66 protein-coding genes, 3 tRNA genes and 1 pseudogene (1 of these 70 running past the window's edge) are annotated in these 52,532 nt (G+C 67.7%); 31 read left to right on the top strand and 39 right to left on the bottom strand.

Going from position 1 to position 52,532, the window contains the following annotated elements; translation table 11 throughout:
* The 3 genes from F620_RS0111240 to F620_RS0111230 form a co-directional block, all read left to right on the top strand.
* On the top strand, window positions 1–1,300 hold the 3' portion of the coding sequence (locus F620_RS0111240; RefSeq protein ID WP_019570626.1) for an ATP-binding cassette domain-containing protein. Its footprint begins 632 nt before the window's first position; only the last 1,300 of its 1,932 coding nucleotides appear in the window; the start codon falls outside the window, past its left edge; its stop codon occupies window positions 1,298–1,300.
* A gap of 212 nt (window positions 1,301–1,512) precedes the next feature.
* On the top strand, window positions 1,513–3,528 hold the full coding sequence (locus F620_RS0111235) for a methyl-accepting chemotaxis protein (protein WP_018869050.1): 2,016 nt from the start codon (window positions 1,513–1,515) through the stop codon (window positions 3,526–3,528).
* Window positions 3,529–3,641: 113 nt separating this feature from the next.
* On the top strand, window positions 3,642–4,412 hold the full coding sequence (locus F620_RS0111230) for a rhomboid family intramembrane serine protease (protein WP_026331437.1): 771 nt from the start codon (window positions 3,642–3,644) through the stop codon (window positions 4,410–4,412).
* Here F620_RS0111230 and F620_RS0111225 read toward each other — a convergent pair.
* Window positions 4,409–6,505 carry a TonB-dependent receptor family protein gene (locus tag F620_RS0111225; RefSeq protein ID WP_369773820.1) on the bottom strand — a complete coding sequence of 699 codons (2,097 nt, stop codon included), beginning with the start codon at window positions 6,503–6,505 and terminating at the stop codon, window positions 4,409–4,411. The genes F620_RS0111230 and F620_RS0111225 overlap by 4 nt on opposite strands.
* A gap of 25 nt (window positions 6,506–6,530) precedes the next feature.
* On the opposite strand from F620_RS0111225, the gene F620_RS15365 reads away from it, so the two are divergent.
* Window positions 6,531–6,740 (top strand): hypothetical protein, encoded by a 210-nt coding sequence (locus tag F620_RS15365; RefSeq protein WP_196799370.1) that lies wholly within the window; start codon window positions 6,531–6,533, stop codon window positions 6,738–6,740.
* Window positions 6,741–6,825: 85 nt separating this feature from the next.
* On the opposite strand, the gene F620_RS0111215 is transcribed toward F620_RS15365, so the two are convergent.
* Window positions 6,826–7,977 carry an OprO/OprP family phosphate-selective porin gene (locus F620_RS0111215; RefSeq protein WP_026279421.1) on the bottom strand — a complete coding sequence of 384 codons (1,152 nt, stop codon included), beginning with the start codon at window positions 7,975–7,977 and terminating at the stop codon, window positions 6,826–6,828.
* 143 nt (window positions 7,978–8,120) lie between these two features.
* Here F620_RS0111215 and phnE point away from each other — a divergent pair, with 143 nt between their 5' ends.
* Window positions 8,121–8,666 (top strand): phosphonate ABC transporter, permease protein PhnE, encoded by a 546-nt coding sequence (gene phnE / locus F620_RS14375; RefSeq protein WP_018869045.1) that lies wholly within the window; start codon window positions 8,121–8,123, stop codon window positions 8,664–8,666.
* Window positions 8,667–8,694: 28 nt separating this feature from the next.
* On the opposite strand, the gene F620_RS0111205 is transcribed toward phnE, so the two are convergent.
* Complete coding sequence (locus F620_RS0111205; protein WP_019570624.1) at window positions 8,695–9,561, bottom strand: dienelactone hydrolase family protein; 867 nt, start codon at window positions 9,559–9,561, stop codon at window positions 8,695–8,697.
* Window positions 9,562–9,734: 173 nt separating this feature from the next.
* Here F620_RS0111205 and rpmB point away from each other — a divergent pair, with 173 nt between their 5' ends.
* Window positions 9,735–9,971, top strand: a complete 237-nt coding sequence (rpmB, locus tag F620_RS0111200; protein ID WP_024329587.1) for a 50S ribosomal protein L28 — start codon at window positions 9,735–9,737, stop codon at window positions 9,969–9,971.
* Window positions 9,972–9,983: 12 nt separating this feature from the next.
* Entirely contained in the window at window positions 9,984–10,157 is a 174-nt protein-coding gene (rpmG, locus tag F620_RS0111195) for a 50S ribosomal protein L33 (RefSeq protein WP_018869042.1), read from the top strand.
* A 75-nt stretch (window positions 10,158–10,232) separates the two neighbouring features.
* On the opposite strand, the gene F620_RS0111190 is transcribed toward rpmG, so the two are convergent.
* Entirely contained in the window at window positions 10,233–10,439 is a 207-nt protein-coding gene (locus tag F620_RS0111190) for a hypothetical protein (protein WP_019021560.1), read from the bottom strand.
* Window positions 10,440–10,510: 71 nt separating this feature from the next.
* On the opposite strand from F620_RS0111190, the gene F620_RS0111185 reads away from it, so the two are divergent.
* From F620_RS0111185 to mutM, 3 genes are read left to right on the top strand one after another with little or no spacing between them, the layout of a single operon-like run.
* The gene (locus F620_RS0111185; RefSeq protein ID WP_019570623.1) at window positions 10,511–11,734 is read left to right on the top strand and encodes an EAL and HDOD domain-containing protein; all 1,224 of its coding nucleotides are present in this window, start codon (window positions 10,511–10,513) and stop codon (window positions 11,732–11,734) included.
* Window positions 11,731–12,687, top strand: a complete 957-nt coding sequence (locus F620_RS0111180) for a hypothetical protein (RefSeq protein ID WP_019570622.1) — start codon at window positions 11,731–11,733, stop codon at window positions 12,685–12,687. The genes F620_RS0111185 and F620_RS0111180 overlap by 4 nt, the downstream gene beginning before the upstream one ends.
* Entirely contained in the window at window positions 12,680–13,507 is an 828-nt protein-coding gene (gene mutM, locus F620_RS0111175; protein WP_019570621.1) for a bifunctional DNA-formamidopyrimidine glycosylase/DNA-(apurinic or apyrimidinic site) lyase, read from the top strand. The genes F620_RS0111180 and mutM overlap by 8 nt, the downstream gene beginning before the upstream one ends.
* Before the next feature lie 6 nt (window positions 13,508–13,513).
* On the opposite strand, the gene ggt is transcribed toward mutM, so the two are convergent.
* The 3 genes from ggt to coaD are packed head-to-tail and all read right to left on the bottom strand — an operon-like array spanning window position 13,514 to window position 16,037.
* A complete protein-coding gene (gene ggt, locus F620_RS0111170; RefSeq protein ID WP_019570620.1) occupies window positions 13,514–15,244 on the bottom strand; it encodes a gamma-glutamyltransferase in 1,731 nt (576 codons plus the stop codon).
* 15 nt (window positions 15,245–15,259) lie between these two features.
* A complete protein-coding gene (locus F620_RS0111165; protein WP_018936946.1) occupies window positions 15,260–15,511 on the bottom strand; it encodes a YfhL family 4Fe-4S dicluster ferredoxin in 252 nt (83 codons plus the stop codon).
* Between the two features lie 37 nt (window positions 15,512–15,548).
* Window positions 15,549–16,037: a pantetheine-phosphate adenylyltransferase gene (gene coaD / locus F620_RS0111160; protein WP_018869035.1), complete on the bottom strand. Its 489-nt coding sequence runs from the start codon at window positions 16,035–16,037 to the stop codon at window positions 15,549–15,551.
* 148 nt (window positions 16,038–16,185) lie between these two features.
* Here coaD and F620_RS0111155 point away from each other — a divergent pair, with 148 nt between their 5' ends.
* On the top strand, window positions 16,186–16,413 hold the full coding sequence (locus tag F620_RS0111155) for a hypothetical protein (protein WP_018947121.1): 228 nt from the start codon (window positions 16,186–16,188) through the stop codon (window positions 16,411–16,413).
* 100 nt (window positions 16,414–16,513) lie between these two features.
* Here F620_RS0111155 and F620_RS0111150 read toward each other — a convergent pair whose 3' ends face one another.
* The 7 genes from F620_RS0111150 to F620_RS0111120 form a co-directional block, all read right to left on the bottom strand.
* On the bottom strand, window positions 16,514–17,263 hold the full coding sequence (locus tag F620_RS0111150; RefSeq protein ID WP_018947122.1) for a ThiF family adenylyltransferase: 750 nt from the start codon (window positions 17,261–17,263) through the stop codon (window positions 16,514–16,516).
* On the bottom strand, window positions 17,250–18,041 hold the full coding sequence (locus F620_RS0111145) for a TatD family hydrolase (RefSeq protein WP_019570619.1): 792 nt from the start codon (window positions 18,039–18,041) through the stop codon (window positions 17,250–17,252). The genes F620_RS0111150 and F620_RS0111145 overlap by 14 nt, the downstream gene beginning before the upstream one ends.
* Before the next feature lie 16 nt (window positions 18,042–18,057).
* Window positions 18,058–19,089 (bottom strand): NADP(H)-dependent aldo-keto reductase, encoded by a 1,032-nt coding sequence (locus F620_RS0111140; RefSeq protein WP_019570618.1) that lies wholly within the window; start codon window positions 19,087–19,089, stop codon window positions 18,058–18,060.
* Between the two features lie 28 nt (window positions 19,090–19,117).
* On the bottom strand, window positions 19,118–20,254 hold the full coding sequence (locus tag F620_RS0111135; protein ID WP_019570617.1) for an FIST C-terminal domain-containing protein: 1,137 nt from the start codon (window positions 20,252–20,254) through the stop codon (window positions 19,118–19,120).
* Window positions 20,251–20,712, bottom strand: a complete 462-nt coding sequence (locus F620_RS0111130) for a hypothetical protein (RefSeq protein ID WP_018869029.1) — start codon at window positions 20,710–20,712, stop codon at window positions 20,251–20,253. Before F620_RS0111130 ends, F620_RS0111135 begins: the two co-directional genes overlap by 4 nt.
* Window positions 20,713–20,876: 164 nt before the next feature.
* Complete coding sequence (locus F620_RS0111125; RefSeq protein WP_019570616.1) at window positions 20,877–21,767, bottom strand: phosphoribulokinase; 891 nt, start codon at window positions 21,765–21,767, stop codon at window positions 20,877–20,879.
* A 50-nt stretch (window positions 21,768–21,817) separates the two neighbouring features.
* Window positions 21,818–23,677, bottom strand: coding sequence for an SLC13 family permease (locus tag F620_RS0111120; protein WP_019570615.1), 1,860 nt, complete (start codon window positions 23,675–23,677; stop codon window positions 21,818–21,820).
* Window positions 23,678–23,936: 259 nt separating this feature from the next.
* Here F620_RS0111120 and F620_RS0111115 point away from each other — a divergent pair, with 259 nt between their 5' ends.
* Window positions 23,937–24,794 carry a universal stress protein gene (locus F620_RS0111115; protein WP_019570614.1) on the top strand — a complete coding sequence of 286 codons (858 nt, stop codon included), beginning with the start codon at window positions 23,937–23,939 and terminating at the stop codon, window positions 24,792–24,794.
* Between the two features lie 9 nt (window positions 24,795–24,803).
* On the opposite strand, the gene trmB is transcribed toward F620_RS0111115, so the two are convergent.
* Genes trmB through thiS form a run of 3 tightly spaced genes read right to left on the bottom strand, consistent with a single transcriptional unit; the run spans window position 24,804 to window position 26,643 of the window.
* On the bottom strand, window positions 24,804–25,565 hold the full coding sequence (gene trmB / locus F620_RS0111110) for a tRNA (guanosine(46)-N7)-methyltransferase TrmB (RefSeq protein ID WP_019570613.1): 762 nt from the start codon (window positions 25,563–25,565) through the stop codon (window positions 24,804–24,806).
* Window positions 25,562–26,374 (bottom strand): thiazole synthase, encoded by an 813-nt coding sequence (locus F620_RS0111105; RefSeq protein WP_018869024.1) that lies wholly within the window; start codon window positions 26,372–26,374, stop codon window positions 25,562–25,564. Before F620_RS0111105 ends, trmB begins: the two co-directional genes overlap by 4 nt.
* 59 nt (window positions 26,375–26,433) lie before the next feature.
* Entirely contained in the window at window positions 26,434–26,643 is a 210-nt protein-coding gene (thiS, locus tag F620_RS0111100; protein WP_019570612.1) for a sulfur carrier protein ThiS, read from the bottom strand.
* 82 nt (window positions 26,644–26,725) lie between these two features.
* Between thiS and F620_RS0111095 the strand changes: the two genes are divergently transcribed.
* The 4 genes from F620_RS0111095 (at window position 26,726) to F620_RS0111080 (ending at window position 28,851) form a co-directional block, all read left to right on the top strand.
* A tRNA-Gly gene (locus tag F620_RS0111095) sits at window positions 26,726–26,799 on the top strand.
* Between the two features lie 126 nt (window positions 26,800–26,925).
* Window positions 26,926–27,375, top strand: coding sequence for a Fur family transcriptional regulator (locus tag F620_RS0111090; RefSeq protein WP_019570611.1), 450 nt, complete (start codon window positions 26,926–26,928; stop codon window positions 27,373–27,375).
* Between the two features lie 278 nt (window positions 27,376–27,653).
* Window positions 27,654–28,820, top strand: a complete 1,167-nt coding sequence (locus tag F620_RS15660) for a ChuX/HutX family heme-like substrate-binding protein (RefSeq protein WP_155987012.1) — start codon at window positions 27,654–27,656, stop codon at window positions 28,818–28,820.
* Window positions 28,776–28,851, top strand: a tRNA-Thr gene (locus F620_RS0111080). The genes F620_RS15660 and F620_RS0111080 overlap by 45 nt, the downstream gene beginning before the upstream one ends.
* An 81-nt stretch (window positions 28,852–28,932) precedes the next feature.
* Here the strand turns inward: F620_RS0111080 and F620_RS0111075 are convergent.
* The 7 genes from F620_RS0111075 to rhlB all read right to left on the bottom strand — a co-directional run bounded on the left by F620_RS0111075 (window position 28,933) and on the right by rhlB (window position 33,616).
* The gene (locus F620_RS0111075; protein WP_019570610.1) at window positions 28,933–29,349 is read right to left on the bottom strand and encodes a bacteriohemerythrin; all 417 of its coding nucleotides are present in this window, start codon (window positions 29,347–29,349) and stop codon (window positions 28,933–28,935) included.
* Window positions 29,350–29,384: 35 nt separating this feature from the next.
* Window positions 29,385–30,218 (bottom strand): universal stress protein, encoded by an 834-nt coding sequence (locus F620_RS0111070; protein WP_019570609.1) that lies wholly within the window; start codon window positions 30,216–30,218, stop codon window positions 29,385–29,387.
* A 3-nt stretch (window positions 30,219–30,221) separates the two neighbouring features.
* Complete coding sequence (locus F620_RS0111065; protein WP_019570608.1) at window positions 30,222–30,515, bottom strand: CC/Se motif family (seleno)protein; 294 nt, start codon at window positions 30,513–30,515, stop codon at window positions 30,222–30,224.
* A complete protein-coding gene (arsB, locus tag F620_RS0111060) occupies window positions 30,512–31,603 on the bottom strand; it encodes an ACR3 family arsenite efflux transporter (RefSeq protein ID WP_019570607.1) in 1,092 nt (363 codons plus the stop codon). Before arsB ends, F620_RS0111065 begins: the two co-directional genes overlap by 4 nt.
* Before the next feature lies 1 nt (window position 31,604).
* Window positions 31,605–31,931, bottom strand: coding sequence for a helix-turn-helix transcriptional regulator (locus F620_RS0111055; RefSeq protein ID WP_019021542.1), 327 nt, complete (start codon window positions 31,929–31,931; stop codon window positions 31,605–31,607).
* Window positions 31,932–32,046: 115 nt separating this feature from the next.
* Entirely contained in the window at window positions 32,047–32,298 is a 252-nt protein-coding gene (locus F620_RS0111050; RefSeq protein WP_019570606.1) for a hypothetical protein, read from the bottom strand.
* Window positions 32,299–32,317: 19 nt separating this feature from the next.
* The gene (gene rhlB, locus F620_RS0111045) at window positions 32,318–33,616 is read right to left on the bottom strand and encodes an ATP-dependent RNA helicase RhlB (protein WP_019570605.1); all 1,299 of its coding nucleotides are present in this window, start codon (window positions 33,614–33,616) and stop codon (window positions 32,318–32,320) included.
* Between the two features lie 117 nt (window positions 33,617–33,733).
* Between rhlB and trxA the strand changes: the two genes are divergently transcribed.
* Window positions 33,734–34,060, top strand: coding sequence for a thioredoxin TrxA (gene trxA / locus F620_RS0111040; protein WP_018869015.1), 327 nt, complete (start codon window positions 33,734–33,736; stop codon window positions 34,058–34,060).
* 180 nt (window positions 34,061–34,240) lie between these two features.
* Entirely contained in the window at window positions 34,241–35,500 is a 1,260-nt protein-coding gene (rho, locus tag F620_RS0111035) for a transcription termination factor Rho (protein ID WP_018869014.1), read from the top strand.
* 28 nt (window positions 35,501–35,528) lie between these two features.
* Here rho and F620_RS0111030 read toward each other — a convergent pair whose 3' ends face one another.
* Genes F620_RS0111030 through rph form a run of 5 tightly spaced genes read right to left on the bottom strand, consistent with a single transcriptional unit; the run spans window position 35,529 to window position 38,519 of the window.
* Window positions 35,529–35,777 (bottom strand): hypothetical protein, encoded by a 249-nt coding sequence (locus F620_RS0111030; RefSeq protein WP_018869013.1) that lies wholly within the window; start codon window positions 35,775–35,777, stop codon window positions 35,529–35,531.
* Window positions 35,777–35,974 carry a CPXCG motif-containing cysteine-rich protein gene (locus F620_RS0111025; protein ID WP_018869012.1) on the bottom strand — a complete coding sequence of 66 codons (198 nt, stop codon included), beginning with the start codon at window positions 35,972–35,974 and terminating at the stop codon, window positions 35,777–35,779. Before F620_RS0111025 ends, F620_RS0111030 begins: the two co-directional genes overlap by 1 nt.
* Window positions 35,971–37,158 carry a radical SAM family heme chaperone HemW gene (hemW, locus tag F620_RS0111020; RefSeq protein WP_019570604.1) on the bottom strand — a complete coding sequence of 396 codons (1,188 nt, stop codon included), beginning with the start codon at window positions 37,156–37,158 and terminating at the stop codon, window positions 35,971–35,973. Before hemW ends, F620_RS0111025 begins: the two co-directional genes overlap by 4 nt.
* 21 nt (window positions 37,159–37,179) lie before the next feature.
* Window positions 37,180–37,794: an RdgB/HAM1 family non-canonical purine NTP pyrophosphatase gene (gene rdgB / locus F620_RS0111015; RefSeq protein ID WP_019570603.1), complete on the bottom strand. Its 615-nt coding sequence runs from the start codon at window positions 37,792–37,794 to the stop codon at window positions 37,180–37,182.
* A gap of 5 nt (window positions 37,795–37,799) precedes the next feature.
* Window positions 37,800–38,519: a ribonuclease PH gene (rph, locus tag F620_RS0111010; RefSeq protein WP_019570602.1), complete on the bottom strand. Its 720-nt coding sequence runs from the start codon at window positions 38,517–38,519 to the stop codon at window positions 37,800–37,802.
* Between the two features lie 116 nt (window positions 38,520–38,635).
* Here rph and F620_RS0111005 point away from each other — a divergent pair, with 116 nt between their 5' ends.
* The 3 genes from F620_RS0111005 (at window position 38,636) to F620_RS0110995 (ending at window position 40,488) form a co-directional block, all read left to right on the top strand.
* Window positions 38,636–38,857 carry a DUF2835 family protein gene (locus F620_RS0111005; RefSeq protein ID WP_018869008.1) on the top strand — a complete coding sequence of 74 codons (222 nt, stop codon included), beginning with the start codon at window positions 38,636–38,638 and terminating at the stop codon, window positions 38,855–38,857.
* Between the two features lie 68 nt (window positions 38,858–38,925).
* The gene (locus F620_RS0111000; RefSeq protein WP_026331435.1) at window positions 38,926–39,357 is read left to right on the top strand and encodes an Hsp20/alpha crystallin family protein; all 432 of its coding nucleotides are present in this window, start codon (window positions 38,926–38,928) and stop codon (window positions 39,355–39,357) included.
* Between the two features lie 204 nt (window positions 39,358–39,561).
* Complete coding sequence (locus F620_RS0110995; protein WP_018869006.1) at window positions 39,562–40,488, top strand: DnaJ C-terminal domain-containing protein; 927 nt, start codon at window positions 39,562–39,564, stop codon at window positions 40,486–40,488.
* Window positions 40,489–40,514: 26 nt separating this feature from the next.
* Here the strand turns inward: F620_RS0110995 and F620_RS0110990 are convergent, their stop codons facing one another.
* On the bottom strand, window positions 40,515–40,949 hold the full coding sequence (locus tag F620_RS0110990) for a molybdenum cofactor biosynthesis protein MoaE (protein ID WP_019570600.1): 435 nt from the start codon (window positions 40,947–40,949) through the stop codon (window positions 40,515–40,517).
* Window positions 40,950–40,951: 2 nt separating this feature from the next.
* Window positions 40,952–41,185 carry a molybdopterin converting factor subunit 1 gene (gene moaD / locus F620_RS0110985; RefSeq protein ID WP_019021532.1) on the bottom strand — a complete coding sequence of 78 codons (234 nt, stop codon included), beginning with the start codon at window positions 41,183–41,185 and terminating at the stop codon, window positions 40,952–40,954.
* Between the two features lie 43 nt (window positions 41,186–41,228).
* Between moaD and moaC the strand changes: the two genes are divergently transcribed.
* From moaC to F620_RS0110960, 5 genes are all read left to right on the top strand, one after another.
* Window positions 41,229–41,723, top strand: a complete 495-nt coding sequence (gene moaC / locus F620_RS0110980) for a cyclic pyranopterin monophosphate synthase MoaC (protein ID WP_019570599.1) — start codon at window positions 41,229–41,231, stop codon at window positions 41,721–41,723.
* Window positions 41,720–44,008 (top strand): AsmA family protein, encoded by a 2,289-nt coding sequence (locus F620_RS0110975; RefSeq protein WP_019570598.1) that lies wholly within the window; start codon window positions 41,720–41,722, stop codon window positions 44,006–44,008. Before moaC ends, F620_RS0110975 begins: the two co-directional genes overlap by 4 nt.
* A gap of 98 nt (window positions 44,009–44,106) precedes the next feature.
* Window positions 44,107–45,162 (top strand): A/G-specific adenine glycosylase, encoded by a 1,056-nt coding sequence (mutY, locus tag F620_RS0110970; RefSeq protein ID WP_019570597.1) that lies wholly within the window; start codon window positions 44,107–44,109, stop codon window positions 45,160–45,162.
* Entirely contained in the window at window positions 45,146–45,421 is a 276-nt protein-coding gene (locus F620_RS0110965; protein WP_018869000.1) for an oxidative damage protection protein, read from the top strand. The genes mutY and F620_RS0110965 overlap by 17 nt, the downstream gene beginning before the upstream one ends.
* Before the next feature lie 93 nt (window positions 45,422–45,514).
* Window positions 45,515–45,590: transfer RNA gene (locus F620_RS0110960), tRNA-Phe, on the top strand.
* A 73-nt stretch (window positions 45,591–45,663) separates the two neighbouring features.
* On the opposite strand, the gene F620_RS0110955 is transcribed toward F620_RS0110960, so the two are convergent.
* The 3 genes from F620_RS0110955 to F620_RS0110945 all read right to left on the bottom strand — a co-directional run bounded on the left by F620_RS0110955 (window position 45,664) and on the right by F620_RS0110945 (window position 47,087).
* Window positions 45,664–45,927, bottom strand: coding sequence for a Txe/YoeB family addiction module toxin (locus tag F620_RS0110955; RefSeq protein WP_019570595.1), 264 nt, complete (start codon window positions 45,925–45,927; stop codon window positions 45,664–45,666).
* Window positions 45,920–46,180 carry a type II toxin-antitoxin system Phd/YefM family antitoxin gene (locus F620_RS0110950; protein WP_018868998.1) on the bottom strand — a complete coding sequence of 87 codons (261 nt, stop codon included), beginning with the start codon at window positions 46,178–46,180 and terminating at the stop codon, window positions 45,920–45,922. The genes F620_RS0110955 and F620_RS0110950 overlap by 8 nt, the downstream gene beginning before the upstream one ends.
* A gap of 274 nt (window positions 46,181–46,454) precedes the next feature.
* Window positions 46,455–47,087 (bottom strand): DUF429 domain-containing protein, encoded by a 633-nt coding sequence (locus F620_RS0110945; protein WP_019570594.1) that lies wholly within the window; start codon window positions 47,085–47,087, stop codon window positions 46,455–46,457.
* Window positions 47,088–47,159: 72 nt separating this feature from the next.
* Here F620_RS0110945 and def point away from each other — a divergent pair, with 72 nt between their 5' ends.
* Window positions 47,160–47,696: a peptide deformylase gene (def, locus tag F620_RS0110940; RefSeq protein WP_026331434.1), complete on the top strand. Its 537-nt coding sequence runs from the start codon at window positions 47,160–47,162 to the stop codon at window positions 47,694–47,696.
* Between the two features lie 61 nt (window positions 47,697–47,757).
* On the opposite strand, the gene F620_RS0110935 is transcribed toward def, so the two are convergent.
* Both F620_RS0110935 and F620_RS0110930 read right to left on the bottom strand, forming a co-directional pair.
* Window positions 47,758–47,955: a DUF2283 domain-containing protein gene (locus F620_RS0110935; RefSeq protein WP_019570592.1), complete on the bottom strand. Its 198-nt coding sequence runs from the start codon at window positions 47,953–47,955 to the stop codon at window positions 47,758–47,760.
* Window positions 47,952–48,188 (bottom strand): hypothetical protein, encoded by a 237-nt coding sequence (locus F620_RS0110930; RefSeq protein ID WP_019570591.1) that lies wholly within the window; start codon window positions 48,186–48,188, stop codon window positions 47,952–47,954. Before F620_RS0110930 ends, F620_RS0110935 begins: the two co-directional genes overlap by 4 nt.
* 83 nt (window positions 48,189–48,271) lie before the next feature.
* Here F620_RS0110930 and F620_RS15655 point away from each other — a divergent pair.
* Window positions 48,272–48,358, top strand: a pseudogene (locus F620_RS15655) (peptide deformylase); the annotation flags it as partial.
* Between the two features lie 6 nt (window positions 48,359–48,364).
* Here the strand turns inward: F620_RS15655 and F620_RS0110925 are convergent.
* The 3 genes from F620_RS0110925 to F620_RS14370 all read right to left on the bottom strand — a co-directional run bounded on the left by F620_RS0110925 (window position 48,365) and on the right by F620_RS14370 (window position 50,251).
* On the bottom strand, window positions 48,365–48,784 hold the full coding sequence (locus F620_RS0110925; protein ID WP_019570590.1) for an SRPBCC family protein: 420 nt from the start codon (window positions 48,782–48,784) through the stop codon (window positions 48,365–48,367).
* Between the two features lie 52 nt (window positions 48,785–48,836).
* Entirely contained in the window at window positions 48,837–49,157 is a 321-nt protein-coding gene (locus F620_RS0110920) for a hypothetical protein (RefSeq protein ID WP_019570589.1), read from the bottom strand.
* Window positions 49,158–49,330: 173 nt separating this feature from the next.
* Entirely contained in the window at window positions 49,331–50,251 is a 921-nt protein-coding gene (locus F620_RS14370) for a DEAD/DEAH box helicase (protein WP_231373892.1), read from the bottom strand.
* 130 nt (window positions 50,252–50,381) lie between these two features.
* Here F620_RS14370 and F620_RS0110910 point away from each other — a divergent pair, with 130 nt between their 5' ends.
* The 3 genes from F620_RS0110910 (at window position 50,382) to F620_RS14360 (ending at window position 52,336) form a co-directional block, all read left to right on the top strand.
* Complete coding sequence (locus tag F620_RS0110910) at window positions 50,382–50,873, top strand: transposase (RefSeq protein WP_019570587.1); 492 nt, start codon at window positions 50,382–50,384, stop codon at window positions 50,871–50,873.
* On the top strand, window positions 50,870–51,397 hold the full coding sequence (locus F620_RS14365; protein ID WP_019570586.1) for a helix-turn-helix domain-containing protein: 528 nt from the start codon (window positions 50,870–50,872) through the stop codon (window positions 51,395–51,397). The genes F620_RS0110910 and F620_RS14365 overlap by 4 nt, the downstream gene beginning before the upstream one ends.
* A 504-nt stretch (window positions 51,398–51,901) precedes the next feature.
* Window positions 51,902–52,336, top strand: a complete 435-nt coding sequence (locus F620_RS14360) for a hypothetical protein (RefSeq protein ID WP_038031006.1) — start codon at window positions 51,902–51,904, stop codon at window positions 52,334–52,336.
* The last annotated feature ends 196 nt before the right edge of the window (window positions 52,337–52,532 follow it).

Here is a 52,532-nt window from a genome sequence, read left to right as displayed (position 1 = left end):
CCGCCAGTTCATGGAGAACGTGGCCACCCGCATCCTCGAGCTGGACCGGGGCCAGCTGTACGAACACCCGCCGTCCATCGCCGCGTTCCGCGAGCGTCAGGCCGAGCGGCTGGAGGTCGAAGCCCGCCAGCAGGCGGAGTTCGACCGCAAGCTGGCGCAGGAGGAGGCCTGGATCCGCCAGGGCATCAAGGCCCGGCGTACGCGCAACGAGGGCCGCGTGCGCGCATTACAGCAGCTGCGTCAGAAACGCGCCGAACGTCGCGAGCGCGCGGGGCAGGTGCGCATGCAGCTGAGCCCGGAACAGCGCTCCGGCAAGCGGGTGATCGAGGCCGAACACGCCAGTTTCGGCCACTCCGGCACGCCGGTGCTGCACGACGTGAACCTGCTGCTGCAGCGCGGCGACACCCTGGGCGTGATCGGCCCCAACGGCGCCGGGAAAACCACCCTGCTGCGCGGCCTGCTGGGCGATCTGCCGCCGCTGGCCGGGACGGTCAAGCTGGGCACCCAGCTGACCATCGCCTATTTCGACCAGACCCGCGCCCACCTGGACGAACAGACCACGGTGCAGGATGCCGTGGGCGAGGGCCGCGAACAGGTGACGGTCAACGGCGAGACGCGCCATGTGCTGAGCTATCTGGGCGATTTCCTGTTCCCGCCGGCGCGCGCCCGCCAGCCCGTCTCCGCGCTGTCCGGCGGCGAACGCAACCGCCTGTTGCTGGCGAAGCTGTTCCTGCGTCCGGCCAACCTGCTGGTGCTCGACGAACCCACCAACGATCTCGACGTGGAGACCCTGGAGCTGCTGGAGTCGCTGCTGATCGAATACAAGGGCAGCGCCATCGTGGTCACCCACGACCGCGCGTTTCTCGACAACGTGGCCACCAGCACCCTGGTGGTCCCCGGCGATGGCAGCATCGAGGAGTTCGTCGGCGGCTGGTCGGATCTGCCCGAGCGCGTGACCCGGCGCCTGATCGAGGGGGACCCGGCGCCGGACTCCGGGGCCGCCGCGGACGCGGCATCCCGGGCCACAACCCGGACCGCCCCGGCGCCGGAGCCCGCCGTCGCGGCCTCGGGCTCGGGCTCGGGCTCGGGCAAGCTCTCCTACAAGGATGCCCGCGAACTGGAGGCCCTGCCGGGCCGCATCGAGGCGCTGGAGACGGAGCAGGACTCGATCAACCAGGCCCTCTGCGACCCCGAAACTCAGCGGGACGGCGAGCGCGTGCGCGAACTGCAGGCGCGCCTGGCCGATGTGGAACGCGAACTGGAAGAAACCTATCAGCGCTGGGAACAGCTGGAATCCTGAAGCTCTCGCCCGCGTCTCTCCCGGTGAAGCCCGGCCGGACCACCTGCCTTTTCGCGGCTCCGGGAGCGATGCCCCCCCACGAAACACTCAACTCCGGGGCATCTTTGCCGTAACAGCAGGAGAAACGACACGACCCGCGGGTCACCCTTTCCGTGTACGCCCGTACGCGGTGGTAGCAAGCGCCCGCAGAGGCGCCGGCGGAGGAGCAACTCATGCTGGACAAGTTTTCGATCCGCGGACTGCTGACGGCCGGCTTCGGCCTGGTGGTCCTGATCCTCGTCATCAACTCGGTCATGGCCCTGCACGCGCTGCAGACCGGCGCCCGGGACGTACAGAACCTGACCGGAGAAGATTACCCGGCCGTCGCCCGGGTCAACGAAGTCCAGCAGCGGCTGCAGGAAAGCGCGGCCTTCCTGGGCTTTTACCTGATGAGCGACGAGCAGGGCCACCATGACGCCTGGCTGGAATCCATGGACGCCCTGCAGGCCGCGGCACGGGAGCTCAACAACGACCCGGTGGTGGCGGCCGACCGCGACATGGCCCGCTCGGCCGAAGCGGTCCGCGAACACGTCGACCGCTTCCACGGCCACGTCGACCGTCTGACCGAACTGGCCACCGACGACGCCGCCAACATGCCCGCGCTGGACATCGCCAACCAGCGGGCCAATCCCGCCACCCGCGCCATGGCGCAGCAGGCGTCCACGATGATCGACGCCGAGACCAACCTGCCGGAGTTCCAGCGTTCCCTGGAACGTCTGCAGCAGTTCCATAACCTGCGCATGAGCGCACTGCAGGTCACCTCGAACCTGCGCGGCTTCCTTGCCTTCCGCGACGACGCCTTCGTCCAGAACGTGAATCTCTATCGCGGGCAGCTGGAAAGCATCGTGGAGGATCTCGAAGGGCAATCCGCCACCCTGGACTTCGAACAGGAAATCGCGCTGGAAGATTTCGCCGGATCACTGGAAACCCTGCGGGGTGCGCTGGACGACATCTTCGAGGTCCACGGCTCGCCCGAGGCATTCCAGGATGCCGACATGATCCGCACCGAAATCGGCCCGCTGCTGATGGAAGCCCGCGGGGAACTGGATGGGCTCAGCGAGGCCATCACCCGGCGTGCGGAGACCCGGGCCGGTGAACTGACCACCACCATGCGCAACACCCAGGTGGCGCAGATGGTGCTGGCCATCGCGGGCATCATCCTCGGACTGGCCGGCGCGGCCACCATCATCATCACCATCCGCCGGGCCATGAACCGCTCGTCCACCGCGCTGGAGGAGATCGCCGACGGCGACGGCGACCTGACCCGCCGGCTGGAAGAGCACGGACTGAAGGAGACTGCCGCGCTGGGGCGCGCCTTCAACCGCTTCACCGACAAGATCGCCAGTGCCGTGGGCAAGGCCCGTGGCAGCACCGAGACCCTGCGTCAGGCCACCGACAACCTGAACCAGGAGGCCTACGGGGCGCGCGAGGCGGTTTCGCGCCAGCGCGACGAGACCGAACGCGTGGCCACCGCCATCAACGAGCTGCAGAGCAGCGCCGAGGAGATCGCCCGCAACACCGACGCCACCTCGCAGTCGGGCCAGGAGGCCGGTAACGCCGTACACCAGGGCATGGAGGTGATGGAACGCAACGTGGCCTCGATGTCCTCCCTGCTGGGCACGGTGGAACAGGCCGCCGACACGGTCTCGAACCTGGGCGAGGATTCCCGCCAGATCGGCACCATCCTCGAGGTGATCCGCGGAGTGGCCGAGCAAACCAACCTGCTGGCGCTGAACGCCGCGATCGAGGCGGCCCGCGCCGGCGAACATGGCCGCGGCTTCGCGGTGGTCGCCGACGAGGTGCGCAAGCTCGCCACCCGCACCCAGGAGTCCACCGACGAGATCGAGGGCATGATCTCGCGGCTGCAGAGCGCCACCAACAACGCGGTCTCGGTGATGAAGAAGGGCCAGGAAGAGGCGGAGACCACCATGGAACACACCGCCGAAGTGAACGGCGCGCTGCAGCAGATCCGCCAGTCGGTGGACACCATCTCCGAGATGACGGATCAGATCGCCGTCGCGGCGCGCGAGCAGACCACCGTGGTCGAGGACATCAACCGCACCATCGTGCAGATCTCCGACGGCGCCGACCAGTCGGCCGAGACCGCCGACCGCGTCAGCGCGGCCTCCGACGAGCTCAAGCAGGTGGAAAGCGAGATCCAGCGCGCCCTGGCGCAGTTCCGCCTCTGAACGCCGGCCCCGGGGGTAGCCGGGTCCGCCGCCGGGGCTGCCCGCGCGGACCCGAAACCGCTGCCCCGGGCGGTGCATTGTTCCCCGTCACGCCCCCGTGGCAGTCTTGTTCGATGCTGAACCTGCGACGCCCGGCACCCCCGACGGACCCCGCGGCCGATCGCGAACGCTTCCGGCGCGCGCTGCTGTGGCCCTTTGTCGGGGTGATGGCCCTGGTCCTGATCCACGCCCTGCAGGAGGTGCTGGGCGCGGATTTCTCGCGTCTGGGCATCCTGCCGCGCGACGGCGTCGGCGCGCTGGGGATCTTCACCTCGCCCCTGATCCACGGATCCTGGGGGCACCTGATGGCCAACGCCCCCACCCTCTGGGTGCTGGGCATCCTCACGCTCTACGGCTTCCCGCAGGCCACGCGCACCGCGGTCCCGCTGATCTGGATCATGGGCGGGCTGGGGGTCTGGCTGTTCGCCCGCGAGGGCCTGCACATCGGCGCCAGCGGCCTGACCCACGGCCTGATGTTCTTTGCCGTGGTCATCGGTATCCGCCGCCGCGATGCGCTGTCCATCGCGCTGACGATCATCGTGCTGTTCCTCTACGGCAGCATGTTCTGGGGGGTGTTCCCGACCACCCCCGGCGTGTCGTTCGAGGCGCACCTGTTCGGTGCGACCGTGGGCGCGGTCTGCGGCTGGTTCCTGTACCGCCGCGACCCCTTCCCGGTGGCACAGCGCTACGCCTGGGAAGAAGACCCGGACGACCCCACCGACGCCGAGACCCTGCGCAAGATCGAGCAGGGCCGCCTGGACGAGATCGAACCGCCCCGCCACCGCGACCAGCACGGCCCCGGCGGCCCTGACGGCCCCGACGATCCGACCGACCGCCGGGATTAATCCCCGAAGGTCACCCGCAGACCCGCGCGCAGGGTCAGCCCCGGGGCGGGCTCGTAATACCGTCCGAAGTTTGCGTTGATGCGAACGTTGTCGATGTTGTCGGCATCCAGAAGATTGTTCGCGCCAACGAAGGTCTCAATGTTCGCGCCGTTGCGCGTCCACTCGCGCCCGGCCCGCAGGTTGACCGTGGTCTGCGAGCCGACGCGCTCGTCGTTGGCGTCGTCCGCATAACGCGCCCCGGCGTGCAGGGCATCCACGGTGACGAACCAGGGACCGTCGCGCCAGTCGGCCTCCAGGAACAGCTGCTCGCGCGGCAGTCCGGGCAGCCGATTGCCGTCGTGGCGCACGCCGTCGACGTCTTCGTATTCACGGAAGCGGAAATCATTGAGGGTGAAGGCGCTGCTCAGGGTCCATTGCGGCGTCGCCTGCCAGTCCAGCGCCAGCTCCAGCCCGTCGCGCGCGGTGCGCCCGGCATTGGTGTAGAAGTCCCGGTCCCCCTCGCCCTCGATCTGGAAGGGCGTGATCTCGTCGCGCACCCGTGTGCTCCAGAGCACCGCCTCCCAGCCGAACGCACCCTGTTCCCCGCGCCAGCCCAGTTCCAGGCTGCGAGCCTTCTGCGGCTCGAGGTCCGGGTTGAAGCCGCCTCCGCCCCCGGGATCGGCAAATTCGGTGAAGGTCGGGGTCTCGAAATTGGTGGCCACGTTCACCCACGCCCGCTGCCCCGGGCGGAAATGCCACACCAGCCCGGCCATCAGGCTCTCCTCGCGGAAGGTGCGCCCATCCGAACGATCCGGCTCGCCGACCTCCTCGGAAAAGTCATCATCGATGCTGAAACGAATACGATCGTGGCGCGCCCCCAGCACCAGGTTCCAGTCCTCGCCCAGCAGGGTATCGGTATGCAGGAAGGCGCCACGGGTGCGGGCGCGTTCGGTCTGTTCCAGGGCAAGGTTGGTGACGGGATCATTCGGGTCCGCGGAACAACCGGGAGCCTCGTCGTCTTCCTCGGGATCACGATCGAACAGCTGTCCGGCGGAACAGCGTCGCGTCCGTTCGTCCCGCTGTTCCTCCAGATCCACGCCCGCCAGCCAGCGCGTCGGTCCGAGATCGCCTTCCAGCTGGGCGTTCAGCCCGTAGAAGTCGCGCTCGTAGGCCACCCGGCTCGACCCCGGGAACGGCAGCTGCTGGGCGTAGTCGCGCTGCGTCCAGAATCCGCCGACGCGCAGATCCAGCTCACCCACCGGCTGTTCCCAGCGCAGCCCGGCGGTCAGCTGTTCGGCCTCCTGGGTCGCATCCAGCGACTCGGCGTTCGGGGCGGCCTGGCGCCGGTCCTCGCGCATCTCGTCGCGGGTCAGCCCGCCCGGGTCCTCGGTGCGCGGGGCGTCCAGGTAGCGCAGGTGGGCACGCAGCGTGCCGTCGCCCAGTTCGCTTGCCGTATGCAGGCGCAGATAGCGCTTTTCCGCCCGCGACTGGTCGCGGTAGCCATCCATGCGGAAATCATGCGCGGTCAGCGAGTAGCGGTGCTCGCCGAGGTCCGCCTCGCTGGTCGCCTCCAGCCGACGAAACCCGTGCGAGCCTGCCAGCGCCCCGCCCCCATGCCCGCGCGGCTCGCTGCCGTCCCGGGTGCGAACCGAGATCACCCCGCCGGAGGCATTGCCGTACAGCGCCGCGCTGGGCCCGCGCAGCACCTCGATGTCGCGGATGTTCAGCAGGTCGATCGCATCCACCTGCGACTGCCCGTCCGGCGTGGTCTCGGGGATCCCGTCCTGCAGGATGCGCAGCCCGCGCACGCCGAACGGCGCCCGCGAGCCGAAGCCGCGGATGGAGATCCGCACGTCCTGAGCGAAGTTGTGGCGGTTCTGCGCATACAGCCCGGGCACCCGGTTGAGCGCCTCGTCCAGCTGCAGCCCCTGGCGCGCCTCGGTGGCCTGACGCCCGTCCACCCGGCTGACCGAGGCCGGCAGCTCCGCCAGCGGTGTCGTCAGCCGCGGCGCCGACACCTCCACCGGATCCAGCACCACGGGCTCGTCCGCCAGCCCCGCCAGGGGCAGGAGCACGGACAACGTCCCCGCGACACGCAAAAGACAGCTCGACATGACCCCCTCCCGTTCTTGAACGTCCGTGTTACCGAGTCGTCATCGCCCGGCAACACATGCGTCATTTCCGTTCTCCAGGGAAACACTGATCAATGTACACGCTCAGACCATCAATGCCGACGATCATCGGCTGGAGGCCAGCCGCGGCGAATGGCTGAAGGTCGCTGACGAAGCGCTGCTGCTGGCCCAGCCTCAGGCGCTCACCCTGGCCAGCGGCGACGGGGCTGCGCCCTGAGTGGCTCACCGTTCTGGCGCGCACAAAAAAGGCCACCGGACGGGATGTCCGGTGGCCGAAGGTCCCCGAAGACGTTACGAGGGGATCAGAAGCTGTACTGCATGCGGGCGAGGAAGATGTCCGGACTGTCGTCGCGGAAGGCGCCTTCCGAAAGGGCGTCCACGGCATCGCTGTCATCCACATCCACCATCACGTAGTTCGCCATGAAGCGCAGATTGGGATTGACGTAATAGTTCACCCCCAGAGTGAAATTCTTCTGCTCCCCTCCCAGGATCCCGGAATCTCCCAGATCCACCGAGCTGTAACGCGCGGCGATCTCCCACGCACCGGACGAGCGCTCGGGCTCGACGGTGCGGAAACCGGTCGGACGATAGCCACGCGTCTCGCCGGTCAGGACCCAGCCGGCCTGGACATGCCAGCCATCAAAGCTGACGTCCGAACCGGAGTCACGATCCACCTCGGCCCGCATGTATTCCGCGCTGGCGTGGAACGGTCCGGTGAGAAAACCGAGCTCCAGGCCCGCCTTGGTGGTGGAGCGGGCATCGATGCTGCCCGTATCGATCAGGCGATTCCCCTCGGTCGGGCGAGATTCCGGACGATCACGAAAGCGCACGCTGCCCTCGCGCGCATTGCTGGCAATGCGTTCGTGGGACAGGGAACCACCAAGGTGGACGACCTGATCGCCGCGAACCGGATTGAAAGTCACGCGGCCGGCGGCGCCCAGCGGTGCGTCGCCATCCGGATCCCCTTCGATGGAGTGCGAGTACCCCATCACGGAATAGTGATAGTTATCACCGGACTGATCGAATCCGACACCGATGCGACGGGAATCGGTGAAAACCTGAGATGAAGCCCGCTCGATGAAAGTCATGCGATTGGAACTGGTCAGTGTTTCCATGCCCTGTGGCACCTTGAACTGACCCATCTGGAGTGTACCGGCATCCGTGTCATACGAGATCTTGAGATCGTTGTAACTGATGCTGCCACCGGCGAAATCAAACTCGATCTGATAGCCCCAGCGGCCACCCAGATCACCACTGCCACCAAGACGCGCACGCCGCACCAGGAACCCGTCCTGAAAGGCTTCCTCTCCGAGGTTGTCAGTGTTGTGCATAGCGGCGTCCAGATGCAGACGACCGCGTGGATCGAACGTCAGATCAGCCGCGGCCGGGGCGCTAACTGCAACCCCCAGGCCGAGGATGAATGCGGTATTTACGGTGTACTTAATGCCTTTCACGTTCTGTCCCTCCCGTCATTGAAATTGGCAGGAACAGAAGCTACCGGGGCCGAATGGCAGCCCCGTTACGTCCGGAAGACGCTCCGTTTACATGACACGCAGAGCGCGAGAACGGTCATGCCGACGTCATCACGGCGCCAGGCGTGACGGTCGGTGTCATCCTGAGCGTGCCGATGGCCCTGCTGTGTGCCTCGAACACCGCCCCGAACCGTCTGGTTCGGACCCTCAGCCGGACCATCGTGGCCACCATGCGCACCATCCCGGAACTGGTCTGGGCGCTGATCTTCGTCGTCGCGGTCGGGCTCGGCCCGCTGGCCGGGATCCTGGCCATCATCATGGACACCATCGGCTTTTGCGCGCGCTTCTTCTCCGAGCGCGTGGAGGAGGTCTCGAAGGGGCCGTCCGAGGCGCTGACCTCCACCGGCGGGGGCCGGCTCTCGGTGATCTTCGGCGCCATCCTCCCCGAGTCGATGGCCTCGATGACCGCGACCAGTCTGTACGGCGTGGAAAAGGCGATCCGCTCGGCCGTGGTGCTGGGTCTGGTCGGCGCCGGCGGGATCGGGGTGGAGCTTTCCACCGCGATGCGCATGTTCCAGTTCGACCAGGCACTGACCATCATCCTGGTGATCCTGGTCGTTGTTATCGGTTTCGAGCAGATCTCCTCGGCCATCCGCCGCCGCGTAATCTGACCACCGGAACACGCCCTTTATGTGTACCTCAGTCGCGCAGGTGCTGGTTGACGAAGCGGGTCACGCGGACCATGGCATCGCGCGCGGCCAGGTCATCGGCAAAGGTGCGGTTGTCGCCGTTGCGGAAGTCGAAGCCGCGACCCACGCCCGGGTACTCGATCCACGTGACGTCGCCGCCACGATCCTTGAGCCCGTCGGCGGCCATCTTTGCGGTCCGGTGGCGCTGGTACTGCTCCTCGTCCCCGATCAGGATCATCACCGGGATCTCCAGCTGATTGAATTCGCTGGCATAGCGATACACCTGGTGGGGTTCGCCCAGGTTGGGGTCCTGCACATGCGGGTAATAGCCCGCCCAGCAGGCCACGTCATCCACCTGGCGTTCATGGGTCACCGCGACCTTGAGGGTCTTGTACCCGCCCCGGGTGATCGACACCAGGCAGGCGCGGTCGCCGAGGATGTCTTCCCGCGCGAGCAGCTCGTCCAGACCGCGGTCCAGATCCCCTTCCAGTTCGTAGTCGTGGTCCAGCGGGTGGGTCTCGATGAAACGACCGGTATAGAGGTCCGGCGCCAGCACCACGAATCCGCGCGCGGCCAGGCGTTTCACGTGCAGCTCGGCCAGATGGTCCAGCCCGCGCCGCCCGTGCGACCACAGGATGGCCGGATAGTCCTCGCCGTCGGCCGGGCGCGCGACCATCGCCGGAACGATCACGCCGTCACGCTCGTATTCCAGGCGTTCAACCTCGACCTCGTGGTTCTCGATGTCGGGATTCAGCTGGCCTTCCTGCCACCAGCCATCGTCCCACCACCACTGGCCGTCGCCGGTCTGCGCCTCGTTGGCTGCCAGCGGCCCTGCCATCATGCCGGCCAGAAACGCGCCCGCGATACCCCGTACCATTGCTCCCTTCATGCTCTTCCCCCGCTGGTTGCAGCTCATGGTTCACTTCGCATCGAAAGATAGACGCAACGGACCGCCTTCGCCGTCCATGACGCCCGACCCTTGCGCGCGGCCCCGGTATCCGCTAGTATCCGCGATCTTTCGTCCCGACCCGAACATCTGGAGTAGCCCCGATGTCCCGAGTATGTCAGGTGACGGGCAAGCGCCCGGCTACCGGTAACAATGTCTCGCATTCCCAGCGGAAGACGCGGCGTCGCTTCCTGCCGAACCTGCACACCCATCGTTTCTGGGTGGAAAGCGAAAAGCGGTTCGTGAAGCTGCGCCTGAGCAGCAAGGGCATGCGCATCATCGACAAGCGCGGCATCGAGGCAGTCCTGGCCGACTGCCGGGCCCGCGGCGAAAAGGTCTAAGGAGGCAGCACGATGGCAGCCAAGAATCAGGGGCGCGAAAAGATCCGGCTGGTCTCCAGCGCCGGCACGGGTCACTTCTACACCACGTCCAAGAACAAGCGGAACATGCCCGAAAAGATGGAGATCAAGAAGTTCGATCCCGTCATCCGCCAGCACGTGATGTACAAGGAAGCCAAGATCAAGTAAGCGCGGCCCGTCGCGCGCATGAAAAAGCCCGGCCATGCCGGGCTTTTTTGTGGCCGGACTTCGAGCGGGGCGGGGTCAGCTGTCGCCGCCCTGCGCCTCCACCACGTCCTCGGCCCAGCGGGTCATCAGCCTGCCCCAGCGATGGGCCGTGGCCGGATCCAGCTCGATCTTGGTGTAACGTTCACCATCGCGGATAATGACCCGCAGCAGGGGCATCCCGGAGTCGTGCAGGATCTGGCGCAGCTCCACGATCTCCCCGAACGGCGCGTTGATGGAATCCATGTCGCGTTTCCTCTTGTTGCGGCCCGTGTCCCGCAGGAAGGACCGATCCACATCGTTTGCAGACAATAAGCATGCAGCCAATTTTTGTCGGACGGCAACCCATTTTCGATGGCGAGGAACGCACCATCGGGTTCGAACTGTTGTTCCGGGCCGGGGCCAATGCCAGCGAGGCCAACGTGGTGGACGGCGATCTCGCGACCTCCGACCTGCTGCACAGCGCCTTCATCGACATCGGCATGGAGAACCTCGTCGGGGAACACCTCGCGTTCGTGAACCTGCCGCGCGGCTTCCTCGATCACGAGGTCCTGCAAAGCCTGCCGCCCGAACAGGTAGTGCTCGAGATCCTCGAGGACATCGTGGTGGACGACGAGGTCATCGCCGCCGTGCGCCGGCTGAAGGAACACGGCTTCCGCATCGCCCTCGACGATTACCAGTTCCGCGAACAGGACTCGCCCCTGATCGAGCTGGCGGACATCGTGAAACTGGACCTGCTGGCGTTCGATGGCGACAGCCTGCGCGCCGAGATCGAGCGCCTGCGACCCTTCAACGTGGAGCTGCTGGCGGAAAAGGTCGAGGACGCCGCTACCTACGCGACCTGCCGCGAGCTGGGCTTCCTGTACTACCAGGGCTTTTTCCTGTCCTACCCCAACGTGGTGGAGGGCCAGCGCCTGGAGCAGCTGGAAGTCGGCCTGCTGCAGCTGATCGAGAAACTGCAGGATCCGGAGATGTCGGCCGAGCAGCTGGCCGCACAGATCAATGCCCACCCCGATCTGGCCATCCATGTGCTGCGCCAGGCCAACAGCCCGTTGCTGCGGCACCGCCGCCCGATCGAGACCCTGCGCGAGGCGATTGTGCTGCTGGGGACCGACCGCGTGCGCTCGCTGGCGATGGTTGCCGCCCTGCGCACCAGCACCCCGCAGCGCCAGGGCCTGGAACAGGTGATGATCCGGGCACGCATGGCCGCGCTGCTCGCCGCGCCTTCGGGCGTGCCGAACGAGTCCGAGCGCTACTTCACCCTCGGCCTGCTGTCGGGGCTGGACCGCGTGCTGGGCATTCCTCTGCACCGGGTACTGGGCGAGCTCAACCTGAGCCCGGCGATGGAGGATGCCCTGCTGGAGCACAGCGGGGAGCTGGGCGCCGTACCCCGGATCATCGAGACCTTCGAGGACCCGGATCGCCGGTTCCCGTTCGAGGTTTCGCCGGTGTCGCCCCAGGTCGCCGGGCGACTGTACATGGAAGCGGTACGCTGGACGGAGAGCATGCTGGTGGAGATGCAGGGAGCGAGCAGCGCATGACCATTGATCTGGACACACGCCTGACGCCCGCGGATACCGCATCCGCGGAGCCCGCGGGCCTGAGCCTGCGGCCCGCGAACGACCCGGGTATCCGCTGCGCGGGAGCGAACGGCACGACCCTGGCGATCGATCCGGGGCTGGCCTCGCTGGACCCCGCCCCGCCGGAGGAACGCTGGTTCGCCGGGGCGGCGAGCAGCGCCCCGTCCGGAGAAGGGGGCCTCTATCGGATGGTCTGCGGCGACGTCCTGTTCCTTGCGCGGGAAGGCCCCGACGACGACCTGCGCGAACGCACCCGGGACGTATACCGGGACCTGGTCGCGGCCTGCCGCGAGGCAGGTTATCCGTACCTGCTGCGCATGTGGAACTTCTTCGGCCGCATCCACGAGCCGGAGCAGGGGCTGGAACGCTATCAGGCCTTCTGCACCGGGCGCGCCGAGGCCCTGGAGGCCCTGGAAATCCCGCTGGGCGGCATGCCCGCCGCCACCGCGATCGGATCCGACCACGCCGGCCTGTTCGTGCACGCCATCGCCGCGCGCGAACCCGGGGCCCCGGTGGAGAACCCCCGCCAGGTCAGCGCGTACCACTACCCCGAACGCTACAGCCCCAAAAGCCCCAGCTTCGCCCGCGCCACCCGCATCGAGACGCCGCGCGGCCCGATGCTGCTGATCTCCGGCACCGCCAGCATCACCGGGCACGAGAGCCGGCACCCGGGTGATATCGCCGCGCAGACCCGCGAGACCCTGGCCAACCTGGACACCCTGCATGCCGAGGGCGGAACCGATCTGCCCGGGCTGCGCTGGCTGCGGGTCTACCTGCGCCACCCGGAGCATCGCGACACCGTGGAGGCGATCCTGCGCGAGCACTACGGTGAACGGACCCCGCCGGTGCAATGGGTACGCGGCGATGTCTGCCGCCAGGAGCTGCTGATCGAGATCGAGGGCGTGCATGCCTGAGCTGCCGGAGGTGGAGACCACCCGGCGCGGCCTCGAACCCCTGCTTCGCGAACGGCGCATACTGCACCTCGAGGTGCGTGACGCGCGGCTGCGCTGGCCGGTCCCGGCGGATCTCCCGGCACGGATCGCCGGCGCCACCGTGCGCGGCCTGCGGCGGCGGGCCAAATACCTGCTGCTGGATACTGATGCCACCGGGTTGCTGCTGCATCTGGGGATGTCGGGCAGCCTGCGCCACTGCGCCCCGGATACGCCGCTGCGGCGCCACGACCACCTGCGCCTGATGCTCGACAGCGGCAGCGAGATCCGCCTGCACGATCCGCGACGCTTCGGCTGCTGCCTGCCACTGGATCCCGCGCCGGACGGCGGTCCCGCCAGCCATCCGCTGCTGGAGGGCCTGGGGCCGGAACCGCTGGACGCGGACATGGACGGCGACTACCTGTTCCGGCGCAGTCGCGGCCGGCGCGGGCCGGTCAAGGCCTTCCTGATGGATCAGGCCACGGTGGTCGGCGTTGGCAACATCTACGCCACCGAGGCACTGTTCCTCGCGGGCATCCGTCCGGGGCGCGCGGCGGGCCGCGTGACCCGCGCCGAATACCGCCGTCTGGCCGGCCACGTGAAGGCCGTGCTGGCCGCCGCCATCGAACGCGGCGGCACGACCCTGCGCGATTTCCTGCGCGAGGACGGCAGCCATGGCTACTTCCGTCAGGAACTGCAGGTCTACGGGCGCGCCGGGGAGCCCTGCCGGGTGTGTGGCACGCCGATCCGCACCCGCAGCGTGGGTCAGCGGGCCAGCGCCTACTGCCCGAGCTGCCAGCGCTGACCCGGCTCAGCGGTCGAAGACGCGCGCCTCGCCCTCGCCGCGCGGATCCGAGGCCGCCTCCAGCCGTCCGGCCGCGCGGTCCCACAGCACCGCCTGCATGTCGCCGAACGGGCGTACCTGCGGGGTCAGGCGATGGCCGCGCTGCACCAGCTTGCCGCGCAGCTCGGTGTCGAAGGCCCCGGTCTCGAATTCGACCCGGTCGGGCAGGTACTGGTGGTGCCAGCGCGGGGCCTCCACCACCTCGTCGATCGGCTGACCGTCGACCACGCCGAGGATGCCGTGCAGCACCATGGTGATGATGCGGCTGCCCCCCGGGGTGCCGAGGATGGCCACGCGATCGCCGGTGTCCACGAAGGTGGGGCTCATGGACGACAGCGGCCGCCGCTGCGGGGCGATGGCATTGGCCTCGAAGCCGATCAGGCCGTAGGCGTTGGGCTCGCCCGGCTTGGCGGAGAAGTCATCCATCTCGTTGTTCAGCAGGACACCGGTCCCCGGGACCACGTAGCCGGAGCCGAACGGGTAGTTCAGCGTCAGGGTCGCGGCCACGCGGTTGCCGTCGGCGTCCATCACCGAGAAATGCGTGGTCTGCGGGCTCTCCGCCGCGCCATCGGTCCCGGGACGGTTCTCCGGCTCCACCACCGGCGGCAGGCCGTCGCTGGGCGTCGCCTGATCGGGGTGGATCCCGGCGCGCAGGCCGGCCGCGTAATCGCGTGACAGCAGCCGCTGCAGCGGCATGTCGACATGATCCGGATCGCCCAGGTACTCGGCGCGGTCACGGTAGGCCCGGCGCATCGCCTCCAGGATCAGATGAATGCGGGCGTCCTCCTCCATCGCGTCCAGATCGTGGAAGGACAGGATGTTGAGGATCTGGCCGATGGCCACGCCCCCGGAAGACGGCGGCGCGGCGGTCACGATCTCGGCGCCGTTCCACTCCAGGCGCACCGGATCGCGCTCCACGACCTCGTAACCCGCGAGGTCCTCGGTGCTCCAGATCCCTCCGGCCTCGCGCACGCCCTCCACCAGGGTCTGTGCCAGCTCGCCGGTGTAGAAGCCGTCACGGCCCTCGGCGGCGAGGCGCCGCAGGGTATCGGCCAGATCCGGCTGCACCAGCTCCGTGCCGGCCTCCGGCGGCCCGCCGTCGCGCAGGAAGATCCCTGCGGCATCGGCGCCGTCGCGCAGCGCCTGATGCCGGAACTCGGCCATCTGCTGATAACGCGGCCCGACGGTCACGCCTTCCTCCGCCAGGCGAATCGCCGGGGCCAGGCTGCGTTCCAGCGACAGCGCACCGTACTCCGTCGCCAGATGATCCATGCCCGCCGGCATCCCCGGGATACCCGCGGCCAGCACCCCGTCCAGCGACAGCCCGTCGACAACCTCGCCGTCCTCGTCCAGGTACATGTCGCGATCGGCCGCGGCGGGCGCGGTCTCGCGCGCATCGAGCATCAGCGTGCGGTCGCTGTCCGCCTCGTGCAGCAGAAAGAAGCCCCCGCCGCCCAGCCCGGAGCCATAGGGCTCCGCGACACCCAACGCCGCGGTGATCGCCACCGCCGCATCGAACGCATTGCCGCCGTCGGCGAGGATCGCCTCGCCGGCCGCGGTGGCCTCGGGATGGGCGGTGGCGACGGCATGTTCGCCGGGCGTATCGGCAGACGTGTCGGCGGGCCCGGCAACGACCGGGGAGGCCAGCGGGGCCGCAAGCAGCCCGAACAGCGTGACGGTCAGGAGGTGGCACCGCATGACAGGCCGCCCCGGCTATTTCGCCGCCATCAGGGCTTCGTATTTCGCCATCAGCTGCTCGCGGGTCTCCTTGTGGTCCGGATCCAGGGGGATGCAGTCCACCGGGCAGACCTGCTGGCACTGCGGCTCGTCGTAGTGCCCCACGCACTCGGTGCACAGGTTGGGATCGATCTCGTAGATCTCGTCGCCCGGGTAGATGGCCTCGTTCGGGCACTCGGGTTCGCAGACGTCACAATTGATGCATTCGTCGGTGATCATCAGGGCCATGGCTTTTCCTCCTCGGGCCAGGAAGGGGTGCGAGCGGTCAGTCGGCCACCCCGGGATCCCGGGCCAGCATGCGCGCCACCCCGGGGCTCACGAATTTTGAGACATCGCCGCCCAGGCGCGCGATTTCCCGTACCAGACTGGACGAGACAAAGCTGTATTCCTCGGCGGGTGTCAGGAACAGGGTTTCGACCTCGGGCGCGAGCTGACGGTTCATGGCCGCCAGCTGGAATTCGTGCTCGAAGTCGGAAACCGCACGCAGGCCGCGCAGGATCACCGTGGCCTGCTGTTCGCGCACGAAATGGGCCAGCAGGGAGTCGAACCCGATCACCTCCACCCGCGGAACGTCCTTCAGCGCCTCGCGGGTCTGTTCCACGCGGGTCTCCAGCGGGAACGCCGGGCTCTTGCCGGGGTTCGCGGCCACCGCCACCACCACCCGGTCGAACAGGCAGGCGCCGCGACGCACGATGTCGGTGTGCCCGTGAGTAACGGGATCGAAGGTCCCGGGATAGATGGCGGTAATCGGCATGCGGCTCGCAGACAGTCCGGTTCGGGGGCGCCATTACACCGCAACCCGCCGCCGGAGGGAAACTCGCCGGTCGCCGGCGGGCCGACAGGCGCGCCTCTAGCCGCTACACTGCGGCGCACACACACGCCGGGCCCACCGGGAGACACGCATGACCGACGACTACCGCCCGCCGCTGGCCGACTACTGGGACGAACTGGAATCCCGTTACGGCGGCGGCTTCAACTTCCAGCAGATCAGCCGCGAGGAACTGGATCAGCTGATCGGCCACCTGCGCCAGGCGGTGAATCAGGATCCGCAGGTGACCGAGGTGGAAAAACAGAACCTCGCCCTGGTGCTCAAGCACGCCGAGGAGAGCCGCAAACGGCGCAAGGGCTGAGTACCCCGGGGCCCTGCCGGTTCGCGTGCGAGCACGCTCCCACAGATGGGGCGATACAAACGGAAAGGTAGGAGCCTGCTTGCAGGCGAAAGAGCCAGCCTCAGCGGTCGATCAGACTGCGGATGACCTCGCCGGCGGCGGTCAGGCCGAACAGCGCCGGCAAATAGGAGATGGTGCCGTTCACCGAGCGCGGCCGCCCGCCCAGCGGCCCGTCCACCGGCCGGTGCTCGGTGCCCTTGCTCGGGTTCTCGATGGAGAACACCACCGGATAATCCAGCCGCGCATCCAGCCGGCGCAGGCGCTTGCGCATCTGCCGCGCCAGCGGGCACACCCGGGTGCCGTCCAGCGGCCCCACGCGCACCGCGCGCGGGTCGATACGGCCGCCGGCCCCCATGGCCGAGATCACCCGCACCCCGCGAGCCTGCGCGCCGGCCACCAGCGCCGCCTTGCAGGCGATGGAATCGATCGCGTCCAGCACGTAATCGGCATCCTCCGGGATCAGCTCCGCGACCGTGTCCGGGTTGAGGAATTCGCGCCGCACGGTCACCGCGATCCCCGGATCGATGTCGCGGATGCGTTCGGCCATCACGTCGGTCTTGGGATGCTGCACCGTGGAGCGCAGGGCCACCAGCTGGCGATTGAGATTGGACGGCGCGACCACATCGTGGTCGACCAGGGTCATGCGGCCGACCCCGGCACGGGCGACGGCCTCCGCGGCATAGCTGCCAACCCCGCCCAGCCCGGCAATGAAGACATGCCGGTCGCGCAGGCCGGCAGTGACATCCGCCCCCAGCAGGAGATCGGTGCGTTCGGTATAGGCGTCGTGTGGCAGTTCGTCAGTGCCGCTCATTGGTCCGGGCCGTGTCCAGCCGGAAAACCCGGCGTGCATTCCGGGTTGTGAGTATAGCGGTACTGACCGGATCCGTGTGGCGCAAACGCGCCACGGCGGCGTTGACCTCGGCGATCATCGCCGGTTCGTTGCGCTCGCCGCGATGCCCGGCCAGCGGCTGGTCCGGGGCGTCGGTCTCCAGCACCAGGGCCTCCTCCGGCAGGTCGCGCACGATCCGCTGCAGGCGCCGCGCACGATCGAAGGTCACCGGCCCGCCGAACCCCAGCACGCAGCCGAGATCCACCGCCTGACGCGCCTGCTGTTCGCTGCCGGAGAAGCTGTGCAGGATGGCGGTCACGCCCGGATACTGGCGCAACCCCTTGAGGATCGCATCCACCGCGCGCCGGCAGTGCAGGATCACCGGCAGGTCGTGATTATGCGCGATCGCCAGCTGCGCGGTGTAGAACCGCCACTGGGTGTCGAAGTCGAGCCCCGGCACGAAGCCGTCGAGCCCGGTCTCGCCGACCGCCACCGCGCGCGGGTCGGCGTCCAGCGCGGCGTCCAGTGCCTCCAGGTCGGCATCGGCGTGCTGTTCGAGAAACACCGGATGCAGTCCGCGGGCCACGTACAGCCCCGGCTCGCGCCGGGCCAGGGCATCCATGTCCGCCCAGCGCTCGCGGGTCACGCCGGGCAGGACCATCTGCGTGACCCCGGCCGCGCGGGCACGATCCAGCACCGCCGGGCGGTCCGGATCGAACGGATCCAGATCGAGATGGACGTGGGTGTCGAACAGCTCCACGCCGCCGGCCCCCGGGCTACGGGCTGGGGTAGGTGTAACGGGCGTGGATGTCCTCGAGGGCCTGCAGGACCTCGTCCGGCAGCGCCACGTTCACCGAGTCGATGTTCTCGCGCAGCTGTTCCATGGTGGTGGCGCCGATCAGGTTGCTGGTCACGAACGGCTGGCGGTTGACGAAGGCCAGCGCCAGCTGCGTCGGCGTCAGGCCGTGGTCCTCGGCCAGCCGGGCGTACTCCTCGGTGGACGCCAGCGCCTGCGGGTTGCTGTAGCGCAGGAAGCGCTCGTACAGCATCAGCCGCGCCCCCTCGGGCTTGCGCCCCTCGCGGTACTTGCCGGAGAGCATGCCGAAGGCCAGCGGGGAGTAGGCCAGCAGGCCCGCATCCTCGCGGATGGCCATCTCGGCGAGACCGGCCTCGAAGCTGCGGTTCAGCAGGCTGTAGGGGTTCTGGATGGAAACGATGCGCTCGGCCAGCCCGCGCTCGTGCTGGCGCAGCCATTCCATGAAACCCCAGGGCGTCTCGTTGGAGATGCCGACGTAGCGCACCCGCCCGCTGGCGACCACGTCCTTCAGCGCGGCGGCGGTCTCCTCGATCGGCGTGGCACGGTCGTCCGGATCGTGGACGTAGCCCAGCTTGCCGAAGAAATTGGTCGAGCGCGCCGGCCAGTGCACCTGATAGAGATCGATGCAATCGGTCTGCAGGCGTTCCAGGCTGGCATCCACGGCCTGTTCGACATGCTCGCGGGTCAGCCGGGTGCCACCGCGCAGATAGTCCATACCCGGCCCGGCGACCTTGGAGGCCAGCACCACGCGGTCGCGGCAGCCGCGCGAGCGCAGCCAGTTGCCGATGTAGCGCTCGGTCAGCCCCTGGGTCTCGGCCCGCGGCGGCACCGGGTACATCTCCGCGGCATCGATCAGGTTGATGCCGCGCTCCAGCGCATAGTCCAGCTGCTCGAAGGCCTCGGCCTCGGTGTTCTGCTCGCCCCAGGTCATGGTGCCCAGGCCGATCAGGCTCACGTCGATGCCGGTGCGTCCCAGCTTGCGATACTCCATGCCTCTCCCCTGCCCCGGCGGGGCGTCGTCAGGTGAACAGCGTCAGCACGCCGGTATAGGCGTACAGACGGTTGGAAAAGATCTCGCCGTTGGCGAAGAAACCGACCAGCGGCACGTCGCCAAGGGCCCGCTGCACGGTGCCCAGCTCCACGTCCGGGTGCACGAACTGGTGCCGCCCGCGCCCGAGACAGGACACGTAAACCGCGCCGCGGATCCCGTCCGGGCACTGCTCGCGGATCTGCTGCAGCATGCGCTCGAGGTCCTCGTGCGCCGACTGCCCGTCGCGGCGCACGAACAATACCCGCGAGCCCTGTTCCAGGGTCTCGCCCACCGCCAGCAGCTCCTGGTCCATGTCCACGCCGATGATGTTGCGCACGCGATAGTCCCCGGTGTCCGAACCGGGAATGGGGAATCCGATCTGGATATACCCCAGGGCGCGCTGCAGATCGCGCGAGAGCACGTCGCCGATGATCCGCCGGAACGCCGGCAGCGCCGGCTCGCCGTTCAGGCGCACCACGATGTTGCGCCAGGTCTCGGTCAGCTCGTGCTGCCCGGGCAGCGGAGTGCAGCCCTGGGTGTGGCGGGCCACCAGCGGCACGTCGTCGCGCAGCACGATACCGGTGATCCCCGAGCTCATCACGCCGTCGGCGATCTGGACCGCGTCGTCCGCGCCCGAGTTGATCCCGCCGGTCGCGAACCATGCGGTCTCTTCGCCGATACGGGTCAGGATCCCCTCCACGTCTTCCAGGCGCGGATCGGCGTTGAGGATCAGCCGGGCCGGCGTCGCCGGGTCGACAAAGCCCTCCACGGCCCGGGACAGTTCGTCGAAGGACCGCACCGGATGCCGGATCAGGCGCACGGAGTCCGCCGGGAACTCCCCGACCATCAGGGTGACGGCGGGCCCGTCGTAGAACTCGTGCTGGCGGCCCATCACCGCGATGCCCATGCCGCCGACGAAATGGTCGATCGGCCGGCGACGGCCCAGCTCGCGCAGCAGCAGCCGGGCGTTGCGGGCGATGTCATCGGAGACGTAGATGAAACCCACGCGCACCCGCCCGTCGGCCGCCGGGGCCAGCTCGCCCAGCTGGTCGGCCAGCTCGGCGGCCAGCGCCCGCGGCTCCTCGCCGGTGGCGCTGGCACAGAGGAAAGGTTGGCTCGCGCTCATAGTCCGAGATGCTCCAGCATGCTGAGGGCCTCGTTGTCCTCGACCGGGATACCGACCTCCGCCCGCATGTGTTCGTTCCCGACAAACTCCAGACGGGCGTGGTGCCGCGTGTCCAGCTCTTCCAGGAACCAGGCGATCTCCGAGGGGTGCACCACGTGCTCGCCACGCACCAGATGCCGTGCCAGCATCGCCTCCTCGCGGATGTCGAGGAACAGCGGCTGCGGCAGCTCCAGCGGCAGAACATGGGTCTGCACCAGCCATTCCACCGGGGTCGCACCCCGACCGGCCGGCAGGCGACGGCTGTCGATGCGGAAATGCCCGCCTCCTCCGGGCTGCTTGAGCAGCTCCTCCAGCCAGTCGCCGGAAAACCCCCGGTGCACGATCAGCGAGCGCCCGGTATAACGGGCACGGAAACGCTCCATCTGGCGCGCCGGACGCGGGCCGAACAATCCGAACACGGCAACTCCGTAATCTCGGGAACAGGCAGGCAATCCTATCCGAAAGCGGCGGCGCGTTGAAAAAGAGCGCCCCGGCGCCGTGCGATCCGCAGCAACAAAAAGGGCCGCGACCCGAAGGTCGCGGCCCCTGCAACGGGCCCGCAGCCCGCGCCATGCACTCGCGATCAGCCGCGACGCGCCAGCATGTCGTGGATGATCGGGGCAAGGATGACTTCCATGGCCAGAGCCATCTTGCCGCCGGGCACCACCAGGGTGTTGGGCCGCGACATGAAGGAGTCCGGGATCATGTTCAGCAGATAGGGGAAATCCACGCCGAACTTCTTCGGGTCGCTGAAGCGGATCACCACCATGCTCTCGTCCGGGGTGGGGATGTCCCGGGCGATGAACGGGTTGGAGGTGTCCACGGTCGGCACCCGCTGGAAGTTGATGTCGGTGCACGAGAACTGCGGGGTAATGTAGTTCACGTAATCCGGCATGCGCCGCAGGATGGTGTCCACGATCGCCTCGGCGGAGTAACCGCGCTCGGCATTGTCACGGAAGATCTTCTGGATCCACTCGAGGTTCACGATCGGCACTACACCGATGCCCAGATCCACATACTGCGCCGCGTTGACGTTCCCGTGCTGCACCAGACCGTGCAGGCCTTCGTAGAACATCAGGTCGGAACCCGGCTCGATCTCTTCCCACGGGGTGAACTCGCCCGGACCGAGGTTGGTGCCGAGACGCTTGTTATGGTGCTCGGCTTCCTCGTCGGAATGCAGGTAGTAGCGCTTCTCGCCCTGGCCGGTCTCGCCGTAGGTCTTGAACAGATCCTCGATGCGGTCGAACAGGTTGGCCTCGGGGCCGAAGTGCGAGAAATGGTTGTTGCCCTCGTCGGCAGCCTTCTGCATGGCTTCCTTCATCGCCTTGCGGTCATAGCGATGGAAGCTGTCACCCTCGATCACCACGGGGTTGATCTGCTCGCGGCGGAAGATCGACTCGAACGAGCGCTTCACGGTGGAGGTGCCGGCACCCGAAGAACCGGTGACGGCGATCACGGGATGTTTCTGGGACATGAGAGTCTCTCCTTACGCAATCAAGCGTTACAAACGTCAGCAAATCGGGGTCAGAAGACCAGATTGATCATGAACATGGCGACCACGCCGAACAGGATCGTCATGATGCTGCCGGCCTTCATGTAGTCCTTCACCCGGTACCCGCCGGGGCCCATGATCAGGGCGTTCACCTGGTGGGTCGGGATCAGGAACGAGTTGGAGGTGGCGATGGCCACGGTGATCGCGAACACGCGCGGGTCGGCATCCATGCCCGCAGCCTGGGCCGCGATCGCAAAACTGATCGCCAGAGGCACCAGCAGCACGGTCGCGCCCACGTTGGACATGACCAGGGTAAAGAACGTGGCCAGCGCGAAGATCGTGGCCTGCAGCACCCAGGGTGGCACGGTACCCAGCATGTCCAGGGTGTTCTGCGCGATCCAGGCCGCGGTGCCGGTATTCTCCACCGCCATGCCCAGAGGGATCAGCGAGGCCAGCAGGAACACGGTCTTCCAGCTGATGGAATTGTAGGCGTCGTCCAGGCTCAGCACGCCGGTCAGGATCATGCCCATGGCCCCGGTCAGCAGCGCGATCGACAGCTGCAGGTCGGTGAACAGGATCAGCGAAACCGCCACCGCGAGGAAGCCCAGCGCGTGCGGGACCTTGCTCGGGCGCAGCTCCTCGCGCGGGTAGTCCGAGGTGATCACGACGAAGTCGCGGTCCTTCTCCAGACGCGCCAGCGAGGTCCAGGTGGTGTGCACCACCAGGATGTCACCCGGCTCCAGCGGGATGTCACGCAGGCCCTCGCGGTAAACCTCGCCGCCGCGCTGCATGCGCATCACCGACAGCCCGTAGGTCTGACGCATGGCGACCTCGGTTACCGTCTTGCCGGCCAGGTTGGACCCCGGCGAAATCGCGACCTCGGCGATCCCGGACTGGGAAGAGTCCAGGGCGCTGGCGAACACGTCCAGGTCGCTGGACGGCGGGTGCTTCAGGTGCCGGCTCAGCTCCTCCATGCGCCGCGGGCTGGCCAGCACCGCCAGGCGCGAATTGGGCTGGATCTCGTAGCCGGTCCAGGGGGCCATGCGCAGCTCGTCGCGAGCATGCGAGCCGACGATCGCCACGCCGGTCTCGCGTTCGACATCGGCCACGGTCCGGCCCACCAGCGGATCGCTCTCGGCGATGCGCACCTCGTGGATCTCGTAGGACAGGCCGTAGACCCGCTGGAAATAGTCCCGCGTGCCTTCGGTCGCGGTCGGCTGCGCGCCCACCGACGGCAGGACGTAGCGCCCCAGCAGCACGAAATAGACGATCACCGTGGCCAGCAGCGCCAGGCCGATGGGCGTGACATCGAACAGCTCGAAACGCTCCATGTCATCCGGCAGCAGATCGTTCAGCAGGATCAACGGACTGGAACCGACCAGGGTGATGGTTCCACCCACGATCGCGGCGAAGCCCATTGGCATCAGCAGGCGCGACAGCGGGATACCCAGACGGCTGGAGATGCGGCTCATCACCGGCATGAACAGCGCCGCCGCACCAATGTTCTGCATGAAACTGGAGATGACGCCGACCGTGCCCGACACCGTGGGGATGATGCGTTTCTCCCCGGTGCCACCCACGCGCATGATGAAACTGGCGACCTTGTGCATCACGCCGGTCTTGTCGAGCCCGGCGCCGATGATCATCACCGCGATGATCGAGATCACCGCATTGGAGGCGAATCCGCTGAACAGCTCGTCCTGCGCCACCAGCTCGCCCAGTTCGGGCAGCATCGGCACCACGCCGAACACCAGCGGGAGCAGCCCGATCAGGACCATCACCAGGATCGCGGCCAGATCGACCCGCACGATCTCGGAGACGAACAGGAAGATGGTGAAGGCGAGCAGGCCCAGCACCACGATCATTTCGGTGGTCAGCGTCAGATTTTCCATGAACCGCCAGTCCTGAAGGAGCGAGGCCGGCGGAATCAGTCCGCCGGCACGGGAAGCACGGGCGCGTCGTCCGGTCACGACACCGCGCGGAGCACCGGGCCACGCAGGCCGGGCGGAGCTCCGCAGACAACACCCATTGAAAGCGCGCGATTATTCCATCCCGGCGGGCCGGACGCAAAAACGGGCCCGTGCCGAAGGCGTGCGCAGGCCGTGTCCCCTCCGGTATGCTGGGGAAATCGATCGAGAAGGAGAAACCGCCATGGCCGAAGCGGCGCCCACCGGCAACCAGCCCCAGTTTCGCACCATCGTCGTCGCCACCGACGGCTCGGAATACAGCACCGCCGCGGAGAACGTGGCCCTGGAGCTGGCCGGCCGCTGCGGGGCACGTCTGCGGATCGTGCGCATCATCCCGACCGACACCCAGCACGACGCCCTCTCGCCGCGGCGCAGCCACGACGCCAGCGTGTCCGCCCAGGGCGACCTGGACGCGCTCGAGAAGCGTGCCCGAGAAGCCGGCCTGGAGGTCTCGGCCATCCTGCGCCACGGAGTCGACCGGCATCAGGAGATCGTCAGTGTGGCGGAAGAGCACGAAGCCGACCTGATCGTGATCGGCCGGCGCACCCGCGGCGAGATGGCCCGCCTGATGGTGGGCGACGCCACCGCCAAGGTGATCGGACTCGCGCCGTGTAACGTGATGGTCGTCCCGCGCGACACCGAAGCCCCGCGCCAGGGCCTGCTGGTAGGGACCGACGGTTCCGAACTGGGCGACAAGGCCGCGCGTGCGGCCGTGGAGCTCGCGCAGCACTGCAGCCTGCCGCTGACCGTGGCCTCGGTCGCCGTGCCCGGACAGAGCGAGGCCCGGCGCCAGGAGGGCGTGGACGCGATCCAGCGGCTGCAGGGCGAGGCCCGCGAAGCGGGCGTGGAAACCGATGCGCTGTTCGAGGAAGGCCGCCCGGAGGTCACCCTGATCGAGATCGCGGAGCGCCAGCATCGCGACCTGATCGTGCTGGGCAGCCACGGCCGCACCGGGCTCAAGCGGCTGCTGATGGGCTCGGTCTCCGAACGCGTCGTCGGTCAGGCGCGCTGCCCGGTCCTGGTGGTCAAGAAGAAGGGCTGAGCCGCGGCTTCACTCCGCCGGGGCGGGGGCCTCGGTGCGCCGGTAGACCAGATCCGCCACTGCATGCCCGCGCTGCAGCCCGCGGCGCTCGAATTTGGTCTCGGGGCGCCAGGCCGGGCGTTCCGGGCGCGGCACCGGGCCGTCCGGCGCGAACCACTCGGTCGCCCCGGCCACCACCTCCTGCATGTGTTCGGCGTAGTCCGCCCAGTCGGTGGCCAGATGCAGCCAGCCGCCCGGCCGGATCCAGCCCGCCAGCGCGCGCACGAACCCCGGCTGGATCAGGCGGCGCTTGTGATGGCGCTTCTTGTGCCAGGGGTCGGGGAAATACACCTGCACGGTGTCCAGGCTGCCCGGCGCGAAATGCGCCTCCAGCAGCTCCACCGCGTCGCGGTCGGAGACCCGCAGGTTGGTCAACCCCCGGCGCTCGATCTCGCCGAGCAGGTGCCCGACCCCGGGGCGATGCACCTCGGTGCCGATGAAATCCCGCTCCGGCGCCGCCGCGGCCTGTTCGGCCAGGCTGTCGCCGTCGCCGAAACCGATTTCCAGGGTCACCGGCGCCTCGCGGCCGAAGACCGCCGCCAGATCCAGCACCCCGGCGTCGGGCGCCGGATCCAGGCCGAAGCGCGGCCAGAGCTCATCCAGCGCGCGCTGCTGGCCGGTGGTCAGACGCCCCTCGCGGCGCACGAACGAGCGAACCCGGCGATGGTGCGCCGGGCGCCCCCCGTCCCCGTCAGCGGGCCGGTTGTCGTGCGATTCGTGCGGGACCGTCATGAGCCGGCGAAGAACAGCCCGGTCTCCGGCGAGGAGGCCGAGGCATAGCGCCGTGCCGGCATGCGTCCGGCGCGCCAGGCCTCGCGGCCCGCCACGATCGCGTGACGCATCGCACGGGCCATGCGCACCGGATCGTCGGCCGCGGCGATGGCGGTGTTCATCAGCACTCCGTCGCAGCCCAGCTCCATCGCGATGGCCGCATCCGACGCCGTACCCACACCCGCGTCGACCAGCACCGGTACCGACGCGTTTTCCACGATCTCGCGGATGTTGTAGCGGTTCTGGATCCCCAGACCGGAGCCGATCGGCGCGGCCAGCGGCATGATCGCCCGGCAACCGATGTCCTCCAGACGCTTCGCCAGCAGCGGATCGTCGGTGGTGTACACCATCACCTCGAAGCCCTCGTTCACCAGGGTCTCGGCGGCCTTCACCGTCTCGAACACATCCGGGTACAGGGTCTTCTCGTCGCCCAGAACCTCCAGCTTGACCAGGTTGTGCCCGTCGAGCAGCTCGCGCGCCAGCCGGCAGGTACGCACCGCGTCTTCCGCGGAATAGCAGCCGGCGGTATTCGGCAGCAGGGTGTAGCGATCCGGCGGGACCACGTCCAGCAGGTTCGGCTCGTCGGGATTCTGGCCGATGTTGGTGCGGCGAATGGCCACGGTCACGATCTCGGCACCGCTGGCCTCGATCGCCTCGCGAGTCTGCTCCAGATCGCGGTACTTGCCCGTACCCACCAGCAGGCGGGACTCGAAACGGCGCTCGCCGACGTGAAACGGATCGTCGGCGGATCCGGCGGCCATCTGGCTCATGCATGCTCCTCGGTTAACGGTTGCGGGTGCGGATGCGGATACAACTGCGGGCAAGAATATCAGCCACCGCCGATGGCCTGAACGACCTCGACACGATCACCCTCCTGCAACCGCCGCTCGGCGTGCTCGCTGCGGGGCACCAGGGTCTCGTTCACCTCCACGGCCAGTCGCCGGCTGCCAAAGCCGTGCTGCTGGATCAGGTCCGCCACCGTCGGCGGCTCCTGATCCGAAGAGATTTCGCAGGTTTCTCCGTTCAACTTGATCTGCATGGGTCATACCGTTGGTGATTCGGGCCCGTCGGTGATTCGGGCATTGAGCCGGGGCGCGTACGCGCATACAATTCGTGGCCAGGCGGGTGTAGTTCAATGGTAGAACATCAGCTTCCCAAGCTGAGAACGTGGGTTCGATTCCCATCACCCGCTCCATCCCTTGCTCGTTCCCGGCTTCGTTCTGTCGGCGGCATTCTATCAGCTTGCCGCGCCGAGTCGGCGTATGCCTTCTTCCCAAAACAGAACTGGACTCTGTCCAATTCGCTGTTATATGTTGGAAACATGAGCACCCGAACCCCCCAACCCGATCTGCTGGGAATCGACGACGCGCGCGCCCTGCTGCGCGATTACCGCATCTCGCCGACCGAACAGCGAATCGAGATCGTCCGAGTGCTGTTCGCCCGCAACCAGCACCTCAGCGCCGACCACATCCTCGCGCAGCTCACGCGCCAGGAGTCACGCGTGTCCAAGGCCACGGTGTACAACGCTCTCAAGCTGTTTGCCGAGAAGGGCCTCGTGCGCGAAGTGATCGTCGACCCGTCGCGGGTCTTCTACGACTCCAACCGCGCCCCGCACCACCACCTGTTCCACGTGGACAGCGGCCAGCTCGAGGACGTGGAACCCGCCCAGGTACAGGTGAACGACCTGCCGCCGCTGCCCGAAGGTACCGACGTGCTCAGCGTGGACGTCATCGTCCGCGTCGGCCCCGGACAGAAGTCCGGCGACAGCTGATCCCCGGGGCGACGCACGCCCCACCTCTCCGAATTTTCGTGAACACCATCGGGTTCCGGAATCCCGAATCCGGCGGTTCCTGATCTTGCCCTTGAAATGAGAATGCTTTTCATTTAACTTTCCTCACGTCGGACGCAGAAAGGCTGTGCTCGACTGGAAAGACCTTCTTCTTCGCATTATTGCTGCCCAGCCAGCCCGGTGTTCCCGGTTGCCAGCCAGGCTGCCTTTTTCGGAACCGCGCATCCGCCCCGGCCCGTGCCAGGGCACTGGAGAACACCATGCAGACACTGAATCCGGCATCCGAACCGCAACGCCGTTTTGCCATGCGACCCACACCGCCCCAGCTTGCCCGCGCCTGGAATGAACTGCGCGACCGCAACCCGCGCACCGGGCTCCGGGAAGCCGCATCGCAGCTCGGCAGCTCCGAAGGCGAAATCGTCGCCGCACGCTGCACCGGCCCCGGCGGCCCGGTCTTCCGTCTGCGTCGGGACTGGAACGCCCTCCTGACAGAACTGAACGCAGCGGCGCCCCTGCGCCTGCGCACACGCAACCGCCACGCGGGCCTTGCCCGGCGCGTAACCACACTGCCGACACTCCGGGACCTGTACGCCGCCCCCGGACAATGGCACGAGGCCCTGGTCATCCGGGAAGAAGACACCGATCCCGGCCGACCACAATCACGCGTGTGCATCTTCGCCCCCGACGGCACGCCGGTACTGACCCTGGAACGCACTCCCCACGGGGACGCAGCGGCATGGGAGCGCGTGTTGCGCCGCCTCGCCGCAGTGGACCAGCGGCCCGGAATGACCGTCACCATCTCCACCGCCCCGGGAACGCGCCCGGATACCGCCGTCGATTGCGAAGCCCTGCGCGATGCATGGGACCTTTCCCGCCATCCGGACACCATCCACGAACTGTCCGCGTGCTTTCAGTGCACGCCCGAACAGACCCTGCGCCTTGCCGGACCGGAACGCGCCTGGCCGGTCGGACAGGAGGCCCTCGACACCGTCCTGATGTACGCCGCCGAGGACGCGCTGGGCCTCCGGATCGAACTCGCCAATCAAGGCGTGCGGCAGCAGTACAGTGGCCCGGTCACACGGCTGGCGCCGACACGCACCTCCTTCAACATTCTCGACCCCGATTTCAGTCTGAACATCCGCCGCGAGTCCATCGCCGGAACCTGGGTCTTCCGTCGGCCCGCCTCGTCCGGCGCCCGCCATGGCCTGGCGCTGTTCGCCCCGGACGGCGAAACCATCATCCGCATCACCGACGCCAGCCCCGCCGGTCACCCGGAGGACCCGCGCTGGCGCGCCCTGCTGGGCCTGTTCGACCCCCTGCCGGCGGCACCCCGGCCCGGGGCATTGTTGGCGAAGCCCCGCTTCGCTATGATGTCGCGCTCGGCCGACGTAGCTCAGCAGGTAGAGCAATCGATTCGTAATCGATAGGTCGGGGGTTCAATTCCCTCCGTCGGCACCAGACCAGAGAAAAGGGCCGGCACTGCGTGTGCCGGCCCTTTTTCCGTTCCAGCTTCGTTCAGCGGATTCCCGCCGGCAGGGACTACTCCCCCGCGGCACGTTCGGCGAACCGCGCCAGCAGGGCATCCATGGTGGTGAAATGGCGCTGGTACCAGGGGATGATCTCGTCATCCAGTGCCGCGACCAGATCCGCGCCCTGCAGCGACCCGTCCTCCAGCCCCGCCAGCAGGGCTTCCCAGCGCGCCAGATGGGCCGCATGTTCCTGCCGGTGGTAGTCCTTCTGCGGAAAACCGACCCGCTCCATCAGCTCGTCCTCGCGCGCGAAGTGCTCGCGATTGAACTCGACGAAGGCCGCGAACGCCTCCCGTACGGCGTTGTCGTCGCCCTCCTCGCGGGCCCGGCCCACGGCTTCCAGCAACCGGGCGGCTTCGTGGTGATCGTCGTTCATGAAGGCCTGCTCCAGCTCCGGGACCTTCAGGCTGCGCTGTACTTCACTCATGGCTCACTCCGGGTTCTGCACCAGGTTGTCCGTTCTCAGTTCGTATCAGCGCGGGCAGGCACCAGCAGGGTCAGACGCCGCGCATGGCGACAGACCGCCTCGGCGGTACTCCCGAGCAGCAGGTCCGCGACCGGGTTGCGGCCCCGCTTGCCGATGATCACGAGATCCGCGCCCCGCTCCTCGGCGATCCGGCCGATCTCGACGGAGGGCCTGCCCTGGCCGGGCAGTACGGTAGCGAATGCATCCTCCCCGCCTCTTTCCGCCAGTTCCCGAACATGGGCCGCGATTTCACGGTGTTCCTCCTCGCGCGAGGGGTCGCCCTCCCAGCGGCCGACGGAGACCACCACGCCTCGCCCACACGCCGGGAGCAGCTGCACGAAGACCTCTTCCGCGGTTCGGGCCGCGTCCGAACCATCGGTGGCCAGCAACGGCCGGCAGACCGGCTCGGTGCCCGGCGCCACCTCGCTGTGGACCGGCGCCAGCAGCAGCGGGCGCCGGGCACGCCGGGCCAGATCCCGCACGGTGCTCCCGAGAAACAGGTCGCGCAGCGTACTGTGGCCATGAGTTCCGGCCAGGATCACCCCGGCACCACGTTCGGCCGCCAGCCGCTCCAGCTCGGGCGCCACGGCCCCGACACGCACTGCGGTATCGGTCTCGAACCCCTGCTCGCGCAAGTGCGCGGCCAGCTCTTCCAGCCGCTGTTCGTAATGCCCGGCGTGACCCGACTCGGGAGCCCGGGTATAGCCCTCGACCAGGACATGGGCCAGCGTCAGGCGCCGGCACCCCAGTGCCCGCAAGCGTTCCAGCTGGCTCTCCAGCCGGGTCCACGCCGGAGAAAAATCCGCCGCCACGAGGATATGCTCGAACATCGTCTACTCCTGCGCCTGGCCCATCTCGCCTTCCACCACCAGACGCCGCCAGCGGAAGAAGCCCTCGAGGTCGACCCGGTACGGACCCGGGCCCATGTCTTCGGCCACGTACACGTGGATGCCCTCGATCTGCGTCCTTGCGTACCCGTCCTTTGAGCGCGGCGCGCCCGGCTCGGCCACCGGCACGCCCGCCTGGCCACCGCAGCAGCCGTGGCGGGCGGACAGCCGCAGCGTCATCTCGGCACTCCGGCCGGCGAGCCAGTCGCGCGCCGCGTCACTGAGGGACACGGTGGTCACGTGCCCGGCGCCTCGTTGTTGGTCGGGAACCAGTGGCGCGTGCGATTCGCGATGCGCACCAGCGCCAGCATCAGCGGCACCTCCACCAGCACGCCAACCACCGTCACCAGCGCCGCACCGGACTGCAGGCCGAACATCGCGATCGCGGCCGCCACGGCCAGCTCGAAGAAGTTACTGGCGCCGATCATCGCACCGGGCGCCGCCACCGCGTGGCGCACACGCCACGCCTTCGCCCAGTAATACGCAATGTAGAACACCAGGAAGGTCTGGATGATCAGCGGAACGGCGATCAGGGCGATATGCCCCGGATTCGCCAGGATGCGCTCGCCCTGAAACGCGAACAGCAGGACCAGCGTCACCAGCAACCCGATGGGCGTGACCGGGCCGATGCGTTTCATGAAGACGTTGTCGAACCACTCGATGCCCTTTCTGCGGATCAGCCAGATACGCGACAGGTAGCCGGCCGCGAACGGGATCACGATGTACAGCAGCACCGACAGCGCGACCGTGTCCCACGGCACGTAGATATCGGAGATCCCCAGCAGCAGGACCACGATGGGCGCGAAGGCGAACAGCAGGATGATGTCGTTCACCGCCACCTGCACCAGGGTGTAGGCCGCATCGCCGCGCGTGAGATAGCTCCAGACGAAGACCATTGCGGTACACGGCGCGGCCCCCAGCAGGATCGCCCCGGCCAGGTACTCGCGGCCCAGATCCTCCGGGATCCAGGCGGCGTAGACCACCATGAAGAAGAACCAGGCGATCGCGAACATGGTGAACGGCTTGATCAGCCAGTTCACCGAGGTGGTGATGGCCAGCCCTTTCGGCTCCCGGCGCACGCCCAGGATGGCCGAGAAGTCGATCTGCACCATCATCGGGTAGATCATCGCCCAGATGAGGATGGCCACCGGGATCGAGACCTGCGCGTACTCCCATTGCGACAGCGTCTCCGGCACCGCGGGGAAGAACTGCCCCAGCGCGACGCCCGCCACGATGCACAGCGCCACCCATACGCTCAGATAGCGCTCGAAGAGACCCATGCCTTCTTTCGCCGAGATCTCCTCGGCGGACTGGTTGCGATCGTTCATGTCAGCAGGAGGTCTCCACCCCGGAAAGCTCGCACTCGCCCTCCTCGGCCGCGCAGCAGTGCGCGGTCAGGTAGGCCACCAGATCCTGCATCGCGGCCAGATCCGCCCGGTAGCGCTGGTAACGCCCCTCCTGGGTCACGGTGACGAGGCCGGCCCGGGTCAGAGTCTTGAGGTGGAACGAAAGGTTGCTACGTGGCAGCTCCAGTTTCCGGGCGATCTCGCCGGCGACCAGCCCCTCGCGTCCGTGACCAACCAGCAGACGCACGATGTCCAGACGGACACCGGAGGCCAGCGACTCGAACATGGAGGTGGCGGTCAGCTTGTCCATTTTTCAATGGTTCAACGATTATTGAATCATTGTCAACAAGCGGGCGGATATCGGACCGGAATCCCTGATGGATCCGCCGCGCCGAAGAGGAAACGACAGGCGGGGGAAGGGTCACTCAGCGGGCGTCGCCGCGGACCACGGTGACGGGCGTGGCGGACTCGACCAGGACCCGGCCGGGGTGGCTCTCGTCGAAGCGCACGCGGATGTGGCGGTCGATCAGCAGTTCGTTGTCGACCCACTGCACGCGGTGACCCGGGGCATTCGCAACCAGGCGTATCTGCCCGTCGCACCCGGCCTGCACCACGACGACCTCGATATCCGCACCCAGGCGAAAGGAATCGCCGACCTGCAGGTCCAGGGTCTCCATCGCGGGCGGCGCGCCGGACTCAGCGGCCGCGGCCGTTGCCGCGGGAACGCCCCGAGGAGCCGCCGCGCCGGGGCCCGCCACGGCCGCCGCCGGGCCCGCCCCGCGGCTTGCGCTCGCGCGGCTGCGGCCGGGTCAGGTCCTGCGGCAGGGCGGCGCGGTCGATGTTCTCGGTGGGGATGCGCTCGCCAAGGTAGGACTCGATATCCGGCAGATAGAAAGCCGAGTCCTCGCAGCCGAAGCTGATCGCGTCGCCCTCGGCACCGGCGCGCGCAGTACGCCCGATGCGGTGCACGTAGTCCTCGCCGGACTGCGGCAGGTCGAAGTTGAACACATGCGTGACCTCGGGGATGTGCAGCCCGCGGGCCGCCACGTCGGTCGCCACCAGGAAGGTGTATTCACCCGCGGCGAAGCCCTCCAGCAGCTTCGAGCGCTTCTTCTGCGGCACGTCGCCCGAGAGCAGCGCGGCGGCGTGGCCGTTGGCATTCAACCAGTCGGCCACCTTCTCCGCCCCGTGCTTGGTGTTGGAGAACACGATCGCGCGTTCCGGCGCCAGATCCCGCGCCAGCGCCAGCAGCAGCGGGATCTTCTCGTCGTTGGCCGGATAGTAGATGGTCTGGCGCACCCGGTCGGCGGTCACGGTCTCCGCCTCGATCTGCACCTTCTCCGGGTTGTTCATGTGCTCGTAAGCCAGCTCCATCACCCGCCAAGACAGGGTGGCGGAGAACAGCATGGACAGCCGTTCCTGCGGCGGGGCGCAGCGGCGCATCAGAAAGCGCACGTCCTTGATGAAGCCCAGATCGAACATGCGGTCGGCCTCGTCCAGCACCACCACCTCGGTGTGCTTCAGGCCGAAGACCTTCTGCTTGAAGTAGTCGATGATGCGCCCCGGGGTGCCGATCAGCACGTCGGCGCCGGCGGCCAGCGCTTCCCGCTGGCGATCGTAGTCGGTGCCGCCGTAGGCCAGTGCCAGCTTCAGGCCGGTATCGGCGCCCAGCAGTTCGGCGTCGCGGTGGATCTGCACCGCCAGCTCGCGCGTCGGGGCGAGGATCAGGGCGCGCACGTCGGTGGCGCGACGGTGTTCCGCCGGGGCCTGACGCAGCAGCCGATTGAAGGTCGCAATCAGGAACGCCGCGGTCTTGCCGGTTCCGGTCTGCGCCTGGCCGGCCACGTCGCGCCCCGCCAGGGCCACCGGCAGCGCCTGCGCCTGGATGGGAGTACAGGTATCGAATCCGGCACGGCGCACCCCCGCGCGCACCGCCTCGGGCAGATCGAAACGGTCGAATGCGGGCTGGGCGGGTTCGTGCGCGGCGTCTGTCATGGGGCTCCCGGGCGGGCTTCGCTGTTTTACTTGAACTTTCCCGTCATCTTCGTCGATAGTACGGCGTACGCGGCCCTGAAGAAGGCCGGTGCCAACCCAACGTCATGAGGACGCGGAGTGAGCGACAAGATCATTTATACATCGGACGCCAGTTTCGACGAGGACGTCCTGAAGTCCGACCAGCCGGTCCTGGTGGACTACTGGGCGGAATGGTGCGGTCCCTGCAAGATGATCGCGCCGATTCTGGACGAAATCGCCGAAGAATACGCCGGCAAGGTCAAGGTTGCCAAACTGAACATCGACGAGAACCCGTCGACGCCGCCCAAGTTCGGTATCCGCGGCATCCCGACGCTCATGCTGTTCAAGAACGGGGACGTGGAGGCCACCAAGGTCGGCGCCCTGTCCAAGTCGCAGCTGACCGCCTTCCTCGATCAGCACACCTGAGCGGAATCGCGGTCACCTTCCGTTGCGGGGCGGGCTTGCAACAGCCGCCCGCCCCGCTTAATATTCGAGCGTTTCGTCGGCGCCGGGCCTCTCCCGGGGTCGTCCCCTGCCCCGTCATCATTGCAATCCTGCGGCCATCCCCGGCCGCCGTTCATCCACGTTGAGCACAGCGCCCCACGCATGAATCTGACCGAACTGAAGCGGATGACCGCCGCCGATCTCGTTGTCCTCGCCGAGAACCAGGGCATCGAGAACATGTCCCGCGCGCGCAAGCAGGACATCATCTTTGCCCTGCTGAAGGCGCATGCCAAAAGCGGCGAGGCCATTTACGGCGACGGCGTACTGGAGATCCTCTCCGACGGCTTCGGCTTTTTGCGCAGCCCGGATGCCTCGTATCAGGCCGGCCCCGACGACGTCTACGTCTCGCCCAGCCAGATCCGGCGCTTCGGCCTGCGCACCGGCGACACGGTCGCCGGCAAGATCCGCCCGCCCAAGGACAACGAACGCTACTTCGCGCTGCTGAAGGTCTCGGAGATCAACTTCGAGCCGCCGGAAAACGCCAAGCACAAGGTCCTGTTCGAAAACCTCACGCCGCTGCATGCCAGTCACCGCATGCGCATGGAGCGGGGCAACGGCTCCACCGAGGACATCACCGCCCGCGTCATCGACATCGTCGCGCCGTTCGGCAAGGGCCAGCGCGGCCTGATCGTCTCGCCGCCCAAGGCCGGCAAGACCCTGATCCTGCAGAACATCGCCCAGAGCATCGCGACCAATTACCCGGAGTGCTATCTCATCGTCCTGCTGGTCGACGAACGGCCCGAGGAAGTGACCGAGATGGACCGCATGGTGCAGGGCGAGGTCGTCTCCTCCACCTTTGACGAACCGGCCCAGCGCCACGTGCAGGTGGCCGAGATGGTCATCGAGAAGGCCAAGCGCCTGGTGGAGCACCGCCGCGACGTGGTCATCCTCCTGGACTCGATCACCCGACTCGCCCGTGCCTACAACACCGTGGCCCCCAGCTCCGGCAAGGTGCTCACCGGCGGCGTCGATGCCAACGCCCTGCACCGGCCCAAGCGTTTCTTCGGCGCCGCGCGCAATGTCGAGGAAGGCGGCAGCCTCACCATCCTCGCCACGGCCTTGGTGGACACCGGCTCCAAGATGGACGAGGTGATCTACGAGGAATTCAAGGGTACCGGCAACATGGAGGTGCACCTGGAGCGGCGCATCGCCGAGAAGCGCATCTACCCGGCGATCAACGTCAACCGTTCCGGCACCCGCCGCGAGGAACTGCTGACCGACCCGGAAGAGCTGCAGAAACTGTGGATCCTGCGGAAGTTCCTGCACGGCATGGACGACATCGAGGCGATGGAATTCCTGCTCGGCCGCATGCAGTCGTCGAAGACCAACAGCGAGTTCTTCGACCAGATGAAGCGCTCCTGAGGCGACGCCCTGACGCCCCGGCCCGGGCTCAGGCGCCGGCCGCCAGCGGCGCGAACTCCAGCAGACGGTCCAGCCGGCGCCACTGGCGCCGGCCCTCGGCATCGCGCAGGATCAGATACTCCGCGCCCCGGCGGGTGCGCAGATCCAGCGGCCACACCCGCGCCACCTCGTCGAGGCCCCGGTGGCGCCAGCGGATCCGCAGCGCCTCCCCGTGCATGATGCAAAGCTCCAGCTCGGAGTAGCGCGCGCAGGGGATGGGGACGTAATCCGCGGCCATCAGCCACCTTCCCTCTGAGCGTCGACCACGGGGATATCATCCTCGGTGGTCGTCAGGTGACGGAACACGATGGGCGAGCAGCACACGCCACAGTCCTCCACCCATTCATCCTCGTCACTCATCACATCCACCGTCGTCTCGCCCGGTTCTCCGCACCAGGGACAAGCAAACGCCACGAATTCGATCGGTCGGGTCATCGCGACACCTCCTCGACATCGTTGGCAGCCTCCGGCAGAAACCCCTCCAGGACATCATTGAGAAACTGCAGACCCTCCGTGGTGGTTCGCAGGACGCCGCTTCCGGCGGGATCCATCAGGCCGCGCTGGCGCGCACGCTCCAGCCCGGGCTCCAGTGCCTCCAGGGGCAGCCCGGTCCGCTCGCGGAACCGCGCCTCGGGCACGCCATCGACCAGCCGCAGGGCGTTCAGCATGAACTCGAACGGCCGCTCGCCGGGTGCCACCGGCGTATCCCGCCCGCCGGTCGGATCGGCGAGGTAGGCCTGCGGCTGGCGCGGTCGCACGCGGCGGATGATGGAGCCGTCGTGGACCTGCGTCAGCTTGCCGTGGGCACCGGCACCAATGCCGAGGTAGTCCCCGAAGGTCCAGTAGTTCAGGTTGTGCCGGCACGCTTCACCCGCCCTCGCGTAAGCGGACACTTCGTAGCGAGTATAGTCCGCCTCCGCGAGACGCAAGCTTCCGGCGGCAAAAAGTTCGGCCACGGTGTCATCCTCCGGCAGCTCCGGCGGGCGCGCGGCGAACAGCGTATTGGGCTCCAGGGTGAGCTGATACCAGGAAATGTGCTCCGGCTGCTGCGCGATCGCCGCCTCCAGATCCGCCATGCCCTGCGCCACCGTCTGCCCCGGCAGACCGAACATCAGATCCAGGTTGATCCGCTCGAAACCCGCCGCCCGGGCATGTTCCACCGCCGCGGCCGCCTCCTCCGGCCCGTGGATGCGACCGAGACGCTGCAGCATCGCGCCGTCGAAGCTCTGCACCCCCAGCGACAGCCGGTTGATCCCGGCCTCGCGGTAGCCACGGAAGAAATCGCGATCGGCGGTGCCGGGATTCGCCTCCAGGGTGATCTCCACGTCCGGGCGCAGCGGCAGCAGCGCCCGCAACCCGGACATCAGCTCCGCCATCGCCTCGGGCGGGAACAGGCTGGGCGTGCCGCCGCCGATGAACACGCTCTCGATGCGCCGCCCCCAGACCTCGGGCAGCTGCGCCTCCAGATCCTGCAGCAGCGCGGCCACGTAGTCGGCGAACGGGGGCTCGCCGCCACGGGGTTCGTGGGAGTTGAAATCGCAGTACGGGCACTTGCGCACGCACCACGGCAGGTGGACGTACAGCGCCAGCGGGATCGGGGTATCGAAGCTCGGGGTCATGCCGGGAGCATAGCCCCCGGCTCAGCTCCCGGCACGTTCCCGCAGGGCCCGGGCCAGTTTCTCCAGCGCCCGGCCGCGATGACTCAGACGATTCTTCTCGCTCGGCTCCAGCTCGGCCGAGGTGCAGCCGTGCTCCGGCAGCTCGAACAGCGGGTCGTAGCCGAACCCGCCATCGCCGGACGGTGCCGTGGCGATGCGCCCGCGCCACACGCCCTCGGCGATCAGCGGGGCCGGGTCATCGGCGTGGCGCAGGAACACCACCACCGCGCGGAAGCCGGCGCCGCGACGCTCCGGCGGCACGTCCGCCAGCGCGTCCAGCAGCTTCGCGTTGTTGGCGGCATCGGCGCCGTCACCGCTCTCCCCGGCATAGCGCGAGGAATAGATACCCGGCTCGCCGCCCAGGGCATCCACCTCCAGCCCGGAGTCGTCGGCCACCGCCGCCAGCCCGGTGTGCCGGGCCGCATTGCGCGCCTTCAACAGGGCGTTCTCGACGAAGGTCAGGCCGGTCTCCTCGGCCTCCGGCACATCCAGTTCGGTCTGCGTGACCACCTCCATGCCCAGCGGCTCCAGCAGCGCCGCCAGCTCGCTCCGCTTGCCCGGATTGCCGGTGGCCAGGACCACGCGCTGCGCCGCCATTCCGCTCAGCCCTCGCCCAGGACCGCGCGTTGCGCGTCGATGATGGTACTCACACCCTTCTCGCCCAGATCCAGCATGCTGTCCAGTTCGTCGCGGCGGAAGGCATGGCCCTCGGCCGTGCCCTGGATCTCGATCACCCCGCCGGCCTCGTTCATCACCAGGTTCAGATCGGTCTCGGCCGCGGAGTCCTCGTCGTAGTCGAGGTCCAGCACCGGCGTTCCCTGGAAGATCCCCACGGACACCGCCGCGAGATGTCCGTGCAGCGGATCCTTCTTCAGCAGGCCGATCTCGCGCCCGTGCGCCACCGCGTCGCGCAGGGCCACGAAGGCACCACTGATCGAGGCCGTGCGCGTGCCGCCGTCGGCCTGGATCACGTCGCAGTCGACAATGATCTGGCGCTCGCCCAGCGCTTCCATGTCGACCACCGCGCGCAGGGCGCGACCGATCAGGCGCTGGATCTCCATGGTCCGTCCGCCCAGCTTGCCGCGGGCCGCCTCGCGCGCCATGCGGTCATGGGTGGAACGCGGCAGCATGCTGTACTCGGCGGTGACCCAGCCCTTGCCCTTGCCCTTGAGCCACGGGGGCACACGCGGCTCGATGGTGGCATTGCACAGCACCCGGGTGTCACCGAACTCCACCAGCACCGAACCTTCGGCGTGGCGGGTGAAGTGCCGGGTAAAACTGACCGGACGCATCTCGTCGGGCTGTCGGCCGCTGGGGCGCATGGCGATTCCTTGCTAAATTTGTCGGGCGCGCAGTATACGGGACACCGGGGGTCGCGGGGCCAGCCCCACCCGGCCGATCCCGCCCCGCGCGCTCCGCACCATCGGACTGACCCGCCATGCAGCGTTTCCGCATCCGCCTGGACATCTCCCCGGACATGATGGAGCAGTACTATTCCGGGCGCTCCACCACCGTATTCGCGATCTCCGAGGCGGGGGTCAGCGTGCAGTTCCCGGCGCGGCTGCTGCGCCCGTACATGACCCACGACGGAATCCACGGCCTTTTCGAACTGGTTACCGAAAATGACTACCGCCTGCGCGATTTTCGCCGCCTGGCTTGAAATCTCCCCGGAACGCCCCTACTTCGATTACTGAGTCAACAAGACACCCGATGAAGGAGGGGATTGCCATGAACATGATGCGTTACGAACCCTGGAGCCTGCTCAACCAGCTCTCGCGTGAACTCGGCCGCCTGCCCGACGTACCCGGCGACGAGGACTCGGTGAGCGCGGCCGACTGGAGCCCTGCGGTGGACATCCGCGAGGAGACCGATGCCTACGTGCTGCATGCCGACGTCCCGGGCGTGGATCCCAAGGACATCGAGCTGCACATGGAGAACGGCGTGCTGACCCTGCGTGGCGAACGCAAGTACGAAAACGCAGAAGAGAAGGAAGGCTACAAGCGCGTGGAGCGCATGCGTGGCACCTTCTTCCGCCGCTTCTCGCTGCCGGACACCGCCGATGCGGAGAACATCTCCGCGCGCAGCCAGAACGGCGTGCTGGAGGTTCGCATTCCCAAGCAGGCTAGGGTGCAGCCGCGCCGGATCGAGATCGAGAGCTGATCCGCAGCCCGGCAGCGTCCCCGGCCACGGCCGGGACGGGCCTCCCAACGGGCGCTGCCGGCGCGAGCGGGCAGCGCCTTTTGATTGGTGCCGGTAGCACCCGAATCCCGGGTATGATGGCCCGGGATTCGGGTGGTACCCGAACGCGAACGCATACACACCGGCTTTGCCGGTCGCCGAAAGGGTTCCGACTCGAGGCAGGAGATGGAATACAAGGATTACTACAAGATCCTGGGCGTGGACCGCAACGCCAGCCAGGACGACATCAAGAAGGCCTACCGCAAGCTGGCGCGCAAGTACCACCCCGACGTCAGTGACGACCCGCAGGCCGAGACGCGCATCAAGGAAGTCAACGAGGCCTACGAGGCCCTCGGGGATCCGGAAAAGCGCAAGGCCTACGACCAGCTGGGCGCCAACTGGCGCCAGGGGCAGGACTTCCGTCCGCCGCCGGGCTGGGACGGCTGGACCGGTGCGGGTGCCGGCGGCCGCGCACGGGGCGCCGGACCGGGCGCCGGCGGGGCCGATTTCGGCGGCTTCTCCGACTTCTTCGAGTCGATCTTTGGCGGCGGCGGCATGGGCGGCGGCGGTCGCCGGCGCGGCTTCGACGTGCGTGGTGCCGACCGCGAAGGCGCGGTGGAAGTGACCCTCGAACAGGCCATGCACGGCGCCGAGCTGTCGGTGACCGACCCGCGGGGGCGCCCGCAGCGCGTGCGCATCCCCGCCGGCGCCAAGGACGGCTCGCGGGTCCGGGTACGCGGCCAGGGCGACCCCGGCGTGGGCAACGGCGCCCCGGGCGACCTGCTGCTGGAGATCCGCATCAAGCCGGATCCCAACTACCGGGTGGAAGGGCGCGACCTGTACCGCGACATCCCGATCACCCCGTGGGAGGCCGCGCTGGGCGCCACGATCGAGGCGCCCACCCCGCACGGACCGGTCAACCTGAAGGTGCCGAAGGGCTCGCAGTCGGGCAAGCAGGTGCGCCTGAAGGGCAAGGGTCTGCCCGGCAAGACCCCGGGCGATCTGTATCTGCGGCTGATGATCCACGTGCCGCCGGAAGACGAAGCCGGCGACTGGTATGAAAAGATGGCGGAGTCATCCAGCTTCAACCCGCGCGAGCTGCTGGACGGCTGATCCCCCTCGCGCGCGACGCGCGGGATTCAGCCGGGCGTGTTGCGCTCCACCCAGCGGCTGCTGCCGTCGGCCAGGCGCTCGCGCTTCCAGAACGGGGCCTCGTGCTTGAGCCGCTCCAGGATGTCGCTGCAGGCATCGCGGGCGGCCGCACGATGGGCCGACCAGGTCGCCACCAGCACCAGCGCATCGCCCGGCCGCACCTCGCCCACGCGGTGCGCAACATGCACGCCCAGCAGGGGCCAGCGCTGCTGGGCGGCCTCCACGATGCGCTCCAGCTCCTGCTCGGTCATTCCCGGGTAGTGCTCCAGAAACAGCCCGGTGACCGTGTCGTCCTCGTTGAAGTCGCGCATGCGGCCGACGAACACGCTGGCCGCCCCGCGGGCCTCGGCGGGGATGTCCTGCTCCGCCGCGCGCAGCACGTCCCAGGGGTCGAAATCCTCGGAGTGGATGGTCACGGTCATGCTCAGCCCCCGGTCACCGGCGGGAAGAAGGCCACCTCGTCGCCATCACGCACCGGGGTTTCGAGATCGGCGCGGGTCTGATTGACCGCGCTCATCAGCCGCTGCGGCGGGGGTTCGCCATGCAGGTGCTCCCACAGGCCGGCCACGGTAAAACCCTCGGCCGGGAGTTCGGCCCGGTCGCCCTCACGGCCCAGTTCTTCGCGCAAACGCGCGAAATACAGCACTTTTACCGCCATGCAGCCCCTACACGTGTGGCTTTCAAACAAGCATTATAGCCGGATGACCGACTTCACTCATTTTGACGCCCACGGCCATGCCCACATGGTCGATGTCGGCGACAAGGCCGTCTCCCACCGCGTGGCCATCGCCGAAGGCCGCATTCGCATGCAGCCGGAGACCCTGCAGAAGGTCCGCGAAGGCAATCATTCCAAAGGGGATGTTCTGGGCATTGCCCGCATCGCCGGTATCATGGGGGCCAAGCGTACCGGGGACCTGATCCCGCTGTGCCATCCCATCGGACTCAGCCGCGTGGCGGTCGAATTCGATCTGGAAGATGACGCGGTCGTGGCCCGGGCAACCTGCGAAGTACATGCAGTCACCGGCGTGGAGATGGAGGCCCTGACTGCCGTCTCCACCGCCCTTCTGACCATCTACGATATGTGCAAGGCCGTGGACCGGGGCATGGTGCTGGAAACGGTCCGGCTTCTGGAAAAACACGGCGGTCGCAGCGGCAGCTGGAAGGCCCCCGACCCGCAAGGAGATTCCCGAACATGAAATGGATCAAGCGCCTGTTTGGCCTGATCGGCATCCTGATCCTCGTGGTGATCGTCGTCGCCGCGTATCTGCTGGTGACGTTCGACGCCAACGACTACAAGGAGCGCATCGAGGCCGAGGTGTACGAACACACCGGGCGCGAGCTGGTATTGGCCGGCGATGTCAGCCTGACGCTGTTCCCCAGCCTCGGCCTGCGCCTGGAAGAGGTGCGCCTGGGCAACGCGGAGGGCTTCGGTGAAGAATCCTTCGCCGAGGTCGACGTGGTCGACGTGGCTGTCGCGGTCATGCCGCTGCTGCGCCGCGAGCTGGAAGTGCAACGGGTTGAAGGCGACGGCGTGCGCCTGAACCTGGCGCGCGACGAGGACGGCCGCAACAACTGGGACGACCTCGCTGCCCGCGCCGACGAGGCCCGTGACGAGGCCGTGACCGGCAACGAAGAAGAAGAACGCACCGCCACCGAATCGCGCCTGGCCATGGAACGGATCGATATCGCCGGCGTCAGCCTGACCAACGCCCGCGTGGTGTGGGACGACCGCGAGACCGGGATGCGTGCCGTGCTGGACCCGTTCAGCCTGCAGGTGGGCCGCTTCCAGCCCGGCGTGGAGACCCGGCTGGAAATGTCCGCCGCGCTGGAGGCCGAGGGCGGCGCGCTGGAACAGCCGCTCAGCACCACCATGGACCTGACCGGACTGGTCAACCTCGACCTGCTGAACAATCGCTATGCAGTGCGTCGCCTGGACCTCAACCTCGACGTGGAAGGCGGCCCGGTGCCGCAGCCGATGGCCGTTGTCTTCCGCAGCGACGTGGCGCTGGAGGTGGACGAAGACGACACCCGCCTGCGCATGGAGCGCCTGACGGTGGAGGCCTCCAGGGTAACCCTCACCGGGTTTGCCGAACTGGGCAACCTGCAGGGCGACCAGCCACAGATGCGTGGCGAACTGCGCTCCAACACTTTCAACCTGCGCTCGGTCATGGACGACCTGGGGCTGGAAGCCCCGGCCACCGCGGATCCGGATGCCCTGCAGCGGGTCGCGTTCGACCTTTCCGCGGCCGGTACGCCGGGCAACCTGGAACTGTCGCCGTTCCTGTTCACCCTCGACGACACGACCCTCAGCGGTGACGCCACGCTGGACACCACCGGCGAGCGCCCGCATTTCGGTTTCGACCTGCGCGGCAACGAGCTCAACGTCGACCGCTACCTCCCGCCGGAGGTCGAAGAGGCGCGCACCGGCGAAGCCAACGGCGCCCCCGACGAGGAAGAAGCCGAAGAGCTGCGGGTCGAACTGCCGATGGAAGCCCTGCGTTCCGTCGACGTGGACGGCAGCCTGGCCCTCGATGGTCGCCTGATCCTGATGGGCCTGGAGCTGCGCGACATCGCGCTGGACATCCGGGCGCGCGGCGGCGACTGGGTGATCGACCCGCTGTCCGCCACCGGCTACGACGGCGAACTGACCAGCCGCATCCAGCTGGACGCCTCGGGCAGCCAGCCGCGCTACGGCCTCACCACCGACCTGACCGGCCTGGACATCGGCGCCCTGCTGGACGATCTGCAGGGTGACGACGCCATGCTGCTGGGCACCGGCAACCTCACGCTCGACATCACCACGCATGGCGAGGCGCTGTCCGACCTGCGAGCCAACCTCAACGGCGACGGCGACATGCGCTTCGAGGACGGCGCGGTGCGCGGCATCAATGTCGCCGACATCATCCGCCGCGCGGAGGCCCGCATCCGCGGCCGTGAATACGAGTCGGACGAGCCGCGGCAGACGGACTTCAGCGAGATCTCCGGCAGTTTCGACATCGAGAACGGCGTGGTCTCCAACAACGACCTGGAAGGCAACTCCCCGCTGCTGCGCGTACGCGGGGAGGGCTCGGCCGACCTCAACGACGAATCGCTGGACTACCGCGTGGACACGACGCTCGTCGGCACCCTGGAAGGCCAGGGCGGACGTTCGCTGGAAGACCTGCGCGGCGTCCGCCTGCCGATCCGGATCAGCGGCACGTTCGACGACCCCAGCTTCCGCCTCGACCTCGAATCCATCCTGCGTGAACGCGCCGCCCAGGAGCTGGGCGTGGACGAGGACGAACTGCGCGACGAGGCCACCCGCCGCCTGATGGAGCGCCTCGGCGTCTCGCGCGACGAAGCGGACGAGGAAGAAGCAAACGACGAACAAGTCGAAGAAGCTGACGAAGACGAGGCAGACGAGGAAGACGAGGAAGACGAAGAGGCCGAACGCAGCCTCGAGCAGGAAGCGGAAGACCGCATGCGGGAACTCCTCGAGTAAACCGGGGAACCCGGGTCACCCGCACTCGTTCAACCCGACCACGAACACCGACGCCCGGGCACATCGCCCCGGGCGTCGGTGCCTCCTCCCCCGCCATCATGCAACCCTTCGCCCAACGCCTGCTGGACTGGTTCGACCACCACGGCCGTCACGACCTCCCCTGGCAGCGCCCGCGCACGCCCTACCGCGCATGGGTCTCCGAGATCATGCTGCAGCAGACCCGGGTCGAGACCGTCATCCCGTATTTCGAGCGCTTCACCGCACGCTTCCCGGACGTGCAGAGCCTGGCGGCCGCCCCCGTGGACGACGTCCTCGCCCTGTGGGCGGGCCTGGGCTATTACGCCCGTGCCCGCAACCTGCACCGCTGCGCCCGGACCATCGTGGAAGACCACGACGGCCATTTCCCGCGCGAACGCGTGGCGCTGGAGGCCCTGCCCGGCATCGGCCGCTCCACCGCCGCCGCCATCCTCGCCCAGGCACACGACGCCCCCGAGGCCATCCTCGACGGCAACGCCAAGCGCGTACTCGCCCGCCACGCCGCGGTGGACGGCTGGCCCGGCAGCACCGCCAGCCAGAAGACCCTGTGGCGCGAGGCCGAGGCCCGCACCCCCGCCAGCCGCTGCGCCGACTACACCCAGGCGATCATGGATCTGGGCGCGCTGGTATGCACCCGCAGCCGCCCCGACTGCCCCGCCTGCCCGGTGGCCGAAGACTGCGGCGCCCGCCTGCAGGAACGCACCACCGAGCTGCCGCACCCGCGGCCGAAGCGCGAACGCCCGACACGCACGCGCTGGGCCGCCCTGCTGCACGCCCCCGAGGGCATCTACCTGGAACAGCGCCCGCCCAGCGGCATCTGGGGCGGGCTGTACACCCTGCCCGAGGCCGAAGACCCGGAGCATCTGGAGGCCTGGGTGCACACCCACTGGCCACGCGCCGAGGCACTGGCAGGCGATGCGCTCAGCCACGGCTTCAGCCACTACCAGCTCGACCTGCGCGTGCAGCGCTACCGGCTCCCGGCGGGTGAGTGCGGGATCATGGATGCCCCCGGGGTGATCTGGTATAAACCGGGCCAGTCGCGGCCGGCAGGCATCCCGGCCCCCATACAAGGCTTACTGCAAAGCGAAAAGGATTCCGGCCATGGCACGAACCGTTAACTGCGTAAAACTCGGCAAAGAGGCCGAAGGCTTGGACTTCCCGCCCTACCCGGGCGAGATGGGCAAGAAGATCTACCTCAACGTCTCCAAGGAAGCCTGGAACGCCTGGCTGAGCCACCAGACCATGCTCATCAACGAGTATCGCCTGACCCCGGTGGACCCCAAGGCGCGCAAGTTCCTGGAAGAGGAAATGGAGAAGTTCCTGTTCGGCGACGGTTCCGAAAAGCCCGAAGGCTTCGTCGACCCCAACCAATCCTGAAGCCGGCGCCGGGGCCCACCCTTGACGTGAGCGCCCCGGACCGCTTTAATACTGCCCTTCGCCTCGCGGCGAACCCCGCAACAAGTCAGTACTGGCCGGGTAGCTCAGTCGGTAGAGCAGGGGATTGAAAATCCCCGTGTCGGCGGTTCGATTCCGTCCCCGGCCACCATTTCCTTTCCGAAGTCGTCTTCTCGCGTCCGCATGCCCCGTTCGGCGAGGGCCAGCGGCCCCATCAATCGCGCTCAATAGTGGTATCTGCAGGAGATGACGGTGATGGACGAACCGTCCACGGCATAGACCAGGCGATGGGTGTCATCAATACGGCGCGACCAGAAACCAGCCAGGTTCTCCTTGAGAGGTTCCGGCTTGCCAATGCCTTCCAGTGGTGACCGCTTCACCTCCGCGATCAACTTGTTGATCCGACTGAGGGTCTTCCGGTCCTGGGCTTGCCAGTAGATGTAGTCGTTCCATGCTTCGTCCGTCCAGCAAAGGAGCCGACTACTCATCCCCGTCTACCAGCTCACGCTCGGTGGCCTTTCCTGCCTTGTATTGCGCAATGGACTTGTTGAGATGCTCGGCATTCGCCGGGGAACGCAGAAGATGCACGGTCTCCATCAGGCTGTTGTAGTAATCCAGCGACATTACCACGGCGTCTTCCGAATCGCGGCGCGTAATCACCGTGGTGTCGGCATCATCAACCACGCCATCGAGTACGGCTTTGAGGCCGTTGCGAGCCTCAGTGAATGACACAATCTTCATGGTGCCCTCCTGTACATTAACCCGTACAAGTATAGAGCGTGCAGCCTACATGTACAATTTACGGGACAGGCCACGGCATCGGCTCGCCGGGAAGCTCCGTTTGCACTTGTGTAGACGATGGGCCCGGGCCGCCAGCGTGGTTGACCGTCCCACGCCACCCTTCAGGCTCAAGGCCACCGCCGTTGGCAGCGGGGGCAAACCGTCCGAGGCGCGCATTCAGATCGCCGGCGCCTTGACCAGCCCACCTCCGTCCACAATGCGCTGAGTCACAAACTCAACAGGCGAAATCGTACGGGTGTTGCGGCGGCTCGGCCGGGTGAATCCATGCGGAGCGGCCCCGGCTCCACTGCCAGGCGGCCCATGCCGCGGCGCAGGCGGCCACCGAATGGTCGCTGGCATCGGCGAAATCGAGCACCCCGTCCAGACCCTGCCGATCCAGCCAGGCCAGCAGGTCCCGTCGCGCGTCCGCCGCGTGCTTCATCGCCTTCAGGGTCTCGACCGAAGCCCCGCCCAGCGCCATGGCCACCGTGGGGTGCACCTCCGCCACGCGTGCATCCGGGCGCTCGAAGGCGAGCATACGGCTGACCGCGACACCGCGCAGCGTCAGGTAGCTCATCCTCGGCGCGGAAGGCGCCATCACGGTGCCGGCCGGCAGGCCGCACTCCACCGCCAGGCGGCGCAGGGACTGATCGGACGTGCGACTGCCCCCGGTGGGCGAGTACGACAGCGGTGCGTCCAGCCCCACCACCGCCGCAGCCGGCACACGGTCCAGGATCGCCAGATCATCCGCCCCCGCAAGCAGCTCCTGCAGCCGGAGCGCCCCGCCGCGCTCGGCGAAAACGGCGACGGACGTCTGCCCGGCACTCCCGGGCCCGGACAGATCCACCCCGACGACCCACTGCCCCATGCGGTCTCCTTTGGCCGGCTTCGAACGCGCCAGGCTGCGAACGTTCTTCTTCTCTGTGGCACCATCGATGCCATGAGCGTTCGTCGTATCCTGCGTATGGGGCACCCCGACCTGCGTCGCGTCTGCGACCCGGTGGCCGATAGCGACTTCGGCAGCCCCGGGCTGCAGGCCCTGGTGGATGACCTCGCCGATACCATGCACGCCAGCGAAGGGCTCGGCCTCGCCGCCGCCCAGATCGGCGACACCCGACGCGTGGCGGTGATCGAGATCCGGCCGGGCAACACGCGCTACCCCGATGCCGTACCCACCGGCCGCCTGGTGCTGGTGAACCCGGTAATCACCGTGCTGGACCCGACGCCGCAACGCTACTGGGAAGGCTGCCTGTCCGTGCCCGGCCTGCGCGGCGAAGTCGCCCGGCCGCGCCACATCGCCGTTGATTACCACGAGCCCGACGGCACGCCCCGCCGCCTGGAACCCGAAGGCTTCCTCGCCACCGTGTTCCAGCACGAGCTCGACCACCTCGACGGCACCCTGTTCATCGACCGGGTGACCGACACCACCCGCCTCGCCTTCCTCGAGGAATACCGCGAGTTCCACGCAGAAGCATAAGCCTCACGCCCGGTGCAACTTACGGCGCCGGGCACTTTATGGCGTCGACAAAAAGGAGAGCTTATGCCGCAATACCCTCGACAATGAGATGGCTAACGTCGGTACGCTGGCTTGCATGTTCAAAGGTGATCGCGCAGACATTGCCGCTGGCATCCACATCCAGGATGGTGTTTTCGTCCAGATCTTTCGATTCCGCAATGTCGCTGCTGCGGAACTCGATGTACAAAGTATCGCTGTCATCGAAATAGCTGACTTTCATGGCCGGAACCCCCGATCAAAAAATGCATTGTGAATCGTCTCGCCATCGTCCAGCAGAATCACCCGCAGGTACCGGCCTTCCATTGCCTCGATCCTGGCCCAGCGCCTTATTCGGCCATCTGCCTGCACGTGCTCTCTCTCAGGATGCTGCACCACGTACTGGATCCATTCGTCCTTGATTCTCGCACGGTCCGGCCTGCCGCGAGTCGCCCGGAAGTATTTCGTTGTTTTCACCGATGTTTGTCCTTTCCTGCATCAATCGCTGGCATCGTCCCCGTCAGGTAACCGAGGCGCCAGGCTGACTATCAGCCCTCTCACTCGACGGCACCCTGTTCATCGACCGGGTGACCGACACCACCCGCCTCGCCTTCCTCGAGGAATATTGCGAGTTCCACGCAGACGCATTGGGCTCACGCCCGGTGCAGGACCGGCCGGGCATTGCGGACAATCTCGGCCCCCAGTTCGTCCAGCAACGGATGGGCGGCCAGGCCAAGCAGGCCGTCGGTCAGGGGATTCTCTCCGCCGCAGCGCACGCTCAGCTGCAGATGCGTGCCGCGCCCGCTCGCAGACAGCCGGTAGCAGCCCTCGCACGACAAGCCGGCCAGCGCGCGCCAGCCGAGCAGGCGCGGCGGGACGGCCACCAGCACCTCCACGTCGAACTCCAGCGGCACCCCGGCCACCCGCACACGCCAGCGGTAACGATCGGGCCCGACACGGGTGATGGACTCGATAGCCTCGCTGTACGCGGCGAACGCCTCGATCCGGGCCATCAGGTCGAACACCGCCTCCGGAGCGGCATCGATCTCCATCTCGTGGCGGATCACCGACATCGCGCACCGCCGCCGGATGCAGCCCGGGCGCGGGCCGGCGGCGCAGGCCCGGTCAGTCGTGCACGATGATGCGGGAGCCGGCGGCGTCGATGTCCACGCGGGAACTGGAGTAGTCGCAGGCCTTCGCGATGTCCTCCAGCGCCGGCATGTCATTGAGCTCCGCCAGACGATGCAGCAGGCTGCCGCCCTCGCAGTCACGCGGCATGCCGCCGTCGTCCAGCGTGCAGCCGAACTCGCCCCCGTTCACCGACCAGTCCATGTCGGGCGGCATATTCAGCACCACCGGTTCCTCGTGCATCACCTGGAACTTCGCCCGCATGGCGTTCCTGCCGTTTTCCCAGTCCAGGGCCGGCATGTTGTCTACGCTGCGCATGGTGTGCCTCCTTCGCGATTCCGCGAGGTCGCAACGGATTTACCGGAGCCTTTCCCTGCCCCTCTCCTTTGACGCTAGACCCGCCCCTCGCAACCGTCAAAGACGGGCCACCCATTCGGTGACGGCCGCCGCACCCTGCGCCCCCCGACCGGCACCCGCGCGGGCCCGCGGGTTCAGGCCTGCGCGGCCTCGCCGATGCGACGGAGGAAGGGAGACTGTGACGGGCCGGTGACGATCAGTTCGTCCATGGCCCGGGTCATGGCCACGTAGAGCAGGCGGGCCTCTTCGGCCTCGCGCTCCTCGGCGGTGTCCATCTCGCCCAGGCCGGTCAGGGCCACCACGGGAAACTCCAGGCCCTTGCTGGAGTGCATGGTCACCATCTTGACCGTGTCGGCCGGGGTGGCCGACTTCTGGCGATTGCGATCCCCGAGGTTTTCCAGTGGGATGCCCGCACGCTCGAACACCGCGCGGATCCTGCCGGCGGCGGGCACGCGGCGGTGCAGCACGGCCATCTCGCTCCAGGGGCGGCCCTGTTCGTGCAGCCGCTTGAAGTGCCCGGCGATGTATTCGATCTCCTGCGGCTGAGCGGGCAGGGGGATGATCGCGGGCTCCGGGCCTTCGCGGCCCGCGCTTTCCGGCGGCACGAGCGGGATGCCGTCTTCCTCGGCCTCCTGCGGATCCAGCAGTTCGCGGGCGAAACGGGTGGCCAGGTCCAGCACCTGCCGGGTGTTGCGGTAATTCACGCGCAGGATGGTGGTGCGCCCGCGGGCCTCCACGCCCACGCTCGAGAAGCTGAACCGGCTCTGGCTGCGGCCGTAGATCGACTGGGCGTCGTCGTACAGCACCAGCACCGAGTTGGTGTCCGGATCGACCATCTGCGTGGCCAGCCGGAACCAGTGCGGTTCGAAGTCGTGGCCCTCGTCGATCATCACCGCGCCGTACTGCCCACCGGGGATCTGCCCCTGGTCGACGCCGCCGATCACCTGCTGCACCAGCTGGTCGAAGAACGCCCGCTTGTCCGTGTTATTCGGCGGGGGCGGCACGTTGTAGGTGCGCAGCTGTGCGTGGCACCAGCGGTGGAAGTTGTACACCACCACCTGATCGCCCGCGCCCTTCTCCGCCAGGATGGCCTGCAGCCGGTCGGCCAGCCCCCACTGTCAGGCTAGTTGGAACCTCACCCGATGTTAGGGTGTTATCAACGACCGGGGGCGAAGAGAGGTTCCTGTGAAGTACTCGGATGAACGCAAGGAGGCGGTGCTGAAGAAGCTGCTGCCGCCGCATAACCGGACCGTGGCTCAGCTGGCCGATGAAGAAGGGATCTCGGCCGCCACGCTGTATAACTGGCGCCGGAAGGCCCGCGAGCAGGGTCGGCTGTTGCCGGACAGCAGCCCGGAGCCCGAGGTCTGGAGCTCCCGGGACAAGTTCAATGCCGTGCTGGAGACGGCGCCCTTGTCCGAGGCCGAGGTGGCGGAGTACTGCCGCCGACGGGGTCTGTATCCCGAACAGCTCCAGCGCTGGCGCGCGAGCTGTGAGCAGGCCAACGATGCCGCCGACGCATCGGCGCGGCAGGAGCGGGAGCAGGTTCGCACTGAGCGCCAACGGTCGAAAGAACTCGAGAAGGAGCTGAAGCGCAAGGAGTCGGCACTGGCCGAGACCGCCGCTCTGCTGACCTTGCGAAAAAAAGCGAACGCGATCTGGGGGGACGAGGACGCATGACCAGCGCCCCGGATCGCGAACAGGCCATCAAGCTGGTCGACGAGGCGCGGGCCGAGGGGGCGCGCCTCGCCCCGGCCTGTGTCGAGCTCGGCATTGGGTTGAACACCTATCGCCGCTGGAAAACCGGTGGCGTCGATGGCCGCCGGCACGCGGTGCGGCCACCGCCGTCCAACGCGCTCACCGAAGCCGAGCGGGACGAGGTCCTGGCCGTCTGCCATCGGCCGGCATGGGCCAGTCTGCCACCGGGGCAAATCGTGCCACGCCTGTTGGACGAGGAGGACCGCTACCTCGCTTCGGAATCCACCTTCTACCGCCTTCTGCGAGCCGCCGGCGAGCAGCAGCGCCGGGGGCGGGCCGCGGCGCCCTACAACCCCGGCCCGCCACGACGGCACACCGCCACTGGCCCCAATCAACTCTGGAGTTGGGATGTGGAGCGCCACGAGGCGCTTTCTGACCGTGTGACGGTGCGAGACCGTCGCGACTCGGCTGTCGCAGCAGCCGGGGACAAGCTGAGGGCAGCCTGAACTGGGGAACGCCAGCAAGGGTGGCAAGCAGCCCTGACAAAGCCGGGACGCGGCAGCATCGTCAGATGCCGTGGGTTCGGCGAGCAAATGAGGAAGGTGTAACGAAAGTGAACCCGTGGCATAAAACCTCTCAAGAAAGCTCCACCAGCTCCAACCTGACGGATATGGGCTGGGTTGCAGCGCGCAGCCACGGTTTTGCCGTGGTGAACTCCCTCGTCGGTCCGTATGTCGCCGGCTGGGAGGCTGCCGTGAAAGCCTGCGGCGTAGCGGCAGCGAAGCTGCAGGGGTATAGCGGGACACCTCACCTCGTGAGCGGCAGAAAGTGAACGTGGGAACCCTACAGGCAGCCCCGACCGTCGTCCACGGCGAAGGGAAAGCGCGTTGCCCGTTGATGCTGTCCGTAGGGGGCGGAGGAGCCGTAGTAGTCCGAGCGCGGGAAAGCCGCGTACACGGCGAAGGGCTTCAGTGTGTTTGCAGCGATCTGACATCGCGAGGAGGCCGCTGGTGAATATCGGCGCACCGTATCCCGACCGGGAAACCGCCAGGGCGCGGGTACTCGCGATGCAGACCAAGCTGCACCGATGGGCAACGGCCGATCCTGGCCGCTGCTTTGATGATCTGTTCAACCTCGTCTATGACCCGGCGTTCCTCGTTACCGCGTGGCACCGGGTTCGAGGCAACAAGGGCAGGCGCGCCGCCGGTACCGATGGGATAGCACCTTGTTCCATCGAGTATCCGGAGGCATTCCTGGCCGAGCTGAGGGCATTGCTCAAAGCTCGATGCTATCGTCCAACCCGGGTTCGGGAGAAGTCCATCCCCAAAGCGGGCGGCAAGGTTCGTCGCCTGGGGATCCCGACGGCTGCTGACCGGGTGGTTCAGGCATCCTTGGCACTGGTGCTTGAGCCGATCTTTGAGGCTGATTTCCTGCCGTGCTCCTGATATGGATTGACCTGTCAACGGTTGGCTGTAGCGTTCGATCGAAACCTCCTGTTTTCCATGCCTTCGAGGCAGGGCACGAGAAGCGGATTGCGACGGTGGATCACTCTGATATACGCGGGTTGGTTACCGACCGGACTTCACTTCGTCGCGGAGCTGCCCTTCTCTACGGGCGAGGGTCAGCCCTTCCGGGGAAGGG

Source organism: Thioalkalivibrio sp. ALE11 (assembly GCF_000381205.1).
Taxonomy (GTDB): Bacteria; Pseudomonadota; Gammaproteobacteria; order Ectothiorhodospirales; family Ectothiorhodospiraceae; genus Thioalkalivibrio.
This window is presented reverse-complemented; position numbering and strand designations above follow the sequence as displayed.

Excerpts from the sequence above, each read along its gene's own strand:
- F620_RS0111235 (WP_018869050.1), top strand. The coding sequence starts at position 1,513 with ATGCTGGACAAGTTTTCGATCCGCGGACTGCTGACGGCCGGCTTCGGC.
- F620_RS0111230 (WP_026331437.1), top strand. The coding sequence starts at position 3,642 with ATGCTGAACCTGCGACGCCCGGCACCCCCGACGGACCCCGCGGCCGAT.
- F620_RS0111225 (WP_369773820.1), bottom strand. The coding sequence starts at position 6,505 with ATGTCGAGCTGTCTTTTGCGTGTCGCGGGGACGTTGTCCGTGCTCCTG.
- F620_RS0111205 (WP_019570624.1), bottom strand. The coding sequence starts at position 9,561 with ATGGTACGGGGTATCGCGGGCGCGTTTCTGGCCGGCATGATGGCAGGG.
- rpmB (WP_024329587.1), top strand. The coding sequence starts at position 9,735 with ATGTCCCGAGTATGTCAGGTGACGGGCAAGCGCCCGGCTACCGGTAAC.
- rpmG (WP_018869042.1), top strand. The coding sequence starts at position 9,984 with ATGGCAGCCAAGAATCAGGGGCGCGAAAAGATCCGGCTGGTCTCCAGC.
- F620_RS0111190 (WP_019021560.1), bottom strand. The coding sequence starts at position 10,439 with ATGGATTCCATCAACGCGCCGTTCGGGGAGATCGTGGAGCTGCGCCAG.
- F620_RS0111185 (WP_019570623.1), top strand. The coding sequence starts at position 10,511 with ATGCAGCCAATTTTTGTCGGACGGCAACCCATTTTCGATGGCGAGGAA.
- F620_RS0111180 (WP_019570622.1), top strand. The coding sequence starts at position 11,731 with ATGACCATTGATCTGGACACACGCCTGACGCCCGCGGATACCGCATCC.
- mutM (WP_019570621.1), top strand. The coding sequence starts at position 12,680 with ATGCCTGAGCTGCCGGAGGTGGAGACCACCCGGCGCGGCCTCGAACCC.
- ggt (WP_019570620.1), bottom strand. The coding sequence starts at position 15,244 with ATGCGGTGCCACCTCCTGACCGTCACGCTGTTCGGGCTGCTTGCGGCC.
- F620_RS0111165 (WP_018936946.1), bottom strand. The coding sequence starts at position 15,511 with ATGGCCCTGATGATCACCGACGAATGCATCAATTGTGACGTCTGCGAA.
- coaD (WP_018869035.1), bottom strand. The coding sequence starts at position 16,037 with ATGCCGATTACCGCCATCTATCCCGGGACCTTCGATCCCGTTACTCAC.
- F620_RS0111155 (WP_018947121.1), top strand. The coding sequence starts at position 16,186 with ATGACCGACGACTACCGCCCGCCGCTGGCCGACTACTGGGACGAACTG.
- F620_RS0111150 (WP_018947122.1), bottom strand. The coding sequence starts at position 17,263 with ATGAGCGGCACTGACGAACTGCCACACGACGCCTATACCGAACGCACC.
- F620_RS0111140 (WP_019570618.1), bottom strand. The coding sequence starts at position 19,089 with ATGGAGTATCGCAAGCTGGGACGCACCGGCATCGACGTGAGCCTGATC.
- F620_RS0111135 (WP_019570617.1), bottom strand. The coding sequence starts at position 20,254 with ATGAGCGCGAGCCAACCTTTCCTCTGTGCCAGCGCCACCGGCGAGGAG.
- F620_RS0111125 (WP_019570616.1), bottom strand. The coding sequence starts at position 21,767 with ATGTCCCAGAAACATCCCGTGATCGCCGTCACCGGTTCTTCGGGTGCC.
- F620_RS0111120 (WP_019570615.1), bottom strand. The coding sequence starts at position 23,677 with ATGGAAAATCTGACGCTGACCACCGAAATGATCGTGGTGCTGGGCCTG.
- F620_RS0111115 (WP_019570614.1), top strand. The coding sequence starts at position 23,937 with ATGGCCGAAGCGGCGCCCACCGGCAACCAGCCCCAGTTTCGCACCATC.
- trmB (WP_019570613.1), bottom strand. The coding sequence starts at position 25,565 with ATGACGGTCCCGCACGAATCGCACGACAACCGGCCCGCTGACGGGGAC.
- F620_RS0111105 (WP_018869024.1), bottom strand. The coding sequence starts at position 26,374 with ATGAGCCAGATGGCCGCCGGATCCGCCGACGATCCGTTTCACGTCGGC.
- thiS (WP_019570612.1), bottom strand. The coding sequence starts at position 26,643 with ATGCAGATCAAGTTGAACGGAGAAACCTGCGAAATCTCTTCGGATCAG.
- F620_RS0111090 (WP_019570611.1), top strand. The coding sequence starts at position 26,926 with ATGAGCACCCGAACCCCCCAACCCGATCTGCTGGGAATCGACGACGCG.
- F620_RS15660 (WP_155987012.1), top strand. The coding sequence starts at position 27,654 with ATGCAGACACTGAATCCGGCATCCGAACCGCAACGCCGTTTTGCCATG.
- F620_RS0111075 (WP_019570610.1), bottom strand. The coding sequence starts at position 29,349 with ATGAGTGAAGTACAGCGCAGCCTGAAGGTCCCGGAGCTGGAGCAGGCC.
- F620_RS0111070 (WP_019570609.1), bottom strand. The coding sequence starts at position 30,218 with ATGTTCGAGCATATCCTCGTGGCGGCGGATTTTTCTCCGGCGTGGACC.
- arsB (WP_019570607.1), bottom strand. The coding sequence starts at position 31,603 with ATGAACGATCGCAACCAGTCCGCCGAGGAGATCTCGGCGAAAGAAGGC.
- F620_RS0111055 (WP_019021542.1), bottom strand. The coding sequence starts at position 31,931 with ATGGACAAGCTGACCGCCACCTCCATGTTCGAGTCGCTGGCCTCCGGT.
- F620_RS0111050 (WP_019570606.1), bottom strand. The coding sequence starts at position 32,298 with ATGGAGACCCTGGACCTGCAGGTCGGCGATTCCTTTCGCCTGGGTGCG.
- rhlB (WP_019570605.1), bottom strand. The coding sequence starts at position 33,616 with ATGACAGACGCCGCGCACGAACCCGCCCAGCCCGCATTCGACCGTTTC.
- rho (WP_018869014.1), top strand. The coding sequence starts at position 34,241 with ATGAATCTGACCGAACTGAAGCGGATGACCGCCGCCGATCTCGTTGTC.
- F620_RS0111030 (WP_018869013.1), bottom strand. The coding sequence starts at position 35,777 with ATGGCCGCGGATTACGTCCCCATCCCCTGCGCGCGCTACTCCGAGCTG.
- F620_RS0111025 (WP_018869012.1), bottom strand. The coding sequence starts at position 35,974 with ATGACCCGACCGATCGAATTCGTGGCGTTTGCTTGTCCCTGGTGCGGA.
- hemW (WP_019570604.1), bottom strand. The coding sequence starts at position 37,158 with ATGACCCCGAGCTTCGATACCCCGATCCCGCTGGCGCTGTACGTCCAC.
- rdgB (WP_019570603.1), bottom strand. The coding sequence starts at position 37,794 with ATGGCGGCGCAGCGCGTGGTCCTGGCCACCGGCAATCCGGGCAAGCGG.
- rph (WP_019570602.1), bottom strand. The coding sequence starts at position 38,519 with ATGCGCCCCAGCGGCCGACAGCCCGACGAGATGCGTCCGGTCAGTTTT.
- F620_RS0111005 (WP_018869008.1), top strand. The coding sequence starts at position 38,636 with ATGCAGCGTTTCCGCATCCGCCTGGACATCTCCCCGGACATGATGGAG.
- F620_RS0111000 (WP_026331435.1), top strand. The coding sequence starts at position 38,926 with ATGAACATGATGCGTTACGAACCCTGGAGCCTGCTCAACCAGCTCTCG.
- F620_RS0110995 (WP_018869006.1), top strand. The coding sequence starts at position 39,562 with ATGGAATACAAGGATTACTACAAGATCCTGGGCGTGGACCGCAACGCC.
- F620_RS0110990 (WP_019570600.1), bottom strand. The coding sequence starts at position 40,949 with ATGACCGTGACCATCCACTCCGAGGATTTCGACCCCTGGGACGTGCTG.
- moaD (WP_019021532.1), bottom strand. The coding sequence starts at position 41,185 with ATGGCGGTAAAAGTGCTGTATTTCGCGCGTTTGCGCGAAGAACTGGGC.
- moaC (WP_019570599.1), top strand. The coding sequence starts at position 41,229 with ATGACCGACTTCACTCATTTTGACGCCCACGGCCATGCCCACATGGTC.
- F620_RS0110975 (WP_019570598.1), top strand. The coding sequence starts at position 41,720 with ATGAAATGGATCAAGCGCCTGTTTGGCCTGATCGGCATCCTGATCCTC.
- mutY (WP_019570597.1), top strand. The coding sequence starts at position 44,107 with ATGCAACCCTTCGCCCAACGCCTGCTGGACTGGTTCGACCACCACGGC.
- F620_RS0110965 (WP_018869000.1), top strand. The coding sequence starts at position 45,146 with ATGGCACGAACCGTTAACTGCGTAAAACTCGGCAAAGAGGCCGAAGGC.
- F620_RS0110955 (WP_019570595.1), bottom strand. The coding sequence starts at position 45,927 with ATGAGTAGTCGGCTCCTTTGCTGGACGGACGAAGCATGGAACGACTAC.
- F620_RS0110950 (WP_018868998.1), bottom strand. The coding sequence starts at position 46,180 with ATGAAGATTGTGTCATTCACTGAGGCTCGCAACGGCCTCAAAGCCGTA.
- F620_RS0110945 (WP_019570594.1), bottom strand. The coding sequence starts at position 47,087 with ATGGGGCAGTGGGTCGTCGGGGTGGATCTGTCCGGGCCCGGGAGTGCC.
- def (WP_026331434.1), top strand. The coding sequence starts at position 47,160 with ATGAGCGTTCGTCGTATCCTGCGTATGGGGCACCCCGACCTGCGTCGC.
- F620_RS0110935 (WP_019570592.1), bottom strand. The coding sequence starts at position 47,955 with ATGAAAGTCAGCTATTTCGATGACAGCGATACTTTGTACATCGAGTTC.
- F620_RS0110925 (WP_019570590.1), bottom strand. The coding sequence starts at position 48,784 with ATGTCGGTGATCCGCCACGAGATGGAGATCGATGCCGCTCCGGAGGCG.
- F620_RS0110920 (WP_019570589.1), bottom strand. The coding sequence starts at position 49,157 with ATGCGCAGCGTAGACAACATGCCGGCCCTGGACTGGGAAAACGGCAGG.
- F620_RS14365 (WP_019570586.1), top strand. The coding sequence starts at position 50,870 with ATGACCAGCGCCCCGGATCGCGAACAGGCCATCAAGCTGGTCGACGAG.